Annotated in this window: 55 protein-coding genes and 2 pseudogenes; 32 read left to right on the top strand and 25 right to left on the bottom strand. The window is 66.0% G+C overall.

Translation table 11 applies throughout. The annotated features are described in order from the left end of the window. Positions 1-170: 170 nt before the first annotated feature. The 15 genes from WS62_RS12475 (at position 171) to WS62_RS12550 (ending at position 11,664) form a co-directional block, all read left to right on the top strand. Positions 171-845, top strand: a complete 675-nt coding sequence (locus WS62_RS12475) for a recombinase RecT (protein ID WP_231748271.1) — start codon at positions 171-173, stop codon at positions 843-845. Positions 846-848: 3 nt separating this feature from the next. Continuing rightward, a complete protein-coding gene (locus tag WS62_RS12480) occupies positions 849-1,049 on the top strand; it encodes a hypothetical protein (RefSeq protein WP_066571103.1) in 201 nt (66 codons plus the stop codon). 60 nt (positions 1,050-1,109) lie between these two features. Next, positions 1,110-1,370: a hypothetical protein gene (locus WS62_RS12485; RefSeq protein WP_066571104.1), complete on the top strand. Its 261-nt coding sequence runs from the start codon at positions 1,110-1,112 to the stop codon at positions 1,368-1,370. A gap of 33 nt (positions 1,371-1,403) precedes the next feature. Beyond that, positions 1,404-1,985: a hypothetical protein gene (locus tag WS62_RS12490; protein WP_066571105.1), complete on the top strand. Its 582-nt coding sequence runs from the start codon at positions 1,404-1,406 to the stop codon at positions 1,983-1,985. A gap of 301 nt (positions 1,986-2,286) precedes the next feature. Then, positions 2,287-2,715, top strand: a complete 429-nt coding sequence (locus tag WS62_RS12495) for an ASCH domain-containing protein (RefSeq protein WP_066571106.1) — start codon at positions 2,287-2,289, stop codon at positions 2,713-2,715. Positions 2,716-2,732: 17 nt separating this feature from the next. Beyond that, positions 2,733-3,521 carry a DNA cytosine methyltransferase gene (locus tag WS62_RS33450; RefSeq protein ID WP_082720912.1) on the top strand — a complete coding sequence of 263 codons (789 nt, stop codon included), beginning with the start codon at positions 2,733-2,735 and terminating at the stop codon, positions 3,519-3,521. 10 nt (positions 3,522-3,531) lie between these two features. Further along, positions 3,532-4,593 (top strand): hypothetical protein, encoded by a 1,062-nt coding sequence (locus WS62_RS38090; RefSeq protein WP_231748272.1) that lies wholly within the window; start codon positions 3,532-3,534, stop codon positions 4,591-4,593. 69 nt (positions 4,594-4,662) lie between these two features. After that, positions 4,663-5,490, top strand: coding sequence for a hypothetical protein (locus WS62_RS38095; protein ID WP_066571109.1), 828 nt, complete (start codon positions 4,663-4,665; stop codon positions 5,488-5,490). Beyond that, entirely contained in the window at positions 5,487-5,906 is a 420-nt protein-coding gene (locus WS62_RS12515) for an ASCH domain-containing protein (protein WP_066571110.1), read from the top strand. The genes WS62_RS38095 and WS62_RS12515 overlap by 4 nt, the downstream gene beginning before the upstream one ends. Further along, positions 5,899-6,417, top strand: coding sequence for a hypothetical protein (locus tag WS62_RS12520; protein WP_066571111.1), 519 nt, complete (start codon positions 5,899-5,901; stop codon positions 6,415-6,417). Before WS62_RS12515 ends, WS62_RS12520 begins: the two co-directional genes overlap by 8 nt. A gap of 184 nt (positions 6,418-6,601) precedes the next feature. After that, entirely contained in the window at positions 6,602-6,985 is a 384-nt protein-coding gene (locus WS62_RS12525; RefSeq protein WP_066571112.1) for a hypothetical protein, read from the top strand. Then, entirely contained in the window at positions 6,982-7,185 is a 204-nt protein-coding gene (locus WS62_RS12530) for an excisionase (protein ID WP_066571113.1), read from the top strand. The genes WS62_RS12525 and WS62_RS12530 overlap by 4 nt, the downstream gene beginning before the upstream one ends. Beyond that, positions 7,175-8,251 (top strand): phage integrase Arm DNA-binding domain-containing protein, encoded by a 1,077-nt coding sequence (locus WS62_RS12535; RefSeq protein WP_082720913.1) that lies wholly within the window; start codon positions 7,175-7,177, stop codon positions 8,249-8,251. The genes WS62_RS12530 and WS62_RS12535 overlap by 11 nt, the downstream gene beginning before the upstream one ends. Before the next feature lie 257 nt (positions 8,252-8,508). Beyond that, positions 8,509-9,363, top strand: coding sequence for a helix-turn-helix domain-containing protein (locus WS62_RS12540; protein WP_066571115.1), 855 nt, complete (start codon positions 8,509-8,511; stop codon positions 9,361-9,363). 636 nt (positions 9,364-9,999) lie between these two features. Next, positions 10,000-11,664, top strand: coding sequence for an ATP-binding domain-containing protein (locus WS62_RS12550; RefSeq protein WP_066571117.1), 1,665 nt, complete (start codon positions 10,000-10,002; stop codon positions 11,662-11,664). 104 nt (positions 11,665-11,768) lie between these two features. On the opposite strand, the gene WS62_RS12555 is transcribed toward WS62_RS12550, so the two are convergent. Further along, the gene (locus WS62_RS12555) at positions 11,769-13,322 is read right to left on the bottom strand and encodes a methyl-accepting chemotaxis protein (RefSeq protein ID WP_082720914.1); all 1,554 of its coding nucleotides are present in this window, start codon (positions 13,320-13,322) and stop codon (positions 11,769-11,771) included. A 236-nt stretch (positions 13,323-13,558) separates the two neighbouring features. Between WS62_RS12555 and WS62_RS12560 the strand changes: the two genes are divergently transcribed. Then, on the top strand, positions 13,559-15,082 hold the full coding sequence (locus tag WS62_RS12560) for an MDR family MFS transporter (protein ID WP_066571179.1): 1,524 nt from the start codon (positions 13,559-13,561) through the stop codon (positions 15,080-15,082). A 35-nt stretch (positions 15,083-15,117) separates the two neighbouring features. On the opposite strand, the gene WS62_RS12565 is transcribed toward WS62_RS12560, so the two are convergent. After that, positions 15,118-16,275: a hypothetical protein gene (locus WS62_RS12565; protein WP_066571181.1), complete on the bottom strand. Its 1,158-nt coding sequence runs from the start codon at positions 16,273-16,275 to the stop codon at positions 15,118-15,120. A gap of 319 nt (positions 16,276-16,594) precedes the next feature. Between WS62_RS12565 and WS62_RS12570 the strand changes: the two genes are divergently transcribed. From WS62_RS12570 to WS62_RS12605, 8 genes are all read left to right on the top strand, one after another. Beyond that, positions 16,595-17,182, top strand: coding sequence for a GNAT family N-acetyltransferase (locus WS62_RS12570; RefSeq protein WP_066571119.1), 588 nt, complete (start codon positions 16,595-16,597; stop codon positions 17,180-17,182). 9 nt (positions 17,183-17,191) lie between these two features. Next, on the top strand, positions 17,192-18,049 hold the full coding sequence (locus WS62_RS12575) for a MerR family transcriptional regulator (protein ID WP_066571120.1): 858 nt from the start codon (positions 17,192-17,194) through the stop codon (positions 18,047-18,049). Between the two features lie 123 nt (positions 18,050-18,172). Next, on the top strand, positions 18,173-19,156 hold the full coding sequence (locus tag WS62_RS12580) for a sulfonate ABC transporter substrate-binding protein (protein WP_066571121.1): 984 nt from the start codon (positions 18,173-18,175) through the stop codon (positions 19,154-19,156). A gap of 175 nt (positions 19,157-19,331) precedes the next feature. Continuing rightward, positions 19,332-19,976 (top strand): lysoplasmalogenase, encoded by a 645-nt coding sequence (locus tag WS62_RS12585; protein WP_066571122.1) that lies wholly within the window; start codon positions 19,332-19,334, stop codon positions 19,974-19,976. Positions 19,977-20,215: 239 nt separating this feature from the next. Then, positions 20,216-21,805 carry a flavin-containing monooxygenase gene (locus WS62_RS12590; protein WP_066571123.1) on the top strand — a complete coding sequence of 530 codons (1,590 nt, stop codon included), beginning with the start codon at positions 20,216-20,218 and terminating at the stop codon, positions 21,803-21,805. A gap of 26 nt (positions 21,806-21,831) precedes the next feature. Further along, entirely contained in the window at positions 21,832-22,761 is a 930-nt protein-coding gene (locus tag WS62_RS12595; RefSeq protein WP_066571124.1) for an SDR family NAD(P)-dependent oxidoreductase, read from the top strand. Then, the gene (locus WS62_RS12600; RefSeq protein ID WP_066571125.1) at positions 22,758-23,672 is read left to right on the top strand and encodes a metal-dependent hydrolase; all 915 of its coding nucleotides are present in this window, start codon (positions 22,758-22,760) and stop codon (positions 23,670-23,672) included. The genes WS62_RS12595 and WS62_RS12600 overlap by 4 nt, the downstream gene beginning before the upstream one ends. An 11-nt stretch (positions 23,673-23,683) precedes the next feature. Further along, positions 23,684-24,622: an alpha/beta fold hydrolase gene (locus WS62_RS12605; protein ID WP_066571126.1), complete on the top strand. Its 939-nt coding sequence runs from the start codon at positions 23,684-23,686 to the stop codon at positions 24,620-24,622. On the opposite strand, the pseudogene WS62_RS36305 reads toward WS62_RS12605, so the two are convergent. From WS62_RS36305 to WS62_RS12615, 3 genes and pseudogenes are all read right to left on the bottom strand, one after another. Continuing rightward, positions 24,580-24,675: pseudogene (locus WS62_RS36305) on the bottom strand (putative glycolipid-binding domain-containing protein); the annotation flags it as partial. The gene WS62_RS12605 and the pseudogene WS62_RS36305 sit on opposite strands and share 43 nt — an antisense overlap. Before the next feature lie 104 nt (positions 24,676-24,779). Beyond that, positions 24,780-25,652: an arylamine N-acetyltransferase family protein gene (locus tag WS62_RS12610; protein ID WP_066571127.1), complete on the bottom strand. Its 873-nt coding sequence runs from the start codon at positions 25,650-25,652 to the stop codon at positions 24,780-24,782. A 116-nt stretch (positions 25,653-25,768) separates the two neighbouring features. Next, positions 25,769-26,476 carry a hypothetical protein gene (locus tag WS62_RS12615; protein ID WP_066571128.1) on the bottom strand — a complete coding sequence of 236 codons (708 nt, stop codon included), beginning with the start codon at positions 26,474-26,476 and terminating at the stop codon, positions 25,769-25,771. A 445-nt stretch (positions 26,477-26,921) separates the two neighbouring features. Between WS62_RS12615 and WS62_RS12620 the strand changes: the two genes are divergently transcribed. Beyond that, on the top strand, positions 26,922-27,146 hold the full coding sequence (locus WS62_RS12620; RefSeq protein ID WP_059473944.1) for a hypothetical protein: 225 nt from the start codon (positions 26,922-26,924) through the stop codon (positions 27,144-27,146). A 189-nt stretch (positions 27,147-27,335) separates the two neighbouring features. On the opposite strand, the gene WS62_RS12625 is transcribed toward WS62_RS12620, so the two are convergent. Further along, positions 27,336-28,637: a cystathionine gamma-synthase family protein gene (locus WS62_RS12625; RefSeq protein ID WP_066571129.1), complete on the bottom strand. Its 1,302-nt coding sequence runs from the start codon at positions 28,635-28,637 to the stop codon at positions 27,336-27,338. On the opposite strand from WS62_RS12625, the pseudogene WS62_RS38795 reads away from it, so the two are divergent. Both WS62_RS38795 and WS62_RS12630 read left to right on the top strand, forming a co-directional pair. Further along, positions 28,617-28,813, top strand: a pseudogene (locus WS62_RS38795) (hypothetical protein). The gene WS62_RS12625 and the pseudogene WS62_RS38795 overlap by 21 nt on opposite strands. A gap of 16 nt (positions 28,814-28,829) precedes the next feature. Next, positions 28,830-29,309: an Lrp/AsnC family transcriptional regulator gene (locus tag WS62_RS12630; RefSeq protein WP_066496572.1), complete on the top strand. Its 480-nt coding sequence runs from the start codon at positions 28,830-28,832 to the stop codon at positions 29,307-29,309. A 180-nt stretch (positions 29,310-29,489) separates the two neighbouring features. Here WS62_RS12630 and WS62_RS12635 read toward each other — a convergent pair whose 3' ends face one another. Beyond that, positions 29,490-30,983, bottom strand: a complete 1,494-nt coding sequence (locus WS62_RS12635; protein WP_066571130.1) for an amidase — start codon at positions 30,981-30,983, stop codon at positions 29,490-29,492. Positions 30,984-31,487: 504 nt separating this feature from the next. On the opposite strand from WS62_RS12635, the gene WS62_RS12640 reads away from it, so the two are divergent. Next, complete coding sequence (locus tag WS62_RS12640) at positions 31,488-31,922, top strand: universal stress protein (RefSeq protein ID WP_066571131.1); 435 nt, start codon at positions 31,488-31,490, stop codon at positions 31,920-31,922. A 102-nt stretch (positions 31,923-32,024) separates the two neighbouring features. On the opposite strand, the gene WS62_RS12645 is transcribed toward WS62_RS12640, so the two are convergent. The 16 genes from WS62_RS12645 to WS62_RS12720 all read right to left on the bottom strand — a co-directional run bounded on the left by WS62_RS12645 (position 32,025) and on the right by WS62_RS12720 (position 49,228). Continuing rightward, positions 32,025-32,849: an OmpA family protein gene (locus tag WS62_RS12645; protein ID WP_066571132.1), complete on the bottom strand. Its 825-nt coding sequence runs from the start codon at positions 32,847-32,849 to the stop codon at positions 32,025-32,027. A gap of 59 nt (positions 32,850-32,908) precedes the next feature. Beyond that, positions 32,909-35,374, bottom strand: coding sequence for a YadA family autotransporter adhesin (locus WS62_RS12650; protein WP_197422822.1), 2,466 nt, complete (start codon positions 35,372-35,374; stop codon positions 32,909-32,911). Between the two features lie 571 nt (positions 35,375-35,945). Beyond that, positions 35,946-37,352: an MFS transporter gene (locus tag WS62_RS12655; protein ID WP_066571183.1), complete on the bottom strand. Its 1,407-nt coding sequence runs from the start codon at positions 37,350-37,352 to the stop codon at positions 35,946-35,948. 41 nt (positions 37,353-37,393) lie between these two features. Next, the gene (locus WS62_RS12660) at positions 37,394-38,641 is read right to left on the bottom strand and encodes an NAD(P)/FAD-dependent oxidoreductase (RefSeq protein WP_066571134.1); all 1,248 of its coding nucleotides are present in this window, start codon (positions 38,639-38,641) and stop codon (positions 37,394-37,396) included. After that, positions 38,634-39,599, bottom strand: a complete 966-nt coding sequence (locus tag WS62_RS12665) for a VOC family protein (RefSeq protein WP_066571135.1) — start codon at positions 39,597-39,599, stop codon at positions 38,634-38,636. Before WS62_RS12665 ends, WS62_RS12660 begins: the two co-directional genes overlap by 8 nt. A gap of 16 nt (positions 39,600-39,615) precedes the next feature. Continuing rightward, positions 39,616-41,106, bottom strand: a complete 1,491-nt coding sequence (locus WS62_RS12670) for an aldehyde dehydrogenase (RefSeq protein ID WP_066571136.1) — start codon at positions 41,104-41,106, stop codon at positions 39,616-39,618. Between the two features lie 31 nt (positions 41,107-41,137). After that, on the bottom strand, positions 41,138-41,953 hold the full coding sequence (locus WS62_RS12675; RefSeq protein ID WP_066571137.1) for an aspartate dehydrogenase: 816 nt from the start codon (positions 41,951-41,953) through the stop codon (positions 41,138-41,140). Next, positions 41,946-43,619, bottom strand: a complete 1,674-nt coding sequence (locus WS62_RS12680) for a thiamine pyrophosphate-binding protein (RefSeq protein ID WP_066571138.1) — start codon at positions 43,617-43,619, stop codon at positions 41,946-41,948. The genes WS62_RS12675 and WS62_RS12680 overlap by 8 nt, the downstream gene beginning before the upstream one ends. Then, the gene (locus WS62_RS12685; protein ID WP_066571142.1) at positions 43,612-44,409 is read right to left on the bottom strand and encodes an SDR family oxidoreductase; all 798 of its coding nucleotides are present in this window, start codon (positions 44,407-44,409) and stop codon (positions 43,612-43,614) included. The genes WS62_RS12680 and WS62_RS12685 overlap by 8 nt, the downstream gene beginning before the upstream one ends. Further along, entirely contained in the window at positions 44,406-45,260 is an 855-nt protein-coding gene (locus WS62_RS12690; protein WP_066571144.1) for an IclR family transcriptional regulator, read from the bottom strand. Before WS62_RS12690 ends, WS62_RS12685 begins: the two co-directional genes overlap by 4 nt. After that, entirely contained in the window at positions 45,257-46,153 is an 897-nt protein-coding gene (locus WS62_RS12695) for an alpha/beta fold hydrolase (protein WP_066571145.1), read from the bottom strand. The genes WS62_RS12690 and WS62_RS12695 overlap by 4 nt, the downstream gene beginning before the upstream one ends. Positions 46,154-46,169: 16 nt before the next feature. Further along, a complete protein-coding gene (locus WS62_RS12700; RefSeq protein WP_066571184.1) occupies positions 46,170-46,697 on the bottom strand; it encodes a cupin domain-containing protein in 528 nt (175 codons plus the stop codon). Between the two features lie 31 nt (positions 46,698-46,728). Next, positions 46,729-47,499, bottom strand: coding sequence for an SDR family oxidoreductase (locus tag WS62_RS12705; protein ID WP_066571146.1), 771 nt, complete (start codon positions 47,497-47,499; stop codon positions 46,729-46,731). Next, a complete protein-coding gene (locus WS62_RS12710) occupies positions 47,496-48,563 on the bottom strand; it encodes an aromatic ring-hydroxylating dioxygenase subunit alpha (protein ID WP_066571147.1) in 1,068 nt (355 codons plus the stop codon). The genes WS62_RS12705 and WS62_RS12710 overlap by 4 nt, the downstream gene beginning before the upstream one ends. A 34-nt stretch (positions 48,564-48,597) precedes the next feature. After that, positions 48,598-48,909: a recombinase-like helix-turn-helix domain-containing protein gene (locus WS62_RS12715; protein ID WP_066571149.1), complete on the bottom strand. Its 312-nt coding sequence runs from the start codon at positions 48,907-48,909 to the stop codon at positions 48,598-48,600. A gap of 1 nt (position 48,910) precedes the next feature. Next, a complete protein-coding gene (locus WS62_RS12720) occupies positions 48,911-49,228 on the bottom strand; it encodes a non-heme iron oxygenase ferredoxin subunit (RefSeq protein WP_066571151.1) in 318 nt (105 codons plus the stop codon). Between the two features lie 436 nt (positions 49,229-49,664). On the opposite strand from WS62_RS12720, the gene WS62_RS12725 reads away from it, so the two are divergent. Next, positions 49,665-50,753: a porin gene (locus tag WS62_RS12725; RefSeq protein WP_066571153.1), complete on the top strand. Its 1,089-nt coding sequence runs from the start codon at positions 49,665-49,667 to the stop codon at positions 50,751-50,753. A 261-nt stretch (positions 50,754-51,014) separates the two neighbouring features. Here WS62_RS12725 and WS62_RS12735 read toward each other — a convergent pair whose 3' ends face one another. Both WS62_RS12735 and WS62_RS12740 read right to left on the bottom strand, forming a co-directional pair. Beyond that, entirely contained in the window at positions 51,015-51,962 is a 948-nt protein-coding gene (locus tag WS62_RS12735; protein WP_066571156.1) for an IclR family transcriptional regulator, read from the bottom strand. 78 nt (positions 51,963-52,040) lie between these two features. Next, positions 52,041-52,667, bottom strand: coding sequence for an alpha-ketoglutarate-dependent dioxygenase AlkB family protein (locus WS62_RS12740; protein ID WP_066571158.1), 627 nt, complete (start codon positions 52,665-52,667; stop codon positions 52,041-52,043). A 132-nt stretch (positions 52,668-52,799) separates the two neighbouring features. On the opposite strand from WS62_RS12740, the gene WS62_RS12745 reads away from it, so the two are divergent. From WS62_RS12745 to WS62_RS12760, 3 genes are all read left to right on the top strand, one after another. Then, complete coding sequence (locus WS62_RS12745; protein ID WP_066571185.1) at positions 52,800-53,384, top strand: malonic semialdehyde reductase; 585 nt, start codon at positions 52,800-52,802, stop codon at positions 53,382-53,384. Positions 53,385-53,446: 62 nt separating this feature from the next. Beyond that, positions 53,447-54,610 carry a metallophosphoesterase gene (locus WS62_RS12750; RefSeq protein ID WP_066571160.1) on the top strand — a complete coding sequence of 388 codons (1,164 nt, stop codon included), beginning with the start codon at positions 53,447-53,449 and terminating at the stop codon, positions 54,608-54,610. Positions 54,611-55,243: 633 nt separating this feature from the next. Next, positions 55,244-55,960 carry an MgtC/SapB family protein gene (locus WS62_RS12760; RefSeq protein WP_066571162.1) on the top strand — a complete coding sequence of 239 codons (717 nt, stop codon included), beginning with the start codon at positions 55,244-55,246 and terminating at the stop codon, positions 55,958-55,960. Positions 55,961-55,993 lie beyond the last annotated feature (33 nt).

Consider the following 55,993-nt stretch of genomic DNA (forward strand, 5'->3'; position numbering starts at 1 on the left):
TCGCGCCCCGCGTCAATATCCCGCTTCCGACAGGTTCGTCGCTCCTGCAACGTCGATTTTGAAACTTGTGTCATGCCGCCGTTACGTGACGCCGCCGGAAAAGCGCGGATTTTGACCGCCATCGACACGGCCAAGGCTTCCTAGTGCCGTACGGCCGCACGTGCCAGTTCGTGCCGGGCTGGAAAGGTCTCGTCGACTTGGTGTCGCGTAGCGGCCGCGCAACCGTCTGGACGGGAACTGTATTCGAGGGCGACGAGTTCGACTATGCCCTCGGCGATTCGCCGTTCATCCGCCATCGCCCGGGCGAAGAGAACGACCCGGACAAGATCACGCACGTGTACGCAGTTGGCCGTGTGAACGGTTCGGAGTACCCGGTGATCGAGGTCTGGACCATTCGCAAGATCTGGAAGCACCGTGACAAGTACAACAAGGTCGGCGCAAAGCACTACAGCTTCCGCGACCCGGAAATGTACGCGCGCAAAGTGCCGCTGCTACAGGTGCTCAAGTACATGCCGAAGTCGATCGAACTACAGAATGCGATGGCGATCGCGAATGCAGCCGATAACGGCCATCACGCCGTTATCGATGGGAACTTCGTCACCGTCACCGATCCGGATACCGGCGCGACGGTCGATCCATCGACTGGCGAGCTCACTGACCAGCGTGCACAGCAGTCCGACATGACGCTGCAGGCCTACGACGACCTGCTCAGCCAGATCCAGAAAGCGGACGACGTCGAAGTACTGGCACTCGTGATGGACAGCGCACGCGATCTCCCTGCCGATCAGCTCACAAAGCTGAAACAGGCATACGAAGATCGCAAAGAAGTCCTGATTGGAGCCTGAGCCATGAAACCCATCCATCTGCCGCCGACCGAGAAGATGGTGCGTGCAGGCCGCAACCATGCGAAGTCGCCGAACCTCGCCGAAACCTACGAATTTTTCACCGGCAAAAAACTCGAGGGCGCACATAACGCCGCGGTCGATCTGGCAGCATGCAAGGCCGTCTACTTCGGCATCCAAACTCATCATGAGGCGATGGCCTCGTGACCATCGATTCGCCAACCTGATAAGCACCTCACTGCTTGTGCGCCTTTTGAAGAGAACCAAATGACCAACACCAAATACGAAAAGCTTGATGCGCTGATCCTCTCGAAGATCGGCGTCGCCCCGATCAGATTCGCATCGATCTACGGCGGCGATATCAAAGACGAGAGCGACCGAATCGTCTCGGAACAAGGCCCTCGCTCGTTATATGGTTTCGCCGATCCATGGCGCATCGTCGATCGCCGCCTTCAGTCGCTTCGCAAGGCTGGAAAGATCCGCTCGACACCGAAGGGATGGGTTCGGGCGGAACCGCAAAAGCCGTAGCAATTTATTCCGGATTTATTCCAAGGAGAAATCATGTTCGCTGTACAAGACACGCTCGCCAAGATCGTCTCCGTGACGAACGTGAGCGAGAAGCATGGCGCGGAGCGTAGGCCGGCAATCTCGATCGGACTGCACGTCGTTATGAGCCGTGATGTGCTCGGCGATTTTGATCCGGCGCTGCCCACGATGCTCTATCGCAAGCCACAACCGAAGCCGGGCGAGCTGCCGATGGAGCATGACGGTCTGACCGAGTTGCGCTTCCCGTTCATGCGCAATCTCGCATGGGACAAGAAATATCCGGGCTATCTGCTGCGCTTCCACATCGGCGCGAGCGGCGCCGAAGACGTGCTACTCGCCGAGTGCGAACTGAAGGACATCCGTTTCACCGTGCAGGAAGGTGGCTCTGTCGGCGTGCATTTCAAGATCACCGCGCATCCCAAGGATGAGGTCGACCACGGGAAGATCGCGACGCGGCTTCAGCAGGAAATCGGCATCACGCTCACGCCGCCCACCGATTACGTCGAACCAGGCCTCTTCGGCGAGAAGGCAGACACAGATCGCGAGTATCGACCGTTCGAAGGCTCCGATCTCGACGAGGAAGAAACCGAACAGTAACCCCCGGCCGCGCACGGCCCTCGGATAGCGCGGTTTTAGGGCGGCCAGCATGAGCGCCCGTTTTTTCGGAGTTCATGAGGCAGGAATGCGCGAGTGGTGATCGCGCTGAGGGTTCACGCAAATGCGAGCGCCGTGGGTTGGATGTTGGTAGAGCGAAATGGCAGAAACCCACTAAGACTGCCAGCCCGAAACAGATGCAACAAGCCGGAGATCACTACCGGCCCTGCCCCATGAGCTTCGAGACAACGAAGATGACGAACGAAATTGACTTGCCGTTGAGGCTTTAACTGTAGAGGAAGCGATGAAAGCACTGTCGATTCGCCAGCCGTGGGTGCACCTGATCGTCGCCGGCTACAAGGACATCGAAAACCGCACGTGGCGCACGTCCTATCGGGGGCCGCTGCTGATCCACGCCAGCAAGAGCATGACGCGCGCGGAGTATGAGAACGCTATGCGCTTCGCGATCGTGGCCGGCGTCTCGTACGAGGAACTGAAGCGTTTCGACGAATCGGAGCGCGGCGGGATCATCGGCGTCGTCGACGTGCATGACTGCGTGCCGCCGTCGCGCCGAACCTCTCCATGGCACATGGAAGGCTGCTATGGAATCGCCGTTCGCAACGCACGCGCGCTGACATTCATCCCGTGCACCGGTCGGCTCGGCATTTTCGATGTGTCGCCTGACGTCGTCGCCGTGCTCCACGAAACGCACGATCGGCTCACGTTCGCCTGACCCACAGAGGACACCACGTGCCTGCGTACTACAACGAGCGCGACCCATACGCCGCGCAGTGGCTGCGCAACCTGATCGCCGCCGAGCACATCGCACCGGGCGACGTCGACGAACGGAGCATTGAGGATGTCCGACCTGATGACCTGCGAGCCTACGACCAGTGCCATTTCTTCGCCGGAATCGGCGTCTGGTCGTATGCGCTTCGTCGCGCAGGATGGCCTGACGATCGACCTGTTTGGACCGGTTCCTGTCCGTGCCAACCTTTCTCCGCGGCAGGCAAAAGACTTGGGTTTGATGACGAGCGGCACCTCTGGCCTGATTGGTACTGGCTCATCTGTCAGTGCCGACCTGTCGCAGTGCTTGGCGAGCAGGTTGCGAGCGCTGCCGGGCTCGGCTGGCTTGATCGAGTTTGCGCCGACCTTGAGGACGCGGACTACGCCTGCGGGGCGGTCGATTTCTGCTCTCGCCGCGTCGGATTTCCGCTTCGACGGTCGCGCCTTTTGTTTGTGGCCCACCCCTACCGTCAACGACAGCCGCGGCGGCCGCAACCGAACCGCCGTGCGTTCGAACCCGAACAGTGCGCATCACGACGGAATCACGTTGGTGGATGCAGCGCGGCTGCACTGCCTGACTGGCGAGATGTTGTCGGCACCGACGGAAATCGTCGGCTGCTTGAATCCGGCACTGAGCCGCTCGTTGATGGGGCTGCCGGCCACGTGGGACCACTGCGCGCCTACGGTAACGCGATCCACGCCGAAACGACCACGCAATTCATCCTCGCCGCGCGCGAAATCCTGACCATCTGAGGACATCACCATGAACGACCAACAACAGAGCCGCGCTGATGCGCCCATTACGCAACGATATTCGTGGGCCACGACAGGCATGAAACGAGATCCTGAAGGCTCGTTTGTGCTCGCGTCGGATGCCGGCGCGAGAAACAGCCGCGCTGATGCGCTGACAGACGAGCGGCGCGAGCAGGTATGCGAAGCGATAGGCTCAACACTCGGTAACGCATACGACTGCATGCGTGTCTGGTCGGCATGGGGCGTTGGCACGATGAGTGCCGACGACTTTCGACTCGTTGCCGACGATCCGGAACGCGTGGCCGAGATTGCAGACGCTGCAATTAATGCGATGTGCGCCGCATCTGCCAATGAGACAGGTGCGGAAGGGGCGGCGATCACCGACCACGACGCGAAGGGACTTGAGATCATCGCGGGCTGGCTGTACAAGGACGGGCTCGTCGAACCTGCGGCGATGCTTCGGCGACTCGCTTCCGCCCGCTCCCCCGCTATGGCGGCAGCAGCGCCGGCCGACGAGCCGACCATTCCGGCCGAACTGCATCAAGACACCGCCAAACTCGTGCGCCGGTTCGCTCGCGCGCTCGCCAACAAGCTGTTGGTCGCCCAGCGCAAGTACGGCTACTCGGACAACTGGATGCGTGACGGCTGGGCGGACGAATGCCGCGCCGAGCTGATGCGTCACATCCAGAAAGGCGATCCGCGCGACGTTGCCGCTTACTGTGCGTTCCTGTGGCACCACAACGAATCGACCGCACCCTCGCCGGCCGACGAGCGGGCGGTGTCGTTCGAGGCGTGGTGTGATCGCTTTCCGGAAATCAGTGCAGTCGAGCGGTTGCGGGATGCATGGAAAGAAGCCCGCGCGGCAGCATCGCCCGCTGCGGAGGGGGCGGCTCCGGCAGGCTGGAAGCTAGTGCCGAGCGTTGCGACCGATGCAATGTGCATTGCCGGCAACAATGCAATGCTTCGCCATTGGGCGCGCGGGATTTATGAGGCCATGCTCAAAGCCGCCCCGCAACACGCGCAGGACGATGCATCCGAGAACCAGCACGAATATGACTCGCGAGAGGCTTAGCGGTTGCTGAAAGGAAACCGCCAGAAAGGTGAGATGCCTTTCCAAAATTCCACGAAATATGAGTTCGTCATGAATACCGACATCAAAGCAACTGAAGGTCCGCTTCTCCATCTAGACGTGCTCCTAACGGCATTCCATGCTGCCATTTGGAATGGATGTGAAGCCGGAGAAGACTTCGACATCGCAGGATCGGAGGAATGCAAAGCTATTCAGCGATTCGTGCGCCTGAATTTCATTCAGGCTCCTGCCGCAGCTAATCACCATTTTCCGCAGTACGAATACCGTGACACCGGCCCGTTGGAAACCGCAGATTGTGTGGTCACGGACGCAGCGCAGGCCGACACACCGGAAAAGGCGCGCGAGCGCGACGATCCTGAACTGATCGCGGCAAGCAACAAGGGCTATGCGGCCGGACTGCGCGACGGCAAAGCGCTCGGCGCTTGCGGTCCACTCGCCCCCGCCGATGCGGGAGAGGCGGTGGGGTGCCTGATGGTAAAGCGTTTCCGTGGTTTGGTGAATACGGACTTTGATTACTACGGAAACCTGCCGGATGGCTCGTATGAGTGTTACACCGCCCCGCCCACCGCGAGGGTGGCAAGCCTGACGGATGCTGCGCGCGACGTGCTGATCGAGCGCCGCCGGCAGGTCGAGCAGGAAGGCTGGACACTGGAGCACGACGACGAGCACTCGCGCGGGCAGATGGCGCTTGCTGCCGGTTGTTACGCAATGAACGCCGCACGCGCCCCCAGCAAATACCCCCCGACTGCGTGGCCGTGGTTTTCTGACTGGTGGAAGCCGACGACACCACGCCGCGATCTCGTCAAGGCCGGCGCGCTGATCCTTGCCGAACTCGAACGCCTCGACCGCACCGCCCTTCTCAATGGAGCCGACCAATGAAGGCACTTTCCATCCGCCAGCCGCACGCATGGCTGATCGCCAACGGCCACAAAGACATCGAGAACCGTGACTGGCCGACCAACTTTCGCGGGCGCGTGCTGATCCACGCCGGTGTGACCTATCCCAAGCGCGACTACGAGGACGACTTCGAATCGTACTCGGAACAGTACGGCTCATACCCGAAGCGCGAGGAAATGATCGGCGGCATCGTTGGTGTCGTCACCATCACTGGATGCGTGACCGAAAGCGATTCCCCCTGGTTCTTTGGCAAGTATGGGTTTGTGCTCGCTGACGCCAAGCCGCTGCCGCTCGTGCCGTGCAAGGGCGCACTGAGCTTCTTCAATGTGCCGCCTGATGTCGCCCAGCGACTGCGCGAGCCGCATGCATCCATGAGCAGAGGTGCCGACCATGACTGACAAGCTGACGGATCTGATCGAGCAATCGTATCAGCTGACCTGCTATGTTGCGGCTGCCTTCTGCTCGCCGAGGGAACGACATCGCGACTGCGACGGGAATGTCTACTACATCCAGCCGACGACAGAGGATTGGTGGAACGGCCTGCGCGAAGATCTCGAATCACTTCAACCGAAGCTTCAGGCCGCACTCGCCGCCCCTGCGCGGCAGCCGAACAGCCTGAGTGAGTTTCTGCGCAATCATGCGATCTATCACGAATCCGGCATCGCAGCCAAAGATCCTGAAGTTGTAGAGCATGTGAAGCAATTGCGAGCATGGGCTGACGCGCTCGACGCTATGCCTCAAACGGTCACGCAGCAGCCGAGCGGCGAGGTGACGGGATGGAAGTTGGCGATGTGTGTTCTACAAAGTGACCTCTACCAGCATCTAGACGATGCCGAGCGGGCTGAATGCGACGAACTTGTTTGTGCCAATCCGTACGCCGCCCGCATCCGAGAAGACTCCCATGAGTAGACCTAGGCCAAAAATTCGCGGACACACGAAATCCTGTGCCTCCAAACAGAGGTTCGAAACATTGGAGCAAGCAAGCGCAGCATCAAGGCGAGGCAGATGGGATTTCATGCAAGCATACAAGTGCAAGAAATGCGGGAAATTCCACTATGGACATCCAAATCCATTAAAGAAGAGGAAATAGGCAATGATCGAGATCGACGTGAAGAAGATAAGGGAATGGGCTATGCGGTGTTCGGGATATTGCTTGATGGAAATTGATCCGCAAATCATCCTCGATATTCTCGACAGCCTAGACTCCTACGAACGCAACCGCGAAGAGATGCAGCAGTATATGGCGGCGCAGGCGGAAGAGATCGCCGCACTTAAGCACGATCTCGAACGCGCATTGGCAAATCATGCTGCTGATGCGCGTGGCGACGTGACGGACGACACGAAAGCCGATGCAGGACGGTATCGGTTCTTAGAGTATCAAGCGCGAACCGGCGCATATAGGGGGATCATAAGCCGCAAAGCTATCGACGCGGCAATCGACGCCGCCCTCACACAATGGCAGGAAGAAGTGAGATGAAGATCAAGCTCGAACTCTGGCTACAGCGAGAATTTGAACCCGCGCCGGCGATTCGGACAGCGCGCCGATGGATCAAGGAAGGTAGGATTTTCCCGGCTCCGGTCAAGATCGGGAACGCCTACTATGTAGATCAGACGGCCGTCTTCCAAGAACCGGCCGCGCGCCCCCGCCTCGTACATCGGATCGCACATGGCAGCTAGACCGCGCATGCGCAAGCACGCCAATTTCCCGGACAATCTCCATCAGCCGCGCCCCGGCTATTTCACGTGGCGCGATCCTCGCGACGGGAAGACGCACATCCTTGGCCGTGTACCTCTTGCGCAGGCAATCCACGAAGCCCAAGAGGCCAATCTGGCAATTACTGCCGGCACCACGAAATCGCTGGCGGAACGCATCGCCTATGAATCTCATACGGTTGCCGATCTTCTCGAGAAGATGCCGGTTTCGCCGAAAGAGGAAACCGCAAAAAGCAGACGATATCTCGACAAGATCATCCGATCAAAGGTCGGGACAGTCGAATGCGCCGAGCTGCGCACGAAACATCTCGCCGAGCTATTGGAGGCAACCGTGGCAGATGACAAGACGGCGACCGCGAAGATTCTGCGCGCGCGTCTCGTGGCCGTCTGCAAGCGCGGGATGGCGCTGGGCTGGATGGATGCGAATCCGGCCACCATGACAGAATCGGTCCGAGTGAAGGTGAAGCGGCGCCGTCTCAAGCTCGAAGAGTTTCAGGCCATCCTCGACGTCGCACCCAAGGTGGCGGATTGGCTGTCCAATGCGATGCTGCTCGCATTGGTCTCCGGTCAGGATCGGTCGACGATCGCCCGCTGGCCGCGCAAATGCGTCTATGACGGCTTCGCGCGCATCCACCGCACCAAGACTGGGGTGAACGTCGAAATCCCGGTGGGACTGCGTCTGGATGCGATTGGGATGTCGTTACAAGATGTAATTACGCGGTGCCGCTCAACCGGCGTTATCAGCAAGTACCTGGTCCATCACGTCGTCGTCAAAAACGGCACGAAACGCGGCGATCCGGTAAGTCTGAGCAAGATTTCGGTATCTTTTGCCGAAGCGCGCTTGATCGCCGGGATCGCGGGTGACGACGCACCGACCTTCCATGAAATCCGAAGTCTAGCCAAGCGCCTGTATGAAAAACAGGGGGGCGTCGACACGAAGGCGCTGCTCGGCCATCTGAGCGACCAATCCGCCGCAACCTATCTGGACAGCCGCGGGCTGGAGCCGATCCGCGTTAAGCTGGGCGGCTAGTTTTGAACGAATTTTGAACACCTGTTGAACATGGCCTTATATCATAAGGCGCGCAGCGATGTCTAATGTAACCTCACGAAACACCTTTCACAGAAAAACGCACACTAGTGCGCAGAACGAACTTTATATTTGCGGTAAAGTTATCCCTTCCACGCGTGGCCGGTCGGCTCGCTTCATCCGGTGGCATCGAACGATGCCATACCGTGCGCCTCGAGGCGCTCCCTTCTGAATCACTCGATCCGATCCGTTCCCGCAGTATGGCCAACGAAGCAAACACCACGGATTCCCTTGCCGTCGCCGAGCGCGTACGCGAACTGATGACCCGTCACGGCATCGGCAAGCGTCAGCAGACGACCGAGCTCTGTCGAATTCTCGACCTGAGCTTTTCCCAAGGGCATCGCAAGCTGCGCGGCAGCAGTCCCTGGACGCTCGCGCAAATCAAGAAAGTCGCCGAAGCTTATGGCGAGCCCGCCGCGCAGCTATTCGGCGCGCAGGCCCTCGATCCCGGCATGGTCGGCGCATGCGCGCAAGACGCGGTGCTGTATGCAGGCATCGCGGAGATTCCGTGCACCGCGTGGATCGGCGGGCTGCTCGACGCGGGCGCGCGTCCCGAGTTCGTCGCCTACGAGCAGCAGGGCCGCTGGCGCGTGCTGCGCCATACGGGCGTCCTCTATCAAAACGCGTACGACGTTCACAAGATCGAAATCTATCCGCGCCGGGCGGAAAGCGACAAACTGCTCGTCGCCGTGATCGATGCCGACAGCGTGAGCGCCGACGAAGTCTGCCGCTATCTCGACGAGCAGGGTTTCGTGACGGCCCGCTTCGGCAGCGTCGATGCCTTCGTCGACGCGCTGCAGGGCCAGGCGTTCGACGCGGTCGTCACCGAGTGGATGTTCGACGGCCGCACCGCCGCCGATGCGATCCAGGCCGTGCGCGCGTCCGACAATCCGGGCGCGCCGATCTTCGTGCTGACGGGCGACCTGCTGACGGGCCGCGCGAGCGAGACTGAGATCAGCGAGGTGATCCGCGTGTACGACGCCGTCTGCTACGAAAAGCCCGCCCGCATGGCGATCCTGAGCGCCGATCTCGCGAAGCGCCTGGCGCGCGCATGACGACGACGGCGCGCGGCCTGCGCGCCGGCCCGCGGATGTCGGGCATGCCCCGGCCACCGTGGCCGCACCGAATTTTGAGATTGCGCACCCTATCTCGAAATCGAAATCGCGACGATTCGTCGCCGACGAATCACACGTGACGACGCATGCGAATTGCGGTATTTGCGCGTTCTCCGCCCCCGCTTCCTCGTTCGTCGCTTCTCTCCCCGCCGGCTGTGCGTCACGTCGGTCGGCGAGCGCGCCGGGTGTCTGGCCGCCTCCGCATGCCGAACGCGTACATCGACGCGACGTCATACGTGTGACACGCTCACATCGATCGACGCGGAGATGTATCTGCGGCTTTGCATTCGCCGTCTCTTCATGCGGGATTCGCCGCATGCGCCTGCCGCCCATCGAGCGCCGACTTCGTCGCGCACGTCACGCCCCGCAAAGGCGCGCCGTGGGGCGCACGCCGGTGCATGCGTGCGCGACGCGTCCGCACCGGTTCGTGACGACCGCCTTCCCACCATGCGTCGTCGGACTCGCCCGGCGCCAATCGCCGCGCCTCCTCCGATCCGCGCCGCACGCCCGCCGCGCACGCGTCTGCGTACAATAGCCGGCGATCTTTCCCCATCGCACGCACTGTCAGGACCCGACATGGCCCGCATCATTCCCGACGACTGGAAGAACCTCGCCGCCACGGGCGCGGCGGAGCGCGAGCGCGAAACGCTCGCGGCGCTGGAACGGACGCTGCCCGACGCCTACACCGTCTACCACGGTGTGCACTGGACGCGCGCCGACCAGAATTTCTCGGTGTTCGGCGAGGCGGACTTCGTGATCGTGAGCCCGGCCGGACGCGTGCTGGTGATCGAGCAGAAGGCGGGCTTCCTGCGCGAGACGCCGAAGGGGCTCGTCAAGGTCTATCTGCAGACCGAACGCAACGTGTCGATCCAGCTCGCGCGCACGCTCGAAAACCTGCATCGGCGGCTCACCGCCGCGTTCGGTGCGGGCGCGTACGGCGTCGAGGAGCTGCTGTACTGCCCGGACTACACGGTGAAGAATCCGGCGATCGCGGGCGTCGCGCCCACGCGGATCGTCGACGCGACGCGCAGGCATGAACTTGCCGCGCGCATCGTCGACGCGCTGCCCGCCGACGAACCGCCCTTTCCGGGTGCCGCGAAAATCCACCATTTCCTCGCGGACGAGCTGTCGCTGACGCCCGACACGAGCGTGCTCGTCGGCCAGGCGGACACGCTCGTCACCCGGCTGTCGGGCGGCCTCGCCACGTGGGCGCGCCGGCTCGAGTTCGCGCCGTTCCGGCTGCGCGTAATCGCGACCGCGGGCTCCGGCAAGACGCAGCTCGCGGTGCGGGCGATGCGCGACGCGATCTCGGCGGGCAAGCGCGTGCTGTACGTGTGCTTCAACCGGCCGCTCGCCGATCATGTCGCGCGGATCGCGCCCTCAGGCGCGACGATCGCGAACTACCACCAGCTCTGCGACTGGGTCGCCCGCGACGGCGGCCACGTGCCCGACTTCGGCGCGCGCGACGCGTTCGCGCAACTGGAGGCGCGCTTCGCGCAGACGCCGATCGCCGAGCGCTGGCGGTTCGATACGTCGATCGTCGACGAGGGCCAGGACTTCCAGCCGCCATGGGCGGCCGCGCTCGAGCGGCTCGTCGCGCCGGGCGGCGCGTGGTGGTGGCTCGAAGATCCGCTGCAGAACCTGTACATGCGCGACAGCGTGCCGCTGCCCGGCTGGGTGACGCTCAAGGAAACGACCAACTACCGTAGCCCGCGCGACATCCTCGAGTACGTGCGCGACGTCGTCGGCGGCATCGAGCCGCTCGCGGCCGAGCTCGCGTCGGGCAGCCCGTTCGGCGGATCGGAGATTTCGATCGCCGCGTACGACGCGACGGACGCGGAATCCGCCGCGCAAGCCTGCATCGACGCGACGAAGCGCGCGATCACGCATGCGCTGGCGCTCGGCTTTCGCAAGCAGGACATCGCGGTGCTGTCGTTCAGGGGACGGGAGGGCTCGGCGTTTACGGCGCTCGACCAGCTCGGCCCGCACCGCGTGAAAAGCTTCACCGGCAAGTACGACCTGTTCGGAAATCCGGAATATCGGGAAGGCGACGTGCTGCTGGATTCGATCTATCGCTTCAAGGGGCAGGCCGCGCCGTGCGTGATCCTGACCGAAGTCGACTTCGACACGTTCGACGCGCGCGCGGCACGCAAGCTGTTCGTCGGCGCGACGCGCGCGACGATGAAGCTGATCGTCGTCGCGTCGCGGCGGGCGGCGGAGCGAATCGCGCCTTCCGCATGACGCAGAGGCAACGCCGGATGACGCCGAATCGCGTCAGGTGAGGCCGGGCGCGCGAATCAACTGTCCCGCGCGCCGGAATATCGGGAAATCGGGCAACGCAAACGTCAGGCGACGCGGAACGCGCCGACCGTGCGGCGCAGCCCGTCCGCCTGCTCTTCGAGCGACGCGGCGGCGGCCGCCGCCTGTTCGACGAGCGCCGCGTTCTGCTGCGACACCTGATCCATCTGCGACACCGCGCGGTTCACCTGCTCGATGCCGTCGCGCTGCTCGTTCGACGCGGCCGAGATCTCGGTCATGATGCCCGTCACGCGCGCGATCGCGCGCTGGATCTCCTGCATCGTGTCGCCCGCCGAGCCGACGAGGCGCGAGCCCGTCGCCACCCGCTCGACCGATTCGCCGATCAGCGCCTTGATCTCCTTCGCCGCCGATGCGGAGCGCTGCGCGAGCGTGCGCACCTCGCCCGCGACGACGGCGAAGCCGCGGCCCTGCTCGCCCGCGCGCGCCGCCTCGACCGCCGCATTGAGCGCGAGGATGTTGGTCTGGAACGCGATCCCTTCGATCGTGCCGATGATGTCGGCCACCTTCTGTGAACTCTGATCGATCTCGGCCATCGTGCCGACCACCTCGCCGACGACCGTCGCGCCCTTCGTCGCGATGTTGGTCGCGGTGTCGGCGCAGTTCTGCGCTTCGCGCGCGTTGTCGGCGTTCTGCTTCACCGTCGCGGTCAGTTGCTCCATGCTCGCCGCGGTCTGCTGCAGCGCGGCCGCCTGCTCCTCGGTGCGCTGCGACAGGTCGGTGTTGCCGGCCGCGATCTGGCGCGTCGCGGTCGCGATCGACTCGGAGCCGTCCGTCACCTTGCACACCGTGTCGGACAGGCTGCGCTGCATCGTCGTCAAGCCGGTCACGAGCTCGGCCATTTCGTCGTGCGACGTCCAGCGCAGTTCGGTCGTCAGATCGCCGTCAGACAGGCGGCGCAGGTGCGTGAGGATCCGCACGAGCGGCTGTGAGATCGCGAAGTGCAGGCCGATCGCGCAGCCCAGGCACGCGGCGAGACCGAACACGATCCCGCCGCCGAGCGCGAGCCGCAGCCACGCGTACATTTGCTCGGCGTCGTCGTAGGCCGCCTTGCCGTACGCGGCGCGCGCGTCGTCGAGCGTGGTCGTCGCCTTCGTCCACGCAACCGACAGCGGCGGCGCGACCGTCATCATCAGACGATCCGCGTCGTCGTGCCGGCCCGCCTTCAGCGCGTCGATCATCGGCTTGAGCGCATCGTCGACGAGCGCGCGGCGCGCGGCGTTCGCCTGACCGGCGAGCGCCTTCTCGTCGTCGCTGCGGGGCAGCGCGTCATAATCGCGCCAGCCGCGATCCGACGCGGCCAGGTACTGCTCCGCCTTCGCAATCGTATTCGCGGTGTCGGGCGCCTCCGGATGCAGGATCACGCGATCGAGCGTCGTGCGCGTGATCGCGAGATTGAGGCTCGCCGACGCGAGCGCCGTCTTCGCCGCGAGCTGCCGCGTGTACGCGTCGTCGAGCGCGGCGTTCGAGTCCTGCATGCTGAAGAAGCCGATCACGCCCGTGATCGTCAGCAGCGCGGCGACGAGCCCGAGCGTCGAGAAGATCCGGGTGCGAATCGAAAAGCGGGAAAAAAAAGCGTTCATGACCAGGAAGAGTCGTAAGTGGTAGCCGCCGGTTTGGGGGACAGTCGCCGGTATTACGGCCCCGCGCCCGGAAACTTGAGTCGCATCAAGCGCTGCGGCGACTTGCCGCGGCGCACCGCCCGGCGGCCGCCGTCACGGTTCGTAACCGCCGGAATATTTTGTGACGAAGCAGATATTGACTAGTCAATCGATTGTTCCTACATTCCGTGTCGCACCCAATGACGAAACGACTCCCCATGCCAACCGAATCCTCCGCGCCGTCCGCCCCGTCCGCCCCGGCCGACGCCGGCCGCCCGGGCGCGACCGTGCGGCTCACGATTGCCGCGCTGCTGCTCGTGCTGCTGCTGTCGGCGCTCGATCAGACGATCGTGTCGACCGCGCTGCCGACGATCGTCGGCGAGCTCGGCGGCCTCGAGCAGCTGTCTTGGGTCGTCACCGCGTACCTGTTGTCGTCGACCGTCGTGCTGCCGCTGTACGGCAAGCTCGGCGACCTGTACGGGCGCAAGATCGTGCTGCAGGCGGCGATCGTGCTGTTCGTCGTCGGCTCGGCGCTGTGCGGGCTCGCGCAGGACATGACGCAGTTGATCGTTTTGCGCGCGCTGCAGGGGCTCGGCGGCGGCGGGCTGATGGTCGTCACGATGGCGGCGATCGCCGATCTGATCCCGCCCGACGAGCGCGGCCGCTATCAGGGGATGTTCGGCGGCGTGTACGGAATCGCGACGGTAATCGGGCCGCTCCTCGGCGGGTTTCTCGTCCAGCACCTGTCATGGCGCTGGATCTTCTACATCAATCTGCCGCTCGGCGCGCTCGCGTTCGCGGTGATCGGCGCGGCGTTCAAGCCGCACACCGCGCACGTGCGGCACCGGATCGACTACGCGGGCGCCGCGTTCCTCGCGACTGCCCTCACCTGCGTCGTGCTGTTTACGAGCCAGGGCGGCACGATCCTGCCGTGGTCGTCGCCGCAGCTATGGTTCACGCTCGCGCTCGGCCTCGTCGCGACGGCGGGCTTCGTCTACGAGGAACGCCTCGCCGCCGAGCCGATCATGCCGCTCGCGCTGTTCCGCCACCGGACCTTCGTGCTGTGCAGCCTGATCGGCTTCGTCGTCGGTCTGTCGCTGTTCGGCTCGGTCACGTTCCTGCCGCTCTATCTGCAGGTCGTCAAGGGCTCGACACCGTCGGAAGCCGGCATGCAGCTACTGCCGCTGATGGGCGGCATGCTCGCGACGTCGATCGCGAGCGGGCGGCTCATCACGAAGCTCGGCAAGTATCGCCTCTTTCCGATCGCGGGCACGTTCGTCGCCGGCGCGGCGATGCTGCTCCTCGCGACGCTGTCGCTCGACACGCCGCTGCGCACGATGTACCTGTACATGGCGCTGCTGGGCGGCGGACTCGGCATGGTGATGCCCGTCATCGTGCTCGCGGTGCAGAACACGGTCGAGTTCCGGCATCTGGGCGTCGCGACGTCCGGCGCGACGCTGTTTCGCTCGATCGGCGGCTCGCTCGGCGTCGCCGCGTTCGGCGCGCTGTTCTCGAACGGGCTGCACGCGCGACTCGCAGCCGCGCTGCCGCCCGACGCGGAGCTGCCGCCGTCGCTCGGCCCCTCGGCCGTCCGCCAGTTGCCCGACACGGTGCGCGGCGCGTATCTGCACGCGTTCGCGAGCTCGCTGCACACGGTTTATCTGTGTGCCGCGGCGGTGATCGCGATCGCGTTCGCGCTCGCGTGGTTCGTCGAAGACGTGCCGTTCAGGAAAAAGGGTTGACTCGAGCCGCCCGCGCGCGCGGGCGGCCCGGTCGATCACTTCGCGTCCCGCTTGCACGGCTGCGGGAAGAACTTCAGCTCGTGGCCGATGCGCAGCGCGTACACGATGTTGTCGTTGTCGAGGAACGCGACCCGCGCGCCCGCCGGCACGTCGCACGGCGATTTCTCATACATTTCGAGGTGATAAACCGACTTCTCGGCCGTGTTCGTCATGAAACGGTCGTAATCGCCGAGCATCCGTTTCGCGAAGAACATCACGACACCAGCAAAAATCGAAAAGCCGACCAACCGGAAAATACCCGTGATCCACGGATACGCACTTTCGTCCCGCTTCAGCAGCCCGGCCGAAAAGAACGCCTTGGCCCCCGGGTCCATCACGAAAAAGAACATTCCGTAAATGGGCAGGAACAGCACGGATGCCGCATACAGCGTCATCAGAATCAGCAGCGCGATGAATGGGATCGACAGGATCGCGACAAAAATTTCAGTATGAGGGAATTTCGATGGATCGACGCCCGCGACGTCGTTGATCCGCTGATTCGCGAGCGCGATCGCGAAGTTGGTGAGGCCCGTGAACGCGAGCAGCAATAGCCCCTTTCCGATGTGCGTCGCGTAGATCCGCTTGTACAGCGTCAGCGCGTCATAGACCATCCCGCCAAACCAGAAGACGAGCGCGAGCATCAGCAGACCGACGAAATTCCACACATGGTGAAGCGGATACGTCGCGAAGAACAGCAGCACGGCGAGCACGCAATTCAGATAGAGCTTCTGAGCCGTGTCGAGCTGCCTGTAAATGCGTTGCAGCGCCGTGAAGGCTTTGTGCAGGCGGGGCATGCGCACGTCGGCCGGGGCGGCCGACTGCGCGGATGCGGATGCGGATGCAGGTGCAGGTGCAGATACGGGCGGCGTCGTGGTCGACGCTGCCGGTTCGGGCGCGCCCGCCGTGCTGGTCGACATCGACGCGATTGCGATCGCCGGCCGAGGTTGCGACGCAGAAGACTGATCGAGTTGCGCCCGATCAGCGGACGCTGCGTCCATTGCAACCGATGCGGTTGCAACTTCATCGTACAAGTGCTTTGCATCGCTCGTCGATGCGGCGGCTCGCGAAACGCGTTTCGATTCGCGCGCGCCGGGCTTGCGACGCGCATCGTTCTTCTTTTGAAATTCGGCCGGTTTGCTGTTTTGTTTATTCATTTCGTTCAAATCATCGCGGGCATTTTTTCGCGACGCGCTCATGTCGAACGATACCGCCGGTTTCCCGCCGCACGTCGCGCGTCTCGGAACGGCCGCGGATTATAAGACGGTCAACGGCGTTAAGTGAAGAAGTCGCAAAACGCCGTCGATCGAATCGATTCGTTTTCGCCGCCGCCACGGGAAAATCGAAACATGAATGGCCGCCCATCGCGCGCGCTGTATCCGGAGATCCCGCCTGTGCGCGATCGCGTCCCTCGCTTTGCGGACATTTTTGAAGGCGCGCATAGTATCGATTCCATCATTCCCGCCCCGTTTCGCGATGAAAACCTCCGACGCGCCCACCCTTTCCACCGCCATCGTCCGCGACGCCGCCGAGCACGACCTCGAAGCAATCCGGGCAATCTATGCGCATCACGTGCTGACGGGCGTCGCGTCGTTCGAGGAAACGCCGCCGTCCGTCGGCGATCTGCGCACGCGACGCGAAGCGGTGCTGCGGCACGGCCTGCCGTATCTCGTCGCCGAACTGGACGGCGTCGTCGCGGGCTACGCGTACGCGACGCCCTATCGGCCGCGCAGCGCCTATCGCTACGCGATCGAAGATTCGATTTACGTGAACGACGCGCACCGCGGCCGCGGCATCGGCCGCGTGCTGCTCGCCGCGCTGATCGAGCGCTGCGAAGCGGGGCCGTGGCGGCAGATGATCGCGGTCGTCGCGGACGGCGGCAGCGGCGGCTCGACGTCGCTGCATCGCGCGCTCGGCTTCGAGCCGGTCGGCATGCTGCGCGCCGTAGGCTTCAAGCACGGCCGCTGGATCGACACCGCGCTGATGCAGCGCGTGCTCGGAGACGGCGCACAAATGCCGCCCTCCGACGCCGACGCCTCGCACGGAAGCGCTCGGTCGCGCTAAAATCGTTGCATGCCGAAATCGAACCCAACCACTCCCGCCGACGCTGCCCCGGACGCGTCGACGTTGAACGAATACACGGTCGACGAGCTCGCGCGCGTGTCGGACACGACGGTGCGCAACGTACGCGCGTATCAGGATCGCGGCCTGCTCGCACCGCCGCGCAAACGCGGCCGCGTCGGCATCTATGACAACACGCACGTCGCCCGCCTGAAGGTCATCAATCATCTGCTCACGCGCGGCTACACGCTGTCGAACATCCAGGACCTGATCAAGGCGATCGACGACGGTCACGACCTGCGCTCGATCCTCGGCCTCGAAAACGCGATCGGCGGCCGCTGGTCGAGCGAGCGTCCACAAACCTTCTCGCTCGCTCAGCTGATCCAGATGTTCGGCCCGCAGACGCCCGCGTCGCTCGGGCGCGTCGCCGAGCTCGGCCTGCTCGAGCGGCGCGGCGTGTCGTTCGTCGCGAAGAGCCCGGTGCTCATCGAGGCCGCGGCCGCGATGGTGCGCGAAGGCATCCCGGCGCGCGAACTGCTCGACGCGATCAGCATCACGCGGCCGTATTTCGATGCGATCGCGCGCGTCCTCGTCGAGCTCGTCGTGCGCCGCCTCGATCGCTACGACGAAGGCTCGCTGCCGCCGCCGACCGACGTGCCGGCGCTCGTCGACGCGATCTGGCGGCTGCGTCCGCTCTCGTCGGTGTTCGTCGAAGGCGAGATGAACCGGGCGCTCGAGGCGGCGTCGAGCGCCTATTTGGGCGGCCGCGTCGCGACGATCCTCGACAAGAAGCTGAGCTCCCAGGCGGCGCGCGACGGAGAGTCCGGGTTCGAACGAACCGCAGCGAAGGACGCCCCGAAAAAACGTTAGACGCGCACGCGTCATATTGATATCGGCAATGCTTGGTTCGCACCGGCGACTGCCCGTGCGACGATCTCCCGACCCGAGCGGCGTGCGCGCCGCTCGTTTCGTTCAACGTCGTGGAGATTGCCGATGATTCGCCCTGCCCGCTGGATTCCCCGAACCGTAGCCGCCGCGTTCGCGTCGCTCGTCGCCGTCGCCGCCTTCGCGCAGGACGACGCGGGCGGCAAGGTGCTGCGCGTCGGCTATCAGAAAGCGGGACTGCTCGCGGTCGTCAAGGCGCAAGGCTCGCTCGAGACGCGCGTGAAGCCGCTCGGCTACGCGGTCAAATGGTTCGAGTTCCCGGCCGGCCCGCAACTGCTCGAAGCACTGAACGCGGACAGCATCGACATCGGCTACACGGGCGCGCCGCCCGCCGTGTTCGCGCAGGCAAGCGGCGTGCGTTTCGTCTACGTCGGCGCGGAGCCGCCGTCGCCGCACAACGAGGCGATCATCGTGAAAGCCGATTCGCCGCTCAAGACCGTCGCCGACCTGAGAGGCCGGAAAGTCGCGCTGCAGAAGGGATCGAGCGCGAACTACCTGTTGCTGAAGGCGCTGCAGAAGGCCGGCGTGCGCTACGACGAGATCCGCCCGATCTATCTGCCGCCCGCCGACGCGCGCGCCGCGTTCGAGAGCGGCAACGTCGACGCGTGGGTTGTCTGGGATCCGTATTACGCGGCTGCGCAACAAGCGCTGAAGGCGCGCACGCTCGCCGACTATACGGGCCTGCCTTCCGCCTACAACTTCTACGAAGCGACGCGTGACTTCGCGACCCGGCATCCGGACGTCGTCGGCACGGTGCTGCAGCAGTTGCGCGAGACCGGCCAGTGGGTCAACGCGCATCCCGCGGAAACCGCCGCGCTGATCGCGCCGAAAATCGGCCTCGATCAGGCGCTCGTCGAGACCTGGGTGAAGCGTGTGCCGTACGGCACGGCGCCGCTCGACGGAAAGATCGTCGCTTCGCAACAGGGCGTCGCCGACGCGTTTCACGCAGCGAAGCTAATTCCGCAAAAACTGACCGTCAGCGACAACGTCTGGACCGATCGGAACGCCGCCGCCGCGCTCGCGGCGAAATAGGCACGGCCGCCTCGCCCGCGGTCCGGTCCGGTCCGGTTAGAAGGATTCGTCCGTCCCCGATAACGTCTTCTTGCCGATAATGGGCGGCCGCGCGGACGCCGTGCGTCGTCCGCGACGCTGCCCGCGCGGCCGATAACGAGCTGCGTGCGAGGAGACCGCCCGATCGTGTTGTCCAATCTGCCCGCGCGCGCACGGCTTCTGGCTCGCCGCCGCGCTTGCCGCGCTGCTGTACGGGCTGTCGCTCGGCCAAGCGCCCTATTCCGTCCAGCCTGCCGCGAAAGCCGCGCTCGGTGCGCTGCTGTTCCTCGCCGCATTGCAGCATCCGCTCGCGCGCGAGCGCGCATGGCTCGGTGCCGCACTCGCCGCGTCCATGCTCGGCGACGTGCTGCTCGCGCTTTCCGAATGGCCGCCGTCGTTCGTCGCCGGCCTCGGCGCGTTCCTGCTCGCGCACCTCGCATACTGCGCACTGCTCGCGCCGTGGCGCGCCGCGCCGCGCGGACTGCGCGCCATCGCGCTCGTCGCACTGTGGATCGCCGCACCGGCGCTCTATGCCGCGTTCTTTCCCCATCTCGCCGCGCTCGCCGCGCCGGTCGCCGTCTACATCGCCGTGCTCGTCGCGATGGCAAGCCTCGCGCTGTGCGCCCGCACGCCCGGCCCGCAGGTCGCGGTCGGCGCGCTCGTGTTCGTCACGTCCGACACGCTGATCGGCATCGATCGTTTTCTCGGCGCGTTTTCCGGCGTCGATTATTTCATCTGGGGTTTTTATGCCGTCGCGCAATTGACTATTGCGTTCGGCGTGCTGCGCCGCAAATCAAATTAATCGAATACACGTCGCAATCCTTAATCTGTTGGGGATTACACGCGATTTTGCGACGCAGCATGGCGATTCCCTGCTCCGCCGCGCTTTCTCCCGCGCAAGCGCATCCGGCGGGCGTCGGCATCCGTTGAATCCCGCGCTTAGAGGGCTGTGTCTACCCGGCTTGCGGTTTCGGCTCTCACGATCTATGGTTACATCAATCAATGTAACAGTAAAAAATGAGCCCAAATGGAGACGCTTGGATGAACGCGCGCAATATGTCTTTCGGTCCGCTCGACAACACAAACCACGAAGAAACCATCGATATCGCCATCATCGGCACCGGTTTTTCCGGGCTCGGCATGGCGATTCGCCTCCGGCAAACCGGCAGCCAGGACTTCGCGGTGTTCGAGAAAGCCAGTTCGGTCGGCGGCACCTGGCGCGACAACCACTACCCTGGCTGCGCGTGCGACGTCCAGTCGCATGTCTATTCGTTCTCGTTCGCGCCGAATCCGCGCTGGACGCGCATGTTCGCGCCGCAGCCGGAAATCCGCGCTTACATGGAAGACTGCGTGCAGCGCTTCAACGTCGGCTCGCATCTGCGCTTCAACCACGAGCTTTCCAACGCAACCTACGATGAGGCCGCGCATCGCTGGCGCCTGACGTTCGCGAACGGCAAGCGCGTGTCCGCGCGCGTGCTCGTATCCGGCATGGGCGGGCTGTCCCGCGCCGCGTATCCGAACATCCCCGGCATCGAAACGTTCAAGGGCGAGACGTTCCACTCGCAGGACTGGAATCACGATTATCCGCTCGAAGGCAAGCGCGTCGCCGTGATCGGCACGGGCGCGAGCGCGATCCAGTTCGTCCCGCAGATTGCGCCGCGCGTCGCGAAGCTCGCGCTGTTCCAGCGCACGCCGCCGTGGATCATGCCGAAGCCGGACCGCCCGGTCAGCGGCTTCGAGCAGTGGCTGTTCCGCAATCTGCCGTTCACGCAAAAGCTGCTGCGCGGCGGCCTCTACTGGATGCTCGAATCGCGCGTGCTCGGCTTCGCGATCCATCCGTCGACGATGAAGCTCGTGCAGAAGCTCGCGCTGCGCCACATCGGCAAGCAGATCTCCGAACCGGAGCTGCGCGCCGCGGTGACGCCCGACTACACGATCGGCTGCAAGCGGATCCTGATGTCGAACGACTATTACCCGGCACTCACGCGCAAGAACGTCGACGTCGTCACGACGGGCATCGAGCGGATCGAGAAAAACGCGGTGGTCACGACGGACGGCAAGCGCCATGAAGTCGACTGCCTGATTTACGGCACGGGATTCCAGATCAACAACCCGTTCCCGCGCGGCACGATCGTCGGGCGCGGCGGCGTCGACGTCGTCGACGCATGGCGCGACGGCCTGCACGCGTACCTCGGCGCGACCGTCCCCGGCTATCCGAACTGGTTCATCCTGATGGGACCGAACACGGGTCTCGGCCACAACTCGATGGTCTACATGATCGAGTCGCAGATCGAATACGTGCTCGGCGCATTGAAGGCGATGCGCACCGAGCGCGCGGAGGCGATCGAAGTGCGTCCGCTCGTCGAGCTCGAATACAACAACCGCATCCAGAACAAGCTGAAGAGCGCGGTCTGGTCGACGGGGGGCTGCAACAGCTGGTATCTCGATCCGCGCACCGGCAAGAACACGACGCTGTGGCCGACGTTCACGTGGCGCTTCCGGCAGGAAACCGCGTTCTTCTCGATGGCGGACTACCACACGTACTACGCGAACCCGCGTCAGAACGCGCAGCCGGCGCCGGCGCTGCCGAACGCCGTCGTCGCGACGACCTCCGCCGAGACGACCGCCTGAGCCCAGATACCACACGAGCCTACGACATGAAATCCTTTTCCAACAAAGTCGCTGCAATCACGGGCGCCGGCTCGGGCATGGGCCGCTCGCTCGCGGTGCAGCTCGCGCAACAGCATTGCCACGTCGCACTCGCCGACAAGAACGCGGTCGGCCTCGCCGAGACCGAGCGGATCGTCCGCGCGCTCGCGCCGTCGGTGCGCGTGACGACCTGCGTGCTCGACGTCGGCGACCGCGCCGCGATGCACGCGTGGGCCGACGAAACGGCCGCCGCGCACGGCCGCGTGAACCTCGTCTTCAACAACGCGGGCGTCGCGCTGTCGAGCACGATCGACGGGATGGAATACAGCGATCTCGAGTGGATCGTGAACATCAACTTCTGGGGCGTCGTCCACGGGACGAAAGCGTTCCTGCCGTACGTGAAGGCGTCCGGCGAAGGCCACATCGTCAACACGTCGAGCATCTTCGGGATCTTCGCGCAGCCGGGCATGAGCGGCTACAACGCGACGAAGTACGCGGTGCGCGGCTTCACCGAGTCGCTGCGCCAGGAACTCGACCTGATGAAGTGCGGCGTGTCGGCAACCTGCGTGCATCCGGGCGGCATCCGCACGAACATCGCGCAATCGGCGCGGCTCGCGCAGAACATGGTCGGCTTCATGGTCGAGAGCGAGCAGCAGGGCAAGGCGGACTTCGAGAAGTTCTTCATCACGACGGCCGACGAAGCGGCGCGCGTGATCCTGCTGGGCGTGCGCAAGAACAAGCGCCGCGTGCTGATCGGCCGCGACGCGCGCGGCGCCGACTGGCTCGCGCGCACGCTGCCCGCCGCGTATCAGTCGCTCGTCGTGCTCGCGACGAAGCTGCAAAGCGCCCGCGCGCGCCGCCGCGCGGGCCGCGCGACGCCGGCGCCCGTGCACGCAACGTACAACAACGCAGGCAACCAGGGAGGAGAGCAATCATGACGACACCGCATTTGATGCCGGTCCGGCGCGACATCCGCTTCGCGCTGCCCCCCGATCGCGCGCACGACTGGCACGTCCAGGGCACGCCCGTCACGCACTTCATGAACGCGCTGTCGCTGCTGTTCCCGGCGGGCGAGCGCTTCTTCATGGATTCGGTGCGCAACTACCGCGACGAGATTCACGATCCCGAACTGAAGAAGCAGGTCGCGGGCTTCATCGGCCAGGAAGCGATGCACACGCGCGAGCACATCGAGTACAACGATCTGCTGCAATCGGCCGGCCTGCCCGCGCACAAGCTCGACAAGCGCCTGTGGGCGCTGCTCGGCTACATGAAGAAGGTGCTGCCGAATTCGATGCAGCTCGCGATCACGATCGCGCTCGAGCACTACACGGCGATCCTCGCGAATCTGCTGCTGACGGGCCACGAGCATCGGATCGACGGCTCGGTCGAGGGCTACAAGCAGGTGTGGATGTGGCACGCGATGGAAGAGACCGAGCACAAGGCGGTCTCGTACGACGTGTGGAACACCGTGATGAAGCCGGGCGTGAAGACCTATCTGCTGCGCACCGGCACGATGCTGCTGACGACGCTGATCTTCTGGACGGTCGTGTTCGACTTCCATGTGCGCCTGATGTTCGCGCACCGGATGCGCCACGGCAAGCTCAAGGGGATGTGGCGGCTCGTCAAGTACCTGTACAGCCCGAAGAACGGCGTGTTCCCGAGCATCGCGCTCGAATGGCTCGACTATTTCCGGCCGGGCTTCCATCCGTGGGATCACGACAACCGGCAGTACCTGCAGGGCATCGACACACTGCTTGAGAACATCGAAGCCGCGAACGAGCGCTATGCCGACCAGGCCGCGCCACGCCGCGTGCCGCTTCATTCGTCGCCCGCGCAGCAGCACGCGTAAGCGAAGAAGCGATGGCGTCCGTCCGCGACACGCTGACGGTCCGCTCGGGCGACGTGCGTCTTGCCGTCTATCTGAGCGGGCCGCGCAATGCTCCGCCCGTGATCCTCGTGCACGGCTATCCGGATTCGGCGCGCGTGTGGGAGCGCGTGCGCGAGCATCTCGACAAGCGCTTTCGCGTGATCGCGTACGACGTGCGCGGCGCGGGCGCATCGGATGCGCCGAAGCGCCGCGCCGACTACAAGCTGCCCGTGCTCGCGCAGGATCTGCTCGCCGTCGCCGACGCGACGTGCGGCAACCGGCCGTTTCACCTCGTCGGCCACGACTGGGGTTCGATTCAATGCTGGGAAGCGGCGACCGATCCGTCGATCGCGGGCCGGCTCGCGTCATACACGTCGATTTCGGGGCCGTGCCTCGACCACGTGTTTCGCGCGCCGCTCAATCTGAAGCAGACGCTGAAGTCGTGGTACATCGCGCTCTTCCATCTGCCGCTCGTCCCCGAGCTCGTGTGGCGCCTGGGCGGCGCGAAGCTATGGCCGCTGTGGCTGCGCAAGACCGAGCGGATCGTCGTCGACGCCGATCCGGATCAATTGCGCAACGGGCTGAACGGCCTCAAGCTCTACCGCGCGAATTTCATCGAGCGGGCCCGTCGGCCGCGCGAACGCTACGCGCAGGCACCGGTGCAGATCATCGTGCCGCGCTACGACCGGTACGTGACGCCTGCCCTCACCCGCAACCTCGACCGCTGGCTCGGCGCCCACCGGCGCGACGAGATTGCCGCGTCGCATTGGACGGTGATCCGCGACGCGGCGCTGATCGCCGCGCGGATCGGCCGGTTCGCAACCGCGCATGAGCCGAAGAAATTCGCGGCTGTCGCCGCCGCGAAGTCGGGCGGCCGGCAGCGGGCGAATCAGCGCGCGTCGTCCGGCAAGCGTCTGAAAAGCATCTCGTAGTCGATCACGAGCCCGTCGCGATCGACTTCCAGCACCGCGGTGAAGCCGCTCATACGATGGGCGGCGCTTGCCGCACCGAAACGTTCATTTACGCGTCCCGCACCGCCCCGGTCGGCGCGGCGCATTCCACACGTCGCATCCGCACACGGCTCCCGCATCACGCCGTCCCGCCGTCCTCGCGCCGATCGGCGGCCGCCGCTGCCGCTTCGGCGCGCGCCACCGCCCGCGCGTACAGCGCCGCCGCATCGAATCCGCTCAAGTCGAGCCCGAAGCGCTCGCGCAAGCACGCCGCCCATGCGTCGACATGCGACAGCCGGGTCGTTTGCGCCGCGCCCTCGGTGGTGCGCAACGTCAGCGTATCGTTGAAAAGCAGCGCGCGTGCATCGGGCAGAATCCGGCACACGACGAGATCATGCGTGAAGAACGAATCGGGATGACTCGACGTATACCAGTTCGCGACCTCGTAATCGATCCACTCGACGGGCTTCAGCGAAAAGCGATACAGCGGATGCCAGCCGTTCGGCGTCTCGCACTCGATTTCCAGCTCGCCCTCGACGGGCGCGTCGACGACGCGATACATGCCGTGCGGCGTCGGCTGCGCGTCGTTCAGGTCGTAGCGCAGCGGCGCCGTCAGCGTCGTCGAGCCGAAACCGACGTCGGCAAACCATGTCGCGCCGTCCAGATCGATGCGCAGCAGCATGTGCGTCTGCGGGGTCGACTCTTCGGGCGGACGCTGCCAGCGCACGCGCGCGATCAGCGGCGTCACGCGAAAGCCGAACTGCACAAGCACCGTGTAGAAGAGCTTGTTCTGCTCGAAACAGTAACCGCCGCGCCGCTGCTCGATCAGCTTGTCGACCACCGACTCGAGGTCGAGCGCGACGCGCGCGCCGGTATACGGATTGAGATTCTCGAACGGAATCGACTGCGGATGCAGCACCTGCAGTTGGCGAAGGACGTCGAGCGTCGGCTCCACCGGTCCGTGATAACCGATGCGGGCGAAATAACGGGAAAGATCGACTGCGTCGCGCATGTGGGCAACCCGATGGTGACGAAACGCGTCACCATAGCATCACGCGGATAACCTCATCCGACGCAAGGACAAGCGCGCGCCGGCCGTCGCGGCTGCGCGCGCGTCGACGAAGCGCGTTACGGCAGCAGCTTGAGCGCCGCGGATGCGACGGACGGCACCGAGATCCCATGGCTAGCCGCGAATTGCACGGCTGCGCTGAGCGTGCCGCCGATCGACTGGAACTGGTTCGGCGCGTTCTGTGCGATGTACGACGCAGCCTTCAGGTTGTTCGGGTCGAGACCCGCCTGCAGCAGCGACGCGGGATTCGACGCCCCCAGACTCCCGAGCCCCGATTGCAGTTGCGAATACTGCGTAACGCCTTCGCCGAGCGACGTCAGGCCTCGGGTGAACGCCGCCTTGTCGACACCCGCGCCCGGCGCGGCGCCGTTCGCGCCGCCGGATGCGAACGCCTGCGTCAATGCCTGCGCGACCGACTGCTGCGCGCCGCCGACTTGCGACAACGCGCCAGGCGTCAGCGCACTCGCGCCTCCGTTCGTCAACAGACCTGCCGCGTGCTGCGCCTGCCCGGCCGCGCCCGTGAGCCCCATCGCCGATGCAAGGCTCGCCTGTCCCGAGAGCACCTGCTGGTTCGCGCCGACGTACGACCGCAGCATCTGCGACATGCCGGATGTGCCGGACGCGCTCGCCTGCTGTGACGCGCCGCCGAGCAGCGACGCGCCGAGGCTTTGCAGATCGACCTGCGCGAACGCGGCCCCGCTCACGAGCGCGCCGCCGGCGCAGCAAACGAGCGCCGCGCGCTTCGCGAAGCGATTGATCGTTTTCATCGAATCTCCCTGTGAATCCTGCCGTGGAGAATTGTCGAGGCGAGCGTACGACGAATGCAATCACGGATACATATCGAAACGTATTGACAGGCTTCGCCACGGATACACCTGCGGCGAGACCGGGATTCGACCGAGCACGCCGGGTGGCTTGACGGGTGGGCGATTGCGGCATTGCGATCGCACGCCGGCAGTGGGATCGACGGGCGGAATCGACGCACCGTGCGAGGTAACGGCAGCTTTGTCTCGAGCGGTGCATCGCGCGCAACAAAGACAACGCTATTCAACACTTGATTAACTTCCAATACCTTCGAATACCTTATTAATTTCTTCACCAACTTGCACTTCAAACCACTCGAATCCGGCACTATAAAAACATCAATCATTGAATTGACCAACCGCTAAAAATTACCTAGGTTAACCACATCAATTCCTTGAAAATTTTATTATGCATCCCTCAACAATCGATGCCGAAACCATCGCGGCAAAGCTCTACAACGAGGTCTCTCATCACCCGCCTCCGTGGATGATCGATCTGTATGCGGCGACGCTCGTTCCGAAAATCGGCTTCGCGAAGACAGGAGAGGAAATCAAGCGAACGCAAAAAGATTTTCTCGAATCGAGAAATGCGATCATTGCCGCATTGGCAACGTATCGATCCCATTCCGATTGATCCGCATCGGGATCGAAAGCGATTCATCATGACCGTCGGCTGGCGACGCAGCGCCGCCAGCCGACGATTCCGGACATGCACCGAGCATGACCTTCATATCAACAAACGCCGTCAGGCCCGGCACAGCATTCGTTCAGGAACGCTGACTACGCCGGGCCGATCGTTCGCGGACCCGTCGCCGCTCGCGTGTTACTCGCTCGCAGCGAGGCCGGATCGGCGAAACGCGTTGTCGAGATCCGCGATCAGATCGTCCTCGTGCTCGAGGCCAATCGACACGCGAATCAACCCTTCCGACACGCCCGCCGCCTTGCGCGCCTCTTGCGGAACGCCCGAATGCGTCGTCGACGCCGGATGGCAGATCAGCGACTCGGTGCCGCCGAGACTCACCGCCGACTTGAACAGATGCAGCGCGTTGATGAAGCGGAATGCTTCGGCGCGACCGCCGTTCAGCACGAACGCGAACGTCGAGCCTGCGCCCTCGCATTGCCGCTCGTACACGGCCTGATAAGCGTCGTCGACGATCAGCTCCGGGTGATACACATCGACCTTCTGATACGGATTCGTCGCCAGCCACTTCGCGACCGCCGACGCCGTGCGCGCCGCCTGCTTCATCCGCAGCACGACCGTCTCCATCGAGCGGATCAGCATCCACGACGAATGCGGATCGAGCTGCGAACCGAATGCGCTGCGCACCGCCCGCACCTTCGCGACGAGATCCCTGCGGCCCGTCACGCCGCCGGCGACGAGGTCGCTATGGCCGCCGACGTACTTGGTCAGCGAGTACACCGACATGTCGACGCCATGCTCGCTCGGCTTCTGGAAGATCGGCCCGAGCAGCGTGTTGTCGCACACCGAAATCGGGCGATAGCCGTGACGCGCCTCGAATGCATCGAGCTCGCGGCACATCCCGTCGAGATCGATCAGCGCGTTGGTCGGGTTCGCCGGCGTCTCGACGTAGCAAAGCCGCACCGGGCCTTGCTGCGCGGCGGCTTCGAGCGCCGCGCCGATCGACTGCGGCGTCAGGCCGTCCTCGACCGGATGCGCGGTCACGCCCCATTCGCGGAAGAACTTCGCGATCAGCGTTTCGGTGCCGCCATAGAGCGGCACCGATTGCACCAGTTGATCGCCGGGGCGCAGGAACGCGAGAAAGATCGCGCTGATCGCCGACATCCCGCTCGACGTGACGACGGCCGCCTCGGAGCCGTCGAGCAGCGCGAGGCGGTCCTCGACGATCTCGAGATTCGGATGATTGAAGCGGCTGTAGACAAGACCCGCCGCCTCGCCCTGCGGGAGCGGCTTGCGGCCCGACACGACGTCGAAGAAATCGGCGCCGTCCTCCGCCGAGCGGAACGCGAACGTCGACGTCAGGAACACCGGCGGCTTCACCGCACCTTCGGACAGGAACGGATCGAATCCGTACGACATCATCTGCGTTTCCGGATGCAACGGACGGCCGTCGATGTTCTTCTTGTGATAGCTCGAATACGTCATGCGGTGACTCCTATTTACGGTGGCTGCGATTCGGTCCGCCGGCGCGCGGTAAGCCGCGCGCCGCGCCTATCGCCAATCGACTCAGTGTAAGAAAGCTAGCAGGAAATATGCTTTCCATTTCATTCCTGCACGCCCCTATAATCAAAAGAATATTTCTTTCTTCATTTCCCTCATAAAAAAATGGCGATCGGCATGAAGCTGGACGAAACAGATCTGAAGATCCTGAAGATCCTGCAGGAGAACGGACGCCTCAGCAACGCGGAGCTGGCCGATCGTGTGGCGCTGTCCGCGGCGCCGTGCTGGAAGCGCCTGCGCCGGCTCGAAGCCGATGGTTTCATCTCAGGCTATCAGGCGATCCTCGATCGGCGCGCGCTCGGCTACGAGATCGTCGCGTTCGTCAACATTTCGCTCGACAGCCACACCGAGAAAACCTGCCGCGCGTTCGAAGCAGGCGTGATGGCGATGCCGGAAGTGGTCGCGTGCCACAACACGACCGGGCAGCACGACTATCTCGTGCAAATCGTCGCGAAGAATTTCGATACGTTCTCGAGCTTCGTATTGAATCGGCTCCGGTCGCTGCCGGGCGTCAAGGAACTGCTCAGCACGATTTCGATGCGCGAATTGAAATCCACGAGCCGGCTGCCGGCGAGTGAATTGAGGATGACGAAGTGAGTCGGCTCGAGCGAATCGATCAAGCCGGCCTCAATAGTTCAGCATTCCGAAAGAATTGACGGCATAATGCCAACGCAAACCCGGGCGACTTCAGCACGCCAGCTGCCTCGAGCATCTCGGCGGTTGATCGGAGCGGCCCGCGCACGGCCGATCGACCGCGTTGGTCATGCGCCGCCACGTCTACTCGATTCGAGCGCCGGATAACGCGGGCCGGCGCGCATTCACCCAATCCCGCTCCTTTTCGTACGCGCGCGCGAGTTGCAGCACCGCGAAATCGTCTCGCGGCCGGCCGATCAACTGCATGCCCATCGGCAGCCCCGCCCCGTTGAAGCCGACCGGCACGCTGATCGCCGGACAGCCGGCAAGCGTCCACGGCACGACGGTCTCCATCCAGCGGTGATAGGTATCCATCGTGCGTCCCGCGATCGCTTGCGGCCAGCGAAGGCCGACGTCGAACGGAAAGACCTGCGCGGTCGGCGCGGCGATGTAGTCGTAGCGCTCGAAGAATGCCGTCAGCGCCTGGTACCACGCGCTGCGTGCGGCGCTCGCATCGTAGACGTCGGACGCGCCGAGCTTGAACAAGCCCTCCACTTCGTAGATCGCTTCCGGCTTCAGCAATGCGCGCCGCGACGGGTCGCGATAATGCATCAGCAGATTCCCGCCCGACAGCAGATGCCGGTGCACGAGCCACGTCTGCCAGATCCGCTCCGGCGAGAAAGACGGCAGCGCCGCATCGACATCGCAGCCGATCGCGCGCAGCGCGTCGAAGCTCGCCTCGCACAGCGCCAGCACGCCCGGCGCCATCGCGAGATAGCCGTTCCAGTCGCCGACCCATGCGATCCGCTTGCCGCGCAGGTCGGCATCGAGCGATTGCGCGAAGCGCTGCGGATCTTCGGCGAGCGACAGCGGATCGCGCCGGTCGTAGCCCGCCTGGATCGCGAGCAGCAGCGCGACGTCGACGACCGTGCGCCCCATCGGCCCTTCGGTGCCGAGCTGCTGGACGAACACGTCGACGCTCGGCCAACGCGGCACGCGCCCTTGCGACGGTCGAAAGCCGTACACGTTGCAGAACGCGGCCGGATTGCGCAGCGAGCCGCCGAAGTCGCTGCCGTCGGCGACGGGCAGCATCCGCGCGGCGAGCGCGGCCGCCGCACCGCCGCTGCTGCCGCCCGCGCTTTTCGACAGGTCGTACGGATTGCGCGTCGCACCATAAACCTCGTTGAACGTATGCGAGCCCAACCCGAACTCCGGCGTGTTCGTCTTGCCGACGAACACCGCGCCCGCCGCGCGCATCCGCTCGACGACGAGCGCGTCGGCCGACGGCCTCATCGCGCGGAAGATCGGCGAGCCGAGCGTCGTCACGATGTCCTTCGTCATCGCAAGATCCTTCGGCGCCTGCGGGATGCCGTGCAGCCAGCCCGCATATTCGCCGCGCGCGAGCGCCGCGTCCTTCAGCGCGGCCTCGGCGAGCAGCACGCCGTGTTCGCACAACGCGACGATCGCATTGACGTCGCCGTTCACGCGCTCGATGTGAGCAAGATACGCGCGCATCGTCTCGACGCACGACACGTCCTTGCGCCGGATCGCCGCGGCAAGCGCATGCGCGGGCATGTCGACGAGCGGCTCGAGCGGCGCGGCGGGCGTGCGGGAAGACCGGGAAATGCCTGCGGACATGCGGGTCTCCGTGTGAGTCGGGTGGATACGTCGGCGGCAATGCATGCGACGACGTCGCGACAGCACCGCCTTCGCCGGATGCGGACAATTATATAAACGCGTCGGATCTCGCTGCGCGGCCACCCGGCTCCGAGTGCGATTCGCTGCATTGCAGCAATCCGCCAGACGATTCGGATGACGATCCAATTGACACTGCGTCGAATCCGCGCGCCGGCGCTACGATAGACGAACGGAGCGAGCAGTCTCGCTCCGCGTGGCTGCAAACGACGCGGGAATCCGGAAGCCCCGGCTCGACTCGAAGCACGAACACGGCCGACCGCGCGAATCGGTCGCCGGCCGAGACCCGTCCCTTTATGCGCATAAATCTATATTTCTTATATTTTTTATAACGCGAAGACGCGCTCGACGTTTACGACATTTTTACGCCGCCTCCAAATTTCTTTAGGCCATGCCGACGGCGACAGGACTAGCCTACTGTCACCGCGTCACCGAACAGGTTTTCTCATGCTCAAACTCCTGGTCCCCATCGGTCACTCGCAGCGTTCGCTGCAAGCCGTGCGGCACGCCGCCTTTCTGTATCACGAGCGATGTGCGTCCGAAGTCGTGCTGGTCAACGTCCAGCCCCCTCTCGAATCCACCCGCCTCGAAGCCTTCCACTCGCTCGCGAAGCTCCGCCAGATCGAGCATGATTTCTCGGAAAGCGAACTCGCCCAAGCCATCGGCATCCTCAAGGACGCCCAAGTCAAATATTCGGTCGCGATGAAAGTCGGCCCGATCGCCGACACGATCGCCGCCTGCGCGGCGGAGAACGGCTGCGACGAGATCGTCGTCGTCGCGCCGCGCCGCGATCCGCTCCATGCGCTTACTCATTTTTTCCACCGCAGCATCCTCGACCGACTCGTGCGCATCGCGAGCGTGCCCGTCACCGCCGTACGCTAATCGGTGCGCCAATTCGCGCACGAACCGGTCGTGACGCCGACCGGCCGCACGCGGCGTGCTTTCGGCGCGGCCAGGGCACCGAAATGGCGCCCCGTTGCGAGACTAGCGGCGCTCTCCCGCGACATCGATCCTGACGCGCCGATCCGGCGCGAGACAGGCGATCGCTTCGGATGAACGGCCCGCGGGACACCCGGCGCTCACCGGATCGGCCTTGCCGAGCCCTTGCGCGACGATCAGATCGCCCGGCAAGCCGCGCGTCGTCAGGTATGAGCGAATCGTTTCAGCCCGGGCGAGCGACAGTTGGCGGTTGTATTCATCCGTGCCGAGCCGATCGGTATAGCCGGTGACTCGAACCGAGCGGATATGCTGGTATTGCTGCTGAAGCGTGGCCGCGATCCGGTCCAGTTCCGCGCGCCCGCTCGGCAGCAGATCGCGCAGCGCAGATTTGTCGAACGGAAACAGCAGGTGGTAATCAAGCGTGAATTGCTTCGATTCGTCGCTCGCCGCCTGCGCCACCGGCGGCTCCTTCGGGCCATCGACCAGCGCCTTGCATTCCGGCTCCTTCCAATACGTCGACTTCACGCGGTAGTGGCTGTCGTACTGGATCTGATACTGGCAGGTCACGACGTCCTGCCCGTGTCCCGTGCGGAAATTGAACACATAGTTCCACACGTGCACGCCGAAGATCCCCTCGCTGAAATGCGGCTCGCCGATCAGCGCGTAGACCTGGTTCTTGTCGGGACCGGGCCCGATCTGCCGCAGATTCTCGACATTCACGAACGTACCCTCCTTCAACCATGCACCGTCGCGCGCCGGGAACCCGACCGACCCGTCCTGCGCAGTGGTCGGCGCCATTCCGCATCCCGCCAGCAGCGCCCCGCACAATCCGGCCGCCGCCACATATTTCGATATCCTGTTCATTTTCATATTGGATTCCTTATCGTCCGGACGGCCGGCACGAGACCGGCCGTCATGCGCGACTCACCTCACCACTGATAGCCCGCCCCGAGCACCGCGCCGGTACCGCCGCGCGTGCTGCTCGTGAGCGACCCCTTGTACAGCCACTTGCCGTTCTCGGAGATCGTCGATACGCCGAGCGCGAAGCCTTGCTGACCCTGCCACGTGGAGCCCGCGATCGCCACCATGCTCTTGCCCGGCGCGGTAGGCTGCGGCAATCCGGCCACGGCCATCGCCGCGGCCACGCCGCCGTTCATCTCGCGCCGCAGGTGGTCGACCTTCTGATCCGTGTACTGATTCGCCTGACCGACCGCATTGCCGATGCCGCTGTTCAACTGGCTCACGTTCACCGCATCGGTGCCGTTGACGCCCGGCGCGACATTGGAGATCGTCCGCTCATTGCCGACCGAGCCGACCGACACCGTGTTCGGTGCGGTCGCGACCGAATGGGCGCCGAGTGCGACCGAGTTGTTGCCGGCAGCCGACGCGCCGTCGCCGACCGCGACGCTGTTCGTGCCGGACGCGACACTGCCGCTGCCCGCGGCGGTCGAACCGATGCCGCTCGCGACGGGCGCCGTATAGGTCGACGGATTGCCCGTGATCCACTGGCCCGACACGGTTTGCCCGGTGTTATTGCCATTGTTTCCGCTGCTGCCCGAGTTCGACCCGTTCGTGATGTTCTGGATCGACTGATTCAGTTGCGCGATCGCACCTTGCAACTGGCCGACGTTCACCGCGTCCGTCGCTTGCGTGCCCGCCGCGACGTTGGTGATCTGACGCAGCGATCCTTCGAGGCCGACCGATACCGCGCCGAACGCCGTCGTGAAGCTGCTGCCCGTGATCGGGTCCGTATAGGTGCCGGCCGCGCGATTCGCGACCGAGCCGGCGCCGAGCGCCACGCCGCCCGCCGTGTTGACGGACGCGTTCGCGCCGAGCGCGAGCGATCGTCCGCCCGTCGCCTGCGCGCCGCTGCCGAGCGCGACGTCGCCCGCCACCGCAGGATTGCCGCTCACGCCCGCCGATGCGTTCGCGCCCTCGGCGATCGAGTCCTGACCGTAAGCGACGGCAGCCGGCCCGACCGCGACGCTATCGGTGCCCACCGCCGTGGAATCGGGCGCGGTCGAATTCGCGTGGAAATACTTGATCCCGCCGCCGTTCACCGCGTTGTCGACGGTGCTCGCGACCGCATACAGCTGGCTGCCGTTGACGGCATCCGTCGAGGTCGGCGTGATGCGCCCCGCCGCCACGTTCGTGATCTGGCGCTCGGCACCGGGCGCGCCGACGCTCACGACGCTCGTCGGATTCGCGCCGGCGAAGCCGGACAGCGTCAGCTGGCCGCCGGACGTCGTGGTGATCGTCGCGCTGCTGGTCGGATTGGCCGCCGCCACGGTCGTGCCGTTGCCGAGCGCCACGGAGCCGTCGAGCCCCGAGCCGATCGTCACGTTGTTGCCCAGCACGAACGCGTTGTTCGCGTTGATCGTGTTGTTGTTGCCGAACGAATACGAGCCCGTGCCCGTGACCGTCGACGGATCGCCGAACGCACCCGCGTTCGCACCCGACACGACATTGCCCGTGCCGATGCTGATCGACTGGCGGCCGGTCGCCTGAGCGCCTGAGCCGATCGCGATCGCGTTGACGCCGCTTGCGCTCGCGTAGCCGGACAACGCGGTCGCATTGTTGACGCTCGTCGCGCCGCCGATCGCGACCGATCCTTGAGCCGTCGCCTCGGCGCCGCCGCCTACCGCGACCGCCCCCGCCGCCGACGCCTTCGAATAGGCGCCGAGCGCGTTCGCGTAATAGGCGGACGACGCAGCGCCCTCGCCCAGCGCCACTGCGCCGCTCGCGGTGGCCGACGAGTAGCCGCCGAACGCGTTCGGCGCCGACACGTGCAGCGGGTCGCTGTTGTCGCCCTGCGCGAACGCGCCGGCGCCGATCGCGATCGTGCCGATGTCTTCGCGGCCGGGTATCGACTGCCCCGTGTCCTTCAGCGCCTGCGCGTTCGTGCCGATCGCCAGGCTGAAGTCCGGCAGCGCTCTCGCGCTGGCGCCGATCGCGGTTCCGCCGTCGCCCGCCGCTTGCGAGTAGACGCCGAGCGCGGTGCCCAGGCGGCCGGTCGCCGCGGCGTGATCGCCGTAGGCCGAGCCGCCCTCGCCGTTCGCGTACGCGTAGTTGCCGACCGCCGTGCCGTACAGCAGCGTGCCCGGACTGAAAGCCGGGTTGTAGAACGCCCACGGGCCGGTATTGCCGCCGGGGCCGGCGTACGCGTTATAGCCCGCCGCATAGCTGACCTGCGCGGCGGCGTCGGTCGCCATCGCGCCCATCGCCGCGGCCACCGCCAGCGACATCAGGCCGAGCTTCGCCCACGAAATGCGCGACCGGCACGAAGCCGCCGCGCCTGCGTCGGCGCGAGCTGCGGTCGTGACGGCTCGCGCCGTCGACCCCCTGCTTCCATTCGATCCGGCAAATTCAGATACCGCAATCAATTGGCCTCGCACCCGACTCCAGACCACATTGTAGATTTTGTTCACTCAATATCCCCTGTGAATTCAATTCGCACGGGCCGTCAGCAGGGTAGGTATCCGATCGCCCAGCCCGCCGGACTGTCGCCATCGAAAACGAAATCACGCATTGCGATTAAAATGTGAAAATCATTTATATGATTTTCGGGACATCAATCGCGAACCCCGATCACGCCTCGCAGGCAGGGATATTAATAACTTTCCACTTCGTCATTTCCGGAATACTCAAAAACAGTAATCCATCGAACACTGGCGAAAGAATGTTGAAAATGTAATCTAACCCACATTACCCTTCAAAAAATTCCGCACCGGAAAATTCCGATTAATCATCGGAAATATTAAACAAACAATTAATAAATCCGAGAAATGCCATTTATCGAATGCCGGCGCAGGTGCGCCGCCAGCCGCGGACTCGCGGAACGCCCCGGCCGTCTCTTTCGATGCATCTTCTCCACCGTTTTTTCGGCGGACGCGCAAAATAAAAAAACGGCCCGGGAAAATCCCGGGCCGTTCTCTCCGCTTTGCCGCGTGCCGCGAAAAAGCCGTGCTACGCCTCGAGTTTCTCGAGCACCTGCCCTTTCGTCTCGATGCCGACGAAATACACGGTCAGCGCGGCGACGAGCGGCACCGCCGCGAGCAGGTAGAACGCCGGACTCAGATCGCCGCCGACGATCGCGCGCGGCACCACCATCGGCGCGACGAACGACGCGACCTTCAGCCACGCGCTGCCGAGCCCGCAGCCGGCGGCGCGGATGCTCGTCGGATACTGCTCGGGCGTGTACACGTAGGACGTGATGAACCCCGACGCCATCAGGCCGAGCGCGAGCGAGCAGAACGCGGCGACGACGTACACCGACGACGCGTGATAGATCCCCGCGAACACGAGCGACAGCGCGCACAGCACGAACGACCCGACGATCACCGGCTTGCGGCCGACCACGTCGACGGTGAGCGCCGACACGAGCGAGCCGACCACGCCCATCACCGAGCCGATCACGGCGAGGTTCAGCGCGAGTTGCAGCGGCGCGTGATAGAAGTTCTTGTAGATCGTCGGCAGCCAGGTCGACAGCCCGTACTGGATGAATCCGCAGGTCGCCCACAGCGTCGCGACCGCGAGCGTGCGCTTCAGATAGGCCGGCCCGAACAGATCGATCATCCGGCGCTTCGGATGACGACGCACGAGCGCGTCGAACTCGCCTGCGTGCGCCACCGGAGGCAGCGGCCCCTTCACCGACGATTCGAACACATGCAGCGCCTGCCCCGCATCGTCGAGCCGCCCGCGCGCGGCGAGCCAGCGCGGCGACTCCGGTACGAGCCGCGTCAGCACGAGCGCGAGCACGAGCGGCATCCCGCCGATGAAGTACATCACCTCCCAGCCGAAGCGCGGCACGAGCCACGCGCCGAGCGCCATCGACGCGAGCAGGCCGATCGGGAACACGATCTCGTACAGCAGCACGAAGCGGCCACGGCCGTGCGCGCGCGTGATCTCGTTGATGTAGGTCGCGGCGACCGGCAGCTCGCCGCCAAGGCCGAGCCCCTGCACGATCCGCAGCAGCACGAATGCTTCGAACGTCGAAGCGAATCCGCATGCGATGCTCGTCACGCCGATCACGGCCGAGCTCCACGCGATCGCGCGTACGCGGCCGTGCTTTTCCGCGAGCGCCGGAAACAGGAACGCGCCGAGCAGTTGACCGATCGCGCCCGACGCGATCAGCATCCCGACCTGATTCGGCGAAAGCCCCCACTTGTGGATCAGGAGCGGCAGCGTCGCCGCGATCGTGATCACGTCGAAGCCGTCGAAGAACGTCGCGGTGCCGATCAGCACGCGCGCGCGGATCTGCATCGCGTTCGCGGGCAGCCGCTCGATGCGCGCGATGATCGCGCCGGGGGTCGCGGCGCTCGCCGCCGATTTGGCCGCGGCCCCGCCCGCGACGGCGCTTTCCAGTGTGCTCATGCGTGTGTTCTCCTCCATGTTGTCGTTGTCGCTCTCGTCGATCAGGCGAGCGCCTTCGTCGTGTCCGCGAGCGCGGCGACGTCGATCGCGCGCCCCTGGCTCATCCATTTGCGCGCGAGCTTCAGGTCGCGCGCCGAATTGATCGCGATCACGCCGCGCAGCGCGCCGTCCGTCAGAAAGAACAGCGTTGCGCGCCTCGCCGCGACGTCGCCGCGAATCACGAGCTGCGCGTCGGCAGGCAAATCGCCGAGAATCTGCAGGTTCACGTCGTATTGATCGGACCAGAACCACGGAATCTCCGCGTACGGCGCGCGCACGCCGAGCACCGCCTTCGCCGCCGCGATCGCCTGGTTTTGCGCGTTCGCCCACGATTCGAGCCGCACCCGGCGCTTCAGCCATGCGTTCGGATGGTTCGCGACGTCGCCGCACGCGAAGATCGCCGGATCGCTCGTCGTCCCGTATTCGTCGACGACGATGCCGTCTTCGACGCGCAGCCCGGCGTCCGCGGCAAGCGACGTGTTGAGCGCGAGGCCGATGCCCGCGACCGCGATATCCGCATCGACGGTCGTGCCGTCGGCGAGCGTCGCGCGCACGCGGCTCGCGTCGTCCGGGTGCGCATCGAGCAACGCGAGCGATGCATTCAGGCGCACGTCGACGCCGTTCGCACGATGCAAATCAAGCAGAAAATCGGACACCGCGCCCGGCACCGAGCGCGCGCACAGCCTCGGCGCGCCCTCGACGACGACCGCGTCGACGCCGAGCTTGCGCGCGGTCGCCGCGACTTCGAGCCCGATCCAGCCTCCGCCGATCACGAGCACGCGACGGCTCGCGCGCAGCTTCTCGCCGAGCGCGACGGCTTCGTCGAGCGTGCGCAGGTAATGAAGGTTAGGCGTCTTGACGATCGAATCCGGCAAGCGGCGCGGCGCGCCGCCCGTCGCGATCACGAGCCGCTCGTATTCGACCTCGCGGCCCGACGCGGTGCGCACGACGCGCCGCGCGCGATCGATCGACGCCGCACGCTCCGGCTGCCACGTCTCGACCGCGAGCGTTCCGAATTCGTCGGGCTGCACGACGCGCACGGTCGAGATATCCGCATCGCCCGCGAGCACGGCCTTCGACAGCGGCGGCCGCTCGTACGGCAGATGCACTTCGTCCGCGATCATCACGATACGCCCGGCGAAGCCTTCGCCGCGCAACGTCTTCACCACCCAGCCTGCCGCCTGCCCGCCGCCGATCACGACGACGGCGCGCGGCGCGGCCTGCGCTGCGGCATTCGCTTGCTCAGTCATCCTTGCGCTCCGTCATGAACTTGCCTTCCGGCGCCTGCGCGTGCTTCTGCCGGCGCGTGTTGCCGTCGAGACCGCCGTCGATCGCCCACTCGGCGAACACGGTCGGGCCCGGCTCGAACTCGCGCGGCTGCCACGCGGGCGTCAGCATGTCCTCGTCCGCGTAGTATTCGATGAGGCCGCCCGCCGGATTGCGGAAGTACCAGAAGTACGCGGACGACACCGGATGGCGTCCCGGCCCGAGTTGCGTCTCCCAGCCGCAGCGGCTGATGTGCATCCCGCCGCCGAACACTTCGTGGATGTCGCGCACCGTGAACGCGACATGGTTCAGGCCGCGCTTGGCCGTAGGCAGCGCGAGCAGGAACAGATCGTGATGGCCGCCGTGCGGCGCGCAGCGCATGAACGCGCCGCGGCCCGGATAGCGGTCCGATGTCTCGAAGCCGAGCAGCTCGTGATAAAACGCTTCCTGCTCGGCGAGCCGGTTCGTGAAGAACACGACGTGCCCGACTTCGATCGGCTCCGCGCGCTCGTAGATCGCCGCCGGCTGATCGACACGCAGCGTCTCGCCCCACACGTTCGGCAGCGAACCCTTCACGTCGACGGCGCGCTTGCGCGTCACTTCGATGCGGATCGCCATGCCGTTCGGATCGATGCAGCCGATCGCGTCGTCGGTCTCGTAGTGGCCCGGCTGGCCGGCGAGCTTGCCGCGCAGCGCGTCGAGCGCCGCCTGCGTGCCGACGCCCCACGTCACCTCGCGCAGCGTCGGGCCTTCCTCGAACGCGGGCGGCAGCGACGGATCGCTCGCGTCGACGACGCGCACCGTGCAGCCGTTCATCGTCTCGAAGCGCACGTGCGTCGCGTCGTGCGCGACCTCCGTGAGGCCCCAGTCCGCGAAGAAGCGGCGGCACGTCGCGAGATCGGTCACGCCGTAGGTAATCTGTTCGATGCCGAGAATGCTCATTCGATGATCCTTTCCGTCAGTTCGCCCACGGCAGCGGCGAATCGTTCAAGCCCCAGTAGAGGCTCTTCTGCTGCATGTACTCGCGAATCCCGAGGCTGCCCTTCTCGCGGCCCATCCCGCTTTCCTTCCAGCCGGAAAACGGCGTCGAGATCGAGAACTGCTTGTATGTGTTGATCCACACGGTGCCCGCGTCGAGCGCGCGCGCGACGCGCCACGCGCGCTTGTAGTCGCGCGTCCAGATGCCGGCGGCGAGGCCGAACACGCTGTCGTTCGCTTCGGCGACGAGCGACGCCTCGTCGTCGAACGGCAGCGCGACGAGCACTGGCCCGAAGATCTCTTCCTGGCAGATGCGCGCGTGGTTCGACAGCCCATCGAGGATCGTCGGCAGATAGAAGAAGCCCGCGTCGCGGCCTTCGCCCGTCGGCCGGCCGCCGCCGCACAGCACGCGGCCGCCTTCGTCGCGGCCGAGCGCGACGTAGCGCTCGATCGTGTCGCGATGCTGCGCGGTGACGAGCGGGCCCATCTGCGTGCGCTCGCTCGCCGGATCGCCGACGCGCAGCTTGCGCGCCGCGTCGACGAGACGCGTGACGAACGCGTCGTAGATCGCCCGCTGCACGAACAGGCGCGAGCCGGCAATGCACGATTCGCCCGACGAGCTGAAGATCCCGAACAGCACGCCGTTGACCGCGTGATCGAGATCGGCGTCGTCGAACACGATCGTCGGCGACTTGCCGCCCAGCTCGAGCGACAGCGGCATCAGCTTCTCCGCGGCGAGCCGTGCGATCCCGCGCCCGACTTCGGTGCCGCCCGTCAACGACACCTTCTTCACGAGCGGATGGCGCACGAGCGCATCGCCGATCACCGAGCCCTTGCCCGGCAGCACCGAAATCACGCCGGGCGGCACGCCCGCCTGCTCGCAAAGTCGCGCGAGCGCGAGCGACGCGAGCGGCGTCACCTCGGCGGGCTTCAGCACAACCGCATTGCCGGCCGCGAGCGCGGGGCCGAGCTTTTGCGCGTCGGACGCGATCGGCGAATTCCACGGCGTGATCGCCGCGACGACGCCGAGCGGCTCATGCACGCTCATCGACAGATAGTCGCCGCGCGACGGCGTCAGCGCCTCGTCGAGCGTCTCCGCGCACGCGGCGAAGTAGCGGAACGTGCTCGCCGCGCTCGCGACGAGCGCGCGCGTCTCGTTGATCGGCTTGCCGTTGTCGCGCCGCTGCAACTGCGCGAGCGCCTCGTGATTCGCTCGGATCAGATCGGCGATCCGGTACAGCACGGCCGCGCGCTGATGCGGCTTCAGGCCGGCCCAGTTCGCGCGGCGCCACGCGGCGTCGGCGGCTTCGACCGCTTCGCGCGCATCGGCCGCGTCGGCCATGTGGATCTCGGTGTTGAGCGAACCGTCGGCCGGATAGAAGTTCGGCGTCGTCGCGCCGCGGCCGCGGCGCCACTCGCCGCCGATCAGGATCTCGCCCGACGGCACGAGGGAAGAATCGAATGCAGTCATGATGATGGGTGTCCCAGCCGGTTCAGATCGTTCAGATCACGCAGTGCGACGCACGGTTGCGCAGCGCGCGGATCGCGCTGAACGCCGTCAGCGCGGACGTCTTCGGGTTGTCGGGCAGCGGCTTGCCGCTCATCTCGAGCGACATCTCGCCAAACGCGCCGCGCGCCGTGATCCGGTGCACGTTGCGCGTCACCGCCGGATCGGCGATCAGGCGCACCTTCGTCGCGTCGAGCCCGACGCCCGCGAGCGCGACCGTCGCCGCCACGTTCGCATTCTTCGGATAGAGCCGCGCCGCGTCGCGCGCGCTGCCTTCGAAGATCGTCAGTTCGGCCGTCAACGCGCGCAGGTCGCAGAGCGCTTCCGCCGGCGTGCCGAGCCAGCCGAGCGGCGGCTTGCGGCCGACGTACAGCACGTCGTCGAGGCCGCCCTGCTTCGCGGCCGCGAGCGCGTCGATCCCGCCGATCGCGCCCGGCAAGAGCGTCAGCGTCGCGCCGCCTTCGCCGGCCGCGTCGGAGAGCGCGTCGAGGAGCGCGAGATCGGACAGCGCGCCGATCGACGCGACCGCGCAATCGGTGCCCGCCTTCAGCAGCGGCACGACGTGGTCGACAAGCGCGCCGTGCCCCGCGCATTCGAGCGCGAACTGCGGGCGGTACGCGAGCGCGTCGACCGACGAAACGACGTCGATGCGCTCGCCGAGCGCGCCGCGCACCGCGTCGCATTGATGCTCGGGCACGATCACGTGCGCGACGCGCAGCGCGGCGTCGTGCTCGACCGCGCGATAGACGGCCGCGCCGATCGCGCCGAAGCCGATCATCGCGACGTCGACGGGCGCGTGGGCATTACGCATATTGGCGCTCCGCGGGCGTGTCCTTCTTGACGGGCGGGCCGGCGAACGCGGTCGCGAACGAGCCGACCGACAGCATGTCGACCTCGACCAGCACCGGGCCGTCGTGCGCGAGCCCTTCGTGGACGATGCGCTGCGCGTCGTCGAGCGACGTGATCCGGTGATGCGCGAGGTTCAGGCTCGCGCAGAACTGCGCGAAGTCCGGCTGATGCAGCTCGACGTAGCAGCGGCGGCCGCCGTACTGCGCGTCCTGGATGTTGCGGATCACGCCGTAGCACTGATCGTTCATCAGCACGATCATCACGTTCGCGTTTTCCTGCACGGCGGTCGCGAGTTCGCCGACGTTCACCATCAGGCCGCCGTCGCCGACGAGGCATACGGTCTTCGCCGCCGTCCCGGCGAGCGCCGCGCCGATCGCCATCTGCATCCCCTGGCCGATCCCGCCGCCCAGCGCATGCACGCCCGCGCGCGGCTCGAAGATCTGCAACAGGCGGTTGCCCCACGTGCTGTTCGAGATCGTCACGTCGCGCACCCAGTTGTAGTCGCGGCCGACCGCCTGCTGCAGCGTGTCGACGAGACGCTTGTACGGGCCGAGCCCCTTGCCGACGTCGGCGACCGCCGCCTCGCGCGCGGCCGCGAGATCGCCGGCGAAGCGCGGATCGACGGCGAGCTTGCCTTCGAGCCGGTCGGCGAGCTCGGCGAGCACGCGCTTCGCGTCGCCGTGCACGAACAGGTCGTTGCGATAGCCGCGGTTGTCGGCGAGCGCGTCGGCATCGACGCGGAAGAGCGGCCGAGGCAGTGCGAGCTTGTACTTCAGCGTCTCGTTGCCGCGCAGCCGCGACCCGACGACGACGACCGCGTCGCACGTCTTGTAGAAGCGCTCGACGGCCGCGTGGACGTTGAATGCGCCGAGCGTCGCCGGATGATCCTCGGGCAGCACGCCGCGCCCCTGCACGCTCGTGACGACGCCGAAGCCGAGGGCGACGAGCCGCTCGACCTCCGCACGCGCGCGCCGCGCGCCGCCGCCGAGCCACAGGAGCGGCCGACGCGCGCTCGCGAGACGCTCGGCGAGCTGCGCGACGCGCGCGACGTCGTGCGCGCACACCGCGACGTGCGGCGGCGCGAGGTCGTCCGGCCATTCGATGTCGGCCGCCTGGATGTCGATCGGAATCTCGACCGATACCGGGCCGCTCGGCGCGGTCATCGCGACCCGCACCGCTTCGCGGATCGTCGGCAGCACGGTTTCGACCGTGCGCACGCGATACGCGGCCTTCGAGATCGCGTTCAGCATCGACAGCTGATCCGGCGCTTCGTGGATGTATGCGAGATCCTGGTCGAGGTAAGGCGTCTCGATCTGCCCCGTGATGTGCAGGAGCGCGGTGCCGGCCGTCAGCGCCTCGACCATCGCGCCCGCCGCGTTGCCCGCCGCGGTGCCCGTGCTCGTGAACGCGACGCCGAGCCCGCCCGACACGCGCGCGAGGCCGTCCGCCATGTTGACGGCGCCCGCTTCGCCGCGCGCGCCGACGTAGCGGATCTTGCCGCGCGTATGGATCGCGTCGAGGATCGGCATGTTGTGAATCGAGATCACGCCGAAGGCGGTCTTCACGCCGCATTGTTCGAGGAAGGCGGCAATCAGCTCGCCGACCGTGGTGGTGGTTTTGTTAGACATGGCGTGCAAAGCCTCCTGATACGTCGATATGGCTGCCCGTCGTGTACGACGACAGATTCGTTGCGAGATGGAAGAGCGCCCAGGCAGCCTCGTCGGGCCGGCCGAAGCGCGCAAGCGGAATGTTCTTTTTCGCGGCGAGCGCGGCTGTCCACGCTTCCCACGATTCGCCCGGACGGGCCTGCGTTTCGTAGCGCCGCCGCCACTGCCCCGATTCGACGATGCCGATCAGGATCGAGTTGACGCGGATGCGCTCGGGAGCCAGCTCGGTCGCGAGCGACTTGACGAGGCTCAGCACGCCCGCGCGCGCCGAAGAAGTCGCGACCATGTGCGGCTCCGGCTGCAAGGCGAGCAGCGAGTTCACGCAGGTGATCGTCGGCGCGGCCGACGCGCGCAAGAGCGGCAGGAACGCGCGCGTCGGGCGGATGATGCTGAAGTACTTCAGTTCGAGCTCGTCGCGCCACGCGTCGTCGGTCGTGTCGGCGAACGTCGACACGCGGCCCTGGCCCGCGTTGTTGACGAGCATGTCGGCGCCGCCGAAGCGCTCGGCGACCGCCCGCGCGAACGCGTTCACATCGGCGTCGTCGAGCACGTCGCAGCGCGCGGCGAGCACGCGCTCGCGCGGGAACCGCTGGGCGAGCCGCGCCTGCGCGTTCGCGAGCCGCTCGTCGTCGCGGCCGCATATCGCAACCGACGCGCCCGCGCGCAGGAAAAGCTCGGCCGTCGCGTAGCCGATGCCGGACGAGCCGCCCGTCACCACGGCGACCTGTCCGCTCAAATCGATCTGGATCATCGCAATCCCAATGCCTTCAAATAGGTGTTTTCGTCGTCGGACCGGTAGTTCAGCCGCCGCGACAGCTCCGCCGCCGCGCGCAGCACCTTGTCGATCAGCCCGTCGGCGACGAGCGATGCGTCGATCTCCGGCCGCGGCACCGTCACCGTGACGACCGCGACGATCTTGCTCGCGTCGTTGCGCACGGGCGCCGTGACGACCGAGATGTCGCGCTCGAAAGCCGAGTTGCCGATCCCGTAGCCACGCCGCGCGTCTTCGCGGATCACGCCGAACAGCGCGTCGACGGTCTCGGGCGTCGCCTTCGTCACGCGCTCGAGCGCAGGCTCCGGATACAGCGCGCGCAACTGAGCGAGCGACAGGTCGCCCATCAGCACGTGGCCGTGCGTCGTCGCATGCGCGGGCAAGCGCGTGCCGACGTTCACCCGCACCGAGCCGAACGCGTGCCCCGCGTTTTGCGCCTTCGCAACGAACACGACGTCGCGGCCGTCGCGGATCACGATGTGCGTCGTGAAGCCCGTCGCGTCGCGCAGCCCTTCGATCACCGGCAAGCCGAGATCGGTCAGCTCGAGCGAGCTCAGGTATTCGAAGCCGAGGCGCAGCACCGCGACGCCCAGGCGATAATTGCGGTCCTTGTCCGCGCGCTCGAGAAAGCCGAGCGATTCGAGCGTCTGCAACAGACGGAACACCGTCGTGCGCGGAATACCGAGCCGCTTCGACAGCTCCGGCGCGCCGAGCACCGGCTCGCGCGGCGAGAACTCGGCAAGAATGCGCAGACCGCGGTCGAGCCCCGGCACGACGTAGTTCGAATCGTTTTTCGCGTCGTCGGCGTCTTTCAGCAGCGGTTCGCTCATGGCGCGCCTCGCTGTGCGTCGCATTGACGGCAAAACGCATCGATCAGCGCGCCATACGCATCGGGCACTTCGACGTAGCCCGCGTGGCCCGCGCGCGGGATCACCTGTAACCCGACGCGCGCCGCTTGCGCGATCCGCTCGCATGCGGCGGGCGGCGTGATCGCGTCGTCCGCGCCGACCGCGACCGCGACGCGGCCGCGGTAATGCGCGAGGTCGGCCGCGAGATCGGCGTTCGCGAGCAGGTGCGTCGCCTGCGCATAGCCGGCGGGCACGATCCGCGCCATGTTCCAGCGCACCCACGCACGCGCCGCGTCGCTCGCATGCGCGGACAGCATGTTCGCGCTGCGCTGCTCGGCGAGCCCTTGCGGGCCGAGCGACGCGAGCAGCGCGAGACGGCTGTCGCGCCGCTCGGCCCGCACGTCGGCGGGCGCGCTGCCATAGCCGCCCGCGGGCGAAATCAACAGCAATCCTGAAAGACGCTCGCCCGCGGCGCGCGCGAACGCGCCGGCGACGATCGCGCCGAGCGAATGGCCGACGAGCACGCAGCGCTCGATCCGCAGCGCGTCGAGCCATGCGCCGAGCGACGCCGCGTAATCGGCCGCGACAGGCGACTCGGCGGCGACGCGCGACGACGCGCCGTAGCCGGGCGCGTCCCACGCGAGCGCGCGGCGCGTCGCGCCGAGCGCATCGAGCTGCCGCAGCCACGACGCCGCGCCCGATCCGATCCCGTGCAACAGCACGACGGGACAGCGCTCGCCGCGCACGCCGCCGGCCTCCCGGTAGCCGATCGTGCCTGCGGCGCCTGCCGCAGCGCGCCGCTCGGGAAAATGCTCGAGCAGTTCGGCGAACGGCGTCGCGCCGGCGTCGTTCATCGTCGTGGAAATCGCGCTCATCGTCGTCGTCCGTGCCTCAGCGCTTGATCTTCGCGAGCGGCGAATCCGGCGGATACGTCGGCGTGATCGGCTTCGGCGAGCCGAGCATCACGCACATCAGCGCGTCCTCCTCGCCGACGTTGATTTCGGTCCGATAGACGCCGGGCGGCACCGAGATCAGGTCACGCTCGCCGAGCACCGCTTCCCAGGTCTCGCCGTCGCGCTCGCAGATCACCTTCATCTTGCCGCGCAGCACGAAGAAGATTTCCTCGACGTCGACGTGGATGTGGCTCGGGCCGATGTTGCCGGCCGGAATCACCATCGTCGAAAACGTGAAGCCGCCCGCCGGCACCGTGTTCACGTCCTTCGCGACGCCCGTGCCGCCCGTGCCCACGTAGCGCATCTGCGCGCGGCGGTATCTCGGATCGAAATCGGCCTGGAACTTCAGCGCGTCCCAGTCGTAGCGGCGCGTCGCGAAGCGCGCGACGCGCCCGTCCATCCACTCGGCGAAGCTCTCGCTTGCCGGCTGGTCCCACGATTTACGCTCGATATCGGCGTCCGCCATCGTCATCTCCTTCAAGAATTCCAACAATCGATCAATGCATCACGAAGCCGCCGTTCACGGGCAGCAACTGGCCCGTCACGAAACGCGCGGCGTCGGACAAAAGAAACAGCACCGGCCCCGTCACGTCGGCCGGCACCTGCGCGCGCGGCAGCGCGCGGCCCTGCTGGTAATACGCATGGCGCTCCGCGGGCACATAGGCCGTCGCCTCGACTTCGGTCAGGCCCGGCGCGATCGCGTTGACCGTCACGCCGTGCTCGCCGAACTCGCGCGCGAGCGCGTGCGTCATCGCGATCACCGCCCCCTTGCTCGCGACGTACGCGAGCAGCTTCGGCGCGCCCCACAGCGCCGTGTCCGATGCGAGATTCACAATCGCGCCGCGGCCCGAGCGCGCTAGATGCGGCAGCGCCGCGTTGCACGCGAGCCACACGCCGCGCACGTTGACGTTCATCACCGCGTCCCACGTGTCGATCGACAGCTCGGTCGCGGGCCTGCCGCCGGAATTCGTGATCGCCGCGTTGTTGATCAGGCCGTCGATGCCGCCGAGCGCGTGCGCGCCTTCGTCGACGAACGCGGCGACGCTCGCCGGATTCGCGAGATCGAGCGCGACGAAACGCGCGTCGTGGCCCGCGTCGCGCAGGCGCTGTTCGAGCGCGCGGCCTTCCGCTTCGAGCACGTCGCCGAACGCGACCTTTGCGCCCGCTGCGACGAGCGCCTCGACGAACGCCGCGCCGAGCCCCCGCGCACCGCCCGTGACGAGCACGCGACGGCCGGCGAGCGCGATCGCTTGCACGGGCGCGCTCATGCGCGCTCCGCCGCTTCGGCCTGCGCCGCGCGATGCGCGTCGAGCGCGGCGAGGTGCGCCTGCGCGCGCTGCCGCAGCATCCGGCGTGCGCGCGTGACGCCGATGTCGTGCTGATACAGGTATTCGTGATCGCGCGCGTTCGGCGCCATGCTCTCGAGCACGTAACGGTCCTGCTCGAGCACCGCCCAGTGCAGACCTTCGAGGCGGTTCCGGTACATGAAGCGCCACACGTCGCGCTGCCAGCCTTCGACCTTGCGGGTGCGCCAGAAATAGACCTGGCAGTGATCGTTGTCGATCGGCGTCGCGAAGCCGACGATCCCGAAGCTGCCGCCCGGGCCGAATTTGCGCTGATACGGAATCGCGAGGCGCAGCCAGATGCAGCCCGTCTCGCCGAGCTCGACCCAGTCGAAGTTCACGTCGCGCTGGTCGACCTTCTCGAACATCAGACCCGTCTCGGTCTTGCGCACGCGCATGTCGGCCTGCTTGTCGCCTTCCGCCATCGAATGCGACGTCGCGTGCAGATACGCGCCGTGCATCGGGTCCATCACGTTGTCGATCGCGTATTGATAATTGCAGGTCCAGTTCGACACGCACACGAACTGCGCATACTCGGGCGCGACGAGCTCGTCGGGCAGCACGAGCGGCTCGGGCTCGCGATGCGCGTCGTCGCCGAACCACAGGAAGATCGCGCCCGCGCGCTCCTCGACCGGATACGATTTCACGCACGCCTGCCCTTCGAGCGGACAGTTCGACACGGCCGGCACCCTCGTCACCGTGCCGCCGCCGTTCACCTCGACGCCGTGATACCAGCAAGCAACGCGATCGCCGAGATTCCAGCCGAGCGACAGCCGCGCGCCGCGGTGCGGACAGCGGTCCTCGAGCGCATGCACCTGGCCTTGCTGATCGCGCCACAGCACGATCTGTTCGGATAGCCGAGTCACGCCGACCGGCGCGCTCGACACCTGCCAGCTCGGCGCGACGGGATACCAGTAGTTGCGGATGCCGCGGTCGAGATAGTCGCGGATCGGATCCGCGCCGGGATTCGTTTGGGCGGAAGACGTCATCTGTTTGCTCCGGAAGCGTTTGAGGTCGGCTGCGTCATTCGGCGAGCGCGGCGAGTTCCGCGCAGAAGCGCTCGGCGGTCCACTCGACGCCGTCGGGCGCGCGAAAGCCGATGCGGTTCAAACCTTCGACGACGTCGGCCAGCTCGGTCGCGCCGCTTTCGAACACACGCTCGAGCGCATCGCCGAGATCGTTCTCGTACTGCGTCGGCTCGGCCTTGCGCGTCTGCCACACGAGATTCGGCATCTGCCCGGGGATCTCGATCTGCCCCTTGCCCGCGACGTGGTTCGGCTGCGGCGCGCGCCACGGCTTCAGAAGCGGGTTGAAGTTCACGGTCGTCTCGTTCATGTCATTCCACCTTGATCTGGATTTCCTCGCCGGCGAGCCGCACCGCGTACATCTCCAGCGCGCGGCCGCCCGGCCCCTTCAGGCACTGGCCGGTCTTGATGTCGAATACCGCCTCGTGCAGCGGGCACTCGACCGTGCCGTCGTCGACGAAGCCTTGCGTGAGAAGCGCATAGGCGTGCGGACAGACGTTCTCGAGCGCGTACACCTCGTCGCCGACGCGGTAGATCCCGATCTCGACGCCGTCGGTGCGCTTGAACTCGATCGGCGAATCCTCGGACAACGCGCCGGCGTGTCCGGCGCAAACCCATTGTTCAGACATCTCACACCCTTCCTTCAAATCGACCCGTTTGCTTGTTCCACATACGGAACGTCAGTTTATGGATGGTGATTATAGGATCGCGCCTCGAAGATCAAAATAAAAAGCTGCAGCGCCTAGGGAAAACACCGAGACCCGGATTCCACGCGATGCAAGGCAACTCAGGCCACGCGGCCCCGACATGGTGATTTCGGGTTTTCCCTCGATTTTTCATGACGTTATCGACATGTCGTCGGATGAATCGCGCGCGTCGCCCCGATTCGAAAATTTATTTTGTTCCGGCTGATTTCCGCCCCTATACTCCATTCCACCCAAGGCACATAGTTCCATATATGGAACATAAGAAGGCCAGACAATCAGCCGTGGGAACGCGCGTGGCCGACTCTCATTCGCGCGCGGCCACCGCCCGCGTCATTTGGAGCAACGGTCAGGAGATCAGATGGTCAAGCATGCGGTAGCAGCATTACTCGGGGCGGGCGCCGTCGCCGGCGCGTGGGCGCAGAGCAGCGTCACGCTCTACGGCAGCCTCGACGCCGGCGTCGCCTACGTGAACAACGTCGGCGGCGGCGCGAAGTGGTCGATGATTCAGGGCAACACGCAACCCGATCGATGGGGCCTGAAAGGCGTCGAGGATCTGGGCGGCGGCCTGAAAACGATCTTCCAGCTCGAAAACGGCTTCTATACGAACAACGGCCAGATGGCGGCAGCGGGGACGATGTGGAACCGCCAGGCGTTCGTCGGCCTGAATTCGGACAAGTTCGGCACGCTGACGCTCGGCCACCAGACGCCGTTCAACTTCGACTGGCTCGATCCGTTGTCGACCGCGTTCCTCGCGCAGAGCTGGTACGCGTTCCATCCGGGCAACCTCGACCAGCTCGCGGACACGAGCACGGTGCCGTTCAACAACTCGGTCAAGTACCGCTCGCGCACCTACGCGGGCTTCACCGCGGGCGCGATGCTCGGCTTCGGCAACACGACGAACTTCTCGACCGGCCGGACGATGAGCTTCGGCGTCAATTATGCGAACGGCCCGTTCAAGGCGGCGGCCGTCTATTCGAACGAGCACGATCAGGCGTTCTCGATGGCGACCGTCGGCGGCATCGCCGGGCCGGGCGGCACGTTCCAGGGGATGCCCGTCGCGAGCTACGTCGCGCAGAAGGCGGAAAACATGGGCGCGGGGCTGTCGTATCAGTTCGGCCCGCTGCTCGTCCACGGCCTCTACACGCGCGTGAAGCTGCAGGCGAACGGCCACTCGGACACGTTCCAGAGCTACGACGCGGGCGCGAACTACCAGACGTCGCCGTTCAACGTGATCGCGGGCGGCGCGGCGACGTCGACGCTCGCCGGCCGCCGCTGGACGCAGCTCGAACTCGGCGACACGTACTCGCTGTCGAAGCGCACGCAGCTCTATGCGAACGTGCTGTACGAGCACGCGAGCGGCAACGCGAAGGCAGCATTCTTCACGGCGGGCGCGTCGAGCACGGCGAACCAGGTGATCCTGCTGACAGGGATTCACCACTCGTTCTGAACGCGGTGCGGTGCGGTGCTGCGCTGCGCGCGCGTGCGTCATGTCATGGCATGCGCGCGGCGCAGCTTCGCAGCGCGGCAACGCGGCGTCCCGGCGTCGCGCGCAGATGCAAAAAGCCCCCGCTTCGAGCGAGGGCTTCGTCTTCTTGCGCTCGGCGGGCGCGACGTGCATCAATCGATCCGCCCTGTGGGCACGGCTGCCGATCGGCTCGCCGACCATCGCGGCGCACGCCCCGCGCCGCCCGCAGCCGAGAGAATGCGATTAAAACAACGCAACCTTGTGCCGCGCATGCGCGACGGTCGGATCGCTGTCGAGCGGCCGATAGTTGAGGCGCTGCGACAGATCGACGGCCGCGCCGCACACCGTCTCGACGAGCCGTTCCTTTTCGTCGGCGGAGCCGATCTCCGAGCGCGGCACCGTCGCTGTGATCGCTGCGACGATCGAGCCCGAGTGATCACGCACGGGCGCCGTCACCGCCGAAATGCCGCTCTCGAATGCGCCCTCGCTGACCGCGTAGCCGAGCCGCGCATAGTGACGCACACGCTCGTACAATTCGTCGACGGTCGCGGGCGTATGCTCGGTAAACGCCTCGAGCCGCTTTTCCGGATAGAGCTGGCGCATCGCATCGCGCGTCAGGTCGCCCATCAGCACGTGGCCGTGGACGGTCGCGTGCGCGGGCAGCCGCGTGCCGACGTGCACCTTCACCGAGCCGAACATCGGTGCATTGCTCTGCGCCTTCGCGACGAACACGACGTCGCGCCGGTCGCGGATCAACAGATGCGTCGACAGACCGGTCGTATCGCGCAAGCGTTCGAGCACCGGCGTGCCGAGATCGGTCAATTCGAGCGAGTTCAGATATTCGAAGCCGAGGCGCAACACACCGACGCCGAGCCGGAAATGGCGGTCGCCGTTCGCGCGCTCGATGAAGCCGAGCGCTTCGAGCGTCTGCAGCAGGCGAAACGTCGTCGTGCGCGGAATGCCGATCCGCTTCGACAGCTCCGGCGCGCTCAGCACCGGCTCGCGCGCGGAGAATTCGGACAGGATGCGCAGCCCGCGCTCGAGCCCCGGGACGAGATAGGACGACGCGCCGCCCGCGGCTTCGTCGTCGGCCGCTTCAGGCGCGGCGCCCAAGGCGACCGCGGGGTTGCGCGGATTGCCCGATGCGGCGGCGGCAGGCTTCGCCGAGGCTGTCGTAGTGGTTTTGGCCATGTCGGCTGCAGTGGACGGAAAGAATCCGAATCATAACGCGAAGGCTGCACGATTTTGACGCGCCGGCGTCCCCGGCCGTCAACCGCCTGCCCGCGTCCGGGCGCGGCGCGCGGCGGCGGCCGGCGCGATCACCCAGCGGAACGTCAGGTTGATCCGCTCGCCCTGCACGGCGGGCTCCTTCGGCACGCGGTGCCGCCATTCCTGCTGCGTGCGCCCGCGCATCACGAGCAGGCTGCCGTTCGTCAGACGATACGCATGCGCGATGCCCTTCTCGTTGTGCCGCAGATCGAAGACGCGTGTCGCGCCGAGGCTCAGCGACGCGATCACCGGCTCGGCGCCGAGTTCCGGCTCGTCGTCCGCGTGCCAGCCCATGCTGTCGATGCCGTTGCGATAGCGGTTCAGCAGCACGCTGTTGAACCGCGCGCGGCTCGTCGCCTCGACCATCCGCTTCAGCTCGAGCACGGCGGGCGTCCACTGCGTCGGCTCGTTACGGATGCCCGAATACACGTAGACCGCATCCGGCTCGCCTTGCCAGGCGGTCAGGCGCGGCAGCGGCAGCAAGCCGCGCGGCGTGCGCATCGTGTCCTGCCGCCAGGCGACCTCGTCGACGAGGCGCGCATGGAACCGGTCTGCGTCGGCGGGCGCGAGCCAGTCGGGATGCCAGTCGACATCGGGTTTCGGCAAGTCGTCGAACAAATCGAGCATGATCGGTGAAATTCTCCGCATCCGGCTATCATCGCGGAATGGCGCGGACCGCACCCTGCGGCGCCGCGCCGCCCTGTTCAAATTCTAGCCGCGCGAACGCCAAGCCGTTTGCGCGCTCATCCGGATCTCGACATGACACTTTCCGACTCCGCCCTCGATCAAATCTTCCGCACCGCGCGCACGCACAACGCCTGGCAGCCGAAGCCCGTCGAAGACGCGCTGCTCCATCAGTTGATCGATCTCGTCAAGTTCGGCCCGACGTCGGCCAACTCGAGCCCCGCGCGCTTCGTGTTCGTGAAGTCGCCCGAAGCGAAGGCAAAGCTCAAGCCCGCACTGTCCGAAGGCAATCTCGCGAAAACGATGGCCGCGCCCGTCACCGTGATCGTCGGGATGGATCTCGCGTTCTACGATCATCTGCCGAAGCTCTTCCCGCACGCGGACGCGCGCAGCTGGTTCGCGGGCAACGAAGCGCTGATCGAGGCGACCGCGTTCCGCAATTCATCGCTGCAAGGCGCGTACCTGATCGTCGGCGCGCGCGCGCTCGGCCTGGACGCAGGCCCGATGTCCGGCTTCGATCAAGCGGCCGTCGACGCCGCGTTCTTCGCCGGCACGTCGATCAAATCGAACTTCCTCGTGAATCTCGGCTACGGCGACCCCGCCGGCCTGTTCCCGCGCAGCCCGCGCTTCTCGTTCGACGAAATCGCACGCATCGCGTAATCGCGCAACGGGCGGCGCGTTCGCGCGCCGCCGCCTCCCCCGCTTCTCCCGCTCCCCATCCCATGCGACGCGTCTCATCGTTTCTGCTGCGCCTCACGATCATCGGCGTGCTGCTGCACGTGTATGTCGGCTTTCGTCTTCTTCCGGACCTCGCGTCGCCCGCCGCCCGCTATGCGGGCGCGCTGTGGCTCGTCGCGTCGTGCATCCTGATCCCGCTCGGCATGCTGTCGCGCGTGTTCGAGCGGCAGCCGCTCGGCGATCGCGTCGCGTGGGTCGGGCTCATGGCGATGGGCTTCTTCTCGTCGCTGCTCGTGCTGACGCTCGCGCGCGACATACTGCTCGCGTCGCTCGTCACCGTCGACGCGCTCGTGCCCGGCGCGGTGTCGCTCACGCACTGGCGCACGCTGACGGCAGCCGGCGTGCCGCTCGCGGCGCTTGCGGTCAGCGTCGTCGGCTTCGTCAATGCGAGACGCCGCGCGCGCGTCGTCGACGTCGACGTGCCGATCGACGACCTGCCCGCCGCGCTCCACGGCTTCACGATCGTCCAGATCAGCGACATTCACGTCGGCCCGACGATCAAGCGCGACTATGTCGAGGCGATCGTCGATGCGGTCAACCGGCTCGAGCCGGATCTCGTCGCGGTGACGGGCGACGTCGTCGACGGCACGGTCGCGCAGCTCGCGGGCCACGCGGCGCCGCTCGGGCGGCTGCGTGCGCGGCACGGCGCGTACGTCGTGACGGGCAACCACGAGTACTACTCGGGCGCCGACGAATGGATCGCCGAGTTCCGCCGCCTCGGCCTCGAAGTGCTGCTCAACGAGCACCGCACGCTCGAGCACGGCGACGGCCGGCTCGTGATCGCGGGCGTCACCGATTACTCGGCGGGCCATTTCGATCCCGCGCATCGGAGCGACCCGAGCGCGGCGCTCGCGGGCGCGCCCGTCGACGTGCGCATCCGCGTGCTGCTCGCGCACCAGCCGCGCAGCGCGTCGGCCGCGGCCGACGCAGGCTTCACGCTGCAATTGTCCGGCCACACGCACGGCGGCCAGTTCTTCCCGTGGAATTTCTTCGTTCGGCTGCAGCAGCCGTTTACCGCGGGGCTCGCGCGGCTCAACGGGCTGTGGGTGTATACGAGCCGCGGCACCGGCTATTGGGGGCCGCCGAAGCGACTCGGCGCGCCGTCGGAAATCACGCGCGTGCGGCTCGTGCGCAGCCGCGGGAACTAAGCGAGCGCGCCGCCGTTCATGGCGGCGTCGAACGTCGAACGTCGAACGTCGAACGTCGAACGTCGAACGTCGAACGTCGAACGTCGAACGTCGAACGTCGAACGTCGAACTTCGAACTTCGTACTTCGAACCTCGAACGTCGTACCTCGAAGCCGGCGCGAAAGCGAATGCGCGCGCCCGGACGCGTCCCCACAGATCACGTGAACGCGTGCGAAATATCGACGATTTTCACCGCGACGTCGCCAACCCACCCGCCTTCCCGCGTCGGCAAATCCATCGCGAAACGCCGCCAGAAGACCGCCCCAGCAGCCTCGCCGCTCCCCGCACCGCCTTCCCCGCGGGTTGACTCTCTCAATGGGTCGCGCCTAGAATGCCGGCCATCCATTCTTTCAGGAACCGTCGTGGACAGTAGCAGCACAACGTCCGCACGCCGCTCCGCCTGAACGCCCGCCTGCCGCGCCGATCCGCGCGCCGCGCGCGTTCACCGGAACGCGTGCGATTCCCCGTTTCACACAATCGCATCCATTCGCGCGCTAAAGTGGCGCGCGACACAGCGATGCACGCGCGCCCGCGAGGGCCGCTCGCGCCGCCGCGTCGCATCGCGCTCGGCGCACTCGGCATGGCAGAACACCAATGACTTTCGAATTCGCACTTCGCCTCTTCACCGCATTCGCCTGCGGGGTCGCCATCGGCCTCGAACGGCAGATCCGCCAGCGCACGGCCGGCTTGCGCACGATCACGCTCGTCGCGAGCGGCGCGTGTCTTTTCGTCACGCTCGGCGTCCTGACGGGCAACGGGATTCCCGGCGTCACGCAGATCGCGGCGTACGTCGTCTCCGGCGTCGGCTTTCTCGGCGGCGGCGTCATCATGCGCGACAAAGGCTCGATCCAGGGCATCAACACCGCGGCGACCCTCTGGTGCTCCGCCGCGGTGGGCGTGCTGTCGGGCGCCGGCCACTTTCTGCCCGCGCTCGCGGGCACGGGCGTCGTACTCCTGACGAACACGCTGCTGCGCGGCGTGAGCCAGGCGATCAACGCGACGCCGGTGTCGAACGCCGATCTCGTGCGCGAATATCAGATCACGGCGATCTGCCTCGCATCGGAAGAAGTGCACATTCGGACGCTGCTGTCGAACTCGATGTATGCGAAGCCGCTGTCGTTCCAGAGCCTGACGAGCGAGGACGTGCCGCGCGAGTCCGACGCGCCCGAGCGCATCAAGGTGACGGCGACGCTCAAGCTGCATCCGAAGGATCAGCAGAGGCTCGAGCAGATCGCGAGCCGGATGAGCATGGAAAAGAGCATCTCGAGCGTGAGCTGGACTGCGAAGGAGGCCGAACCGATGATGGAGTGACGACCGCCGCCGCGCGGGCACGGCGGCGCCCGC

It is taken from the genome of Burkholderia sp. ABCPW 14 (genome assembly GCF_001523835.1).
Lineage (GTDB): Bacteria > Pseudomonadota > Gammaproteobacteria > Burkholderiales > Burkholderiaceae > Burkholderia > Burkholderia mayonis.

Excerpts from the sequence above, each read along its gene's own strand:
- WS62_RS12480 (WP_066571103.1), top strand. The coding sequence starts at position 849 with ATGAAACCCATCCATCTGCCGCCGACCGAGAAGATGGTGCGTGCAGGC.
- WS62_RS12485 (WP_066571104.1), top strand. The coding sequence starts at position 1,110 with ATGACCAACACCAAATACGAAAAGCTTGATGCGCTGATCCTCTCGAAG.
- WS62_RS12490 (WP_066571105.1), top strand. The coding sequence starts at position 1,404 with ATGTTCGCTGTACAAGACACGCTCGCCAAGATCGTCTCCGTGACGAAC.
- WS62_RS12495 (WP_066571106.1), top strand. The coding sequence starts at position 2,287 with ATGAAAGCACTGTCGATTCGCCAGCCGTGGGTGCACCTGATCGTCGCC.
- WS62_RS38090 (WP_231748272.1), top strand. The coding sequence starts at position 3,532 with ATGAACGACCAACAACAGAGCCGCGCTGATGCGCCCATTACGCAACGA.
- WS62_RS38095 (WP_066571109.1), top strand. The coding sequence starts at position 4,663 with ATGAATACCGACATCAAAGCAACTGAAGGTCCGCTTCTCCATCTAGAC.
- WS62_RS12515 (WP_066571110.1), top strand. The coding sequence starts at position 5,487 with ATGAAGGCACTTTCCATCCGCCAGCCGCACGCATGGCTGATCGCCAAC.
- WS62_RS12520 (WP_066571111.1), top strand. The coding sequence starts at position 5,899 with ATGACTGACAAGCTGACGGATCTGATCGAGCAATCGTATCAGCTGACC.
- WS62_RS12525 (WP_066571112.1), top strand. The coding sequence starts at position 6,602 with ATGATCGAGATCGACGTGAAGAAGATAAGGGAATGGGCTATGCGGTGT.
- WS62_RS12530 (WP_066571113.1), top strand. The coding sequence starts at position 6,982 with ATGAAGATCAAGCTCGAACTCTGGCTACAGCGAGAATTTGAACCCGCG.
- WS62_RS12535 (WP_082720913.1), top strand. The coding sequence starts at position 7,175 with ATGGCAGCTAGACCGCGCATGCGCAAGCACGCCAATTTCCCGGACAAT.
- WS62_RS12540 (WP_066571115.1), top strand. The coding sequence starts at position 8,509 with ATGGCCAACGAAGCAAACACCACGGATTCCCTTGCCGTCGCCGAGCGC.
- WS62_RS12550 (WP_066571117.1), top strand. The coding sequence starts at position 10,000 with ATGGCCCGCATCATTCCCGACGACTGGAAGAACCTCGCCGCCACGGGC.
- WS62_RS12555 (WP_082720914.1), bottom strand. The coding sequence starts at position 13,322 with ATGAACGCTTTTTTTTCCCGCTTTTCGATTCGCACCCGGATCTTCTCG.
- WS62_RS12560 (WP_066571179.1), top strand. The coding sequence starts at position 13,559 with ATGCCAACCGAATCCTCCGCGCCGTCCGCCCCGTCCGCCCCGGCCGAC.
- WS62_RS12565 (WP_066571181.1), bottom strand. The coding sequence starts at position 16,275 with ATGAATAAACAAAACAGCAAACCGGCCGAATTTCAAAAGAAGAACGAT.
- WS62_RS12570 (WP_066571119.1), top strand. The coding sequence starts at position 16,595 with ATGAAAACCTCCGACGCGCCCACCCTTTCCACCGCCATCGTCCGCGAC.
- WS62_RS12575 (WP_066571120.1), top strand. The coding sequence starts at position 17,192 with ATGCCGAAATCGAACCCAACCACTCCCGCCGACGCTGCCCCGGACGCG.
- WS62_RS12580 (WP_066571121.1), top strand. The coding sequence starts at position 18,173 with ATGATTCGCCCTGCCCGCTGGATTCCCCGAACCGTAGCCGCCGCGTTC.
- WS62_RS12590 (WP_066571123.1), top strand. The coding sequence starts at position 20,216 with ATGAACGCGCGCAATATGTCTTTCGGTCCGCTCGACAACACAAACCAC.
- WS62_RS12595 (WP_066571124.1), top strand. The coding sequence starts at position 21,832 with ATGAAATCCTTTTCCAACAAAGTCGCTGCAATCACGGGCGCCGGCTCG.
- WS62_RS12600 (WP_066571125.1), top strand. The coding sequence starts at position 22,758 with ATGACGACACCGCATTTGATGCCGGTCCGGCGCGACATCCGCTTCGCG.
- WS62_RS12605 (WP_066571126.1), top strand. The coding sequence starts at position 23,684 with ATGGCGTCCGTCCGCGACACGCTGACGGTCCGCTCGGGCGACGTGCGT.
- WS62_RS12610 (WP_066571127.1), bottom strand. The coding sequence starts at position 25,652 with ATGCGCGACGCAGTCGATCTTTCCCGTTATTTCGCCCGCATCGGTTAT.
- WS62_RS12615 (WP_066571128.1), bottom strand. The coding sequence starts at position 26,476 with ATGAAAACGATCAATCGCTTCGCGAAGCGCGCGGCGCTCGTTTGCTGC.
- WS62_RS12620 (WP_059473944.1), top strand. The coding sequence starts at position 26,922 with ATGCATCCCTCAACAATCGATGCCGAAACCATCGCGGCAAAGCTCTAC.
- WS62_RS12625 (WP_066571129.1), bottom strand. The coding sequence starts at position 28,637 with ATGACGTATTCGAGCTATCACAAGAAGAACATCGACGGCCGTCCGTTG.
- WS62_RS12630 (WP_066496572.1), top strand. The coding sequence starts at position 28,830 with ATGAAGCTGGACGAAACAGATCTGAAGATCCTGAAGATCCTGCAGGAG.
- WS62_RS12635 (WP_066571130.1), bottom strand. The coding sequence starts at position 30,983 with ATGTCCGCAGGCATTTCCCGGTCTTCCCGCACGCCCGCCGCGCCGCTC.
- WS62_RS12640 (WP_066571131.1), top strand. The coding sequence starts at position 31,488 with ATGCTCAAACTCCTGGTCCCCATCGGTCACTCGCAGCGTTCGCTGCAA.
- WS62_RS12645 (WP_066571132.1), bottom strand. The coding sequence starts at position 32,849 with ATGAAAATGAACAGGATATCGAAATATGTGGCGGCGGCCGGATTGTGC.
- WS62_RS12655 (WP_066571183.1), bottom strand. The coding sequence starts at position 37,352 with ATGAGCACACTGGAAAGCGCCGTCGCGGGCGGGGCCGCGGCCAAATCG.
- WS62_RS12660 (WP_066571134.1), bottom strand. The coding sequence starts at position 38,641 with ATGACTGAGCAAGCGAATGCCGCAGCGCAGGCCGCGCCGCGCGCCGTC.
- WS62_RS12665 (WP_066571135.1), bottom strand. The coding sequence starts at position 39,599 with ATGAGCATTCTCGGCATCGAACAGATTACCTACGGCGTGACCGATCTC.
- WS62_RS12670 (WP_066571136.1), bottom strand. The coding sequence starts at position 41,106 with ATGACTGCATTCGATTCTTCCCTCGTGCCGTCGGGCGAGATCCTGATC.
- WS62_RS12675 (WP_066571137.1), bottom strand. The coding sequence starts at position 41,953 with ATGCGTAATGCCCACGCGCCCGTCGACGTCGCGATGATCGGCTTCGGC.
- WS62_RS12680 (WP_066571138.1), bottom strand. The coding sequence starts at position 43,619 with ATGTCTAACAAAACCACCACCACGGTCGGCGAGCTGATTGCCGCCTTC.
- WS62_RS12685 (WP_066571142.1), bottom strand. The coding sequence starts at position 44,409 with ATGATCCAGATCGATTTGAGCGGACAGGTCGCCGTGGTGACGGGCGGC.
- WS62_RS12690 (WP_066571144.1), bottom strand. The coding sequence starts at position 45,260 with ATGAGCGAACCGCTGCTGAAAGACGCCGACGACGCGAAAAACGATTCG.
- WS62_RS12695 (WP_066571145.1), bottom strand. The coding sequence starts at position 46,153 with ATGAGCGCGATTTCCACGACGATGAACGACGCCGGCGCGACGCCGTTC.
- WS62_RS12700 (WP_066571184.1), bottom strand. The coding sequence starts at position 46,697 with ATGGCGGACGCCGATATCGAGCGTAAATCGTGGGACCAGCCGGCAAGC.
- WS62_RS12705 (WP_066571146.1), bottom strand. The coding sequence starts at position 47,499 with ATGAGCGCGCCCGTGCAAGCGATCGCGCTCGCCGGCCGTCGCGTGCTC.
- WS62_RS12710 (WP_066571147.1), bottom strand. The coding sequence starts at position 48,563 with ATGACGTCTTCCGCCCAAACGAATCCCGGCGCGGATCCGATCCGCGAC.
- WS62_RS12715 (WP_066571149.1), bottom strand. The coding sequence starts at position 48,909 with ATGAACGAGACGACCGTGAACTTCAACCCGCTTCTGAAGCCGTGGCGC.
- WS62_RS12720 (WP_066571151.1), bottom strand. The coding sequence starts at position 49,228 with ATGTCTGAACAATGGGTTTGCGCCGGACACGCCGGCGCGTTGTCCGAG.
- WS62_RS12725 (WP_066571153.1), top strand. The coding sequence starts at position 49,665 with ATGGTCAAGCATGCGGTAGCAGCATTACTCGGGGCGGGCGCCGTCGCC.
- WS62_RS12735 (WP_066571156.1), bottom strand. The coding sequence starts at position 51,962 with ATGGCCAAAACCACTACGACAGCCTCGGCGAAGCCTGCCGCCGCCGCA.
- WS62_RS12740 (WP_066571158.1), bottom strand. The coding sequence starts at position 52,667 with ATGCTCGATTTGTTCGACGACTTGCCGAAACCCGATGTCGACTGGCAT.
- WS62_RS12745 (WP_066571185.1), top strand. The coding sequence starts at position 52,800 with ATGACACTTTCCGACTCCGCCCTCGATCAAATCTTCCGCACCGCGCGC.
- WS62_RS12750 (WP_066571160.1), top strand. The coding sequence starts at position 53,447 with ATGCGACGCGTCTCATCGTTTCTGCTGCGCCTCACGATCATCGGCGTG.
- WS62_RS12760 (WP_066571162.1), top strand. The coding sequence starts at position 55,244 with ATGACTTTCGAATTCGCACTTCGCCTCTTCACCGCATTCGCCTGCGGG.